This window comes from Ensifer sp. LC163 (assembly GCF_001695855.1).
GTDB lineage: Bacteria > Pseudomonadota > Alphaproteobacteria > Rhizobiales > Rhizobiaceae > Ensifer.
Window position 1 is genome coordinate 57,672 of sequence record NZ_MBSS01000006.1, and the last position, 56,573, is coordinate 114,244.

Here is a 56,573-nt window from a genome sequence, read left to right on the forward strand (position 1 = left end):
ATGGTCTATGAGGGCCCTGCCCTGCCCGGCCGGATCGTGCGCGGACTTTCCGATCTCTGCGATCGCGAAGGGCTGACGTCGATCCGCGACCTTCGTGACAGCCGCCTCGACTACTGGGCCGAGCGAAAGGCCTGACCCGCCTTCGCCGGAATTCTGGCGAGCAGGAACAGGCCGCGCATCAAAAGAAACAGGTTGAGCCCCGCCCATAGGCCGTGATTGCCGAAGGCGGGGACAAGGATCGCCAGCGCGGCGACATATCCGCCAAAGGCCGCCAGCATCATGTTGCGCATCTCGCGCGACCAGGTGGCGCCGATGAAAACGCCATCCATCAGGAAGGCGAGCGCGCCGGTCATCGCCGTCAGCGCCGCCCAAGGCAGATACTCGTAGGCCACCGCGCGGACATCCGGCGCCGTCGTCAGCAGGTCGACAAGCCCGCTGCCGAAGAGTAGGAACGCCACGGTCGTCAGGGCGGCAAGGCCGAACGACCAGGCGGCCGTCAGCTTCAGCGCCCGATCGAAGGCCGGACGGTAATGCGCGCCGATCGAGCGACCGATCAGCTGCTCGGCCGCATTGGCAAGACCATCGAGATAGTAGCCGGCCACCAGAAAGATGGTCATCAGCACCGCGTTTGCTGCCAATGTCACCGGGCCGAAGGCCGTGCCGATGCGCGTCATCAGCGTGAAGGCGGCAAGCAGCACAAAGGAGCGGATCATGATATCGCGGTTGAGCCCGAACAGCGGTCTCAGCCGTTGGCGATCGAAGATCATCGCCCAGCTTGGCGCGTCTTTCCGGTCGAAACGACCGTAGACGATGGCAAAACCGGCCAAGGCGCCAATCACCTCGCCGGTGACAGTTGCAATCGCAACGCCGGCGACACCCCAGCCGAAGACCAACCCGAGCAGGATCGACAGTACGATGTTGATGCCGTTGATCAGCGTCTGCAGCATCAGACCGATCGTGCCTTCGCCACGCCCGAGCACGAAGCCGAGGATGGCGTAATTGGCAAGGGCCGCCGGACCGGACAGGATACGCCAGAGAAAATAGGTGCGGGTCACGGCCTCCACTTCCGCTGGCGGGCCCATCAACCAGAGACCACCGGCAAGAAGAAGCGGCGACAGGGCGACGAGCGCGACACCGGCCACCAGCGCGATCACCAGCGAGCGCCAGAAGACGGCCTGCTGTTCGCACCGGTCGACCCTTCCATAGGCCTGCGCGACAAGGCCGGTCGTGGCGGCGCGCAAGAAATTGAAGGTGGTGAAGATCAGGTCGAACATCACGGCGCCGACCGCAAGCCCGGCCAGCAGCGTCGCCTGGCCCATGCGACCGACAACCGCCGTACCGACGAGGCCGAGCAACGGCGTGGTGAGAAAGCCCAGCGTCATCGGCAGCGCGATCGCCAGGATCAGACGATGTGTGACGTGGAAGGGGCCGGCGGGATCGCTCGGCGAAGCGGGAGAAGCGGCGGTCATCGAACGGTCCCGGCGTGATGGGTGAGTGACGACCGTTTTAGGGAAGAAGGATAGGTGGACGCAAGGTGCTGCGGGCGGTCACAGCAATCGATGCCTCGGCGCCGCAAGGGCCCCTCACCGCTAACGCTCTCCCCGCCTGCGGGGAGAGGGGACGTGCATCAGCCGCAGAAACATCATTTCGCATCCGCTGTCGCCAAACAACACGACGTCGAGAACGGTAATTGTAGGTTCGAGCGAGCGCGGCGGATTTCCTTCTCCCCGCGTGCGGGGAGTAAGGTGGCCGGCAGGCCGGATGAGGGGCTCATTGAGACGTAGGTGGCGCGCCTTTAGCCCGCCAGCACCATGGCCCAATAGGGCCGGTTCCCCGAAGCCGCGTTCTGCGCCACGGCCACGCCGAGACCGCGATAGGTGCCGAGCATGTTTTCCAGATGCTTCGGTGATTTGTACCAGGCGTCATAGGCGCGTTCGGCGTCGTCCTGGCCCATGGCGATGTTTTCGGCGGCCGGCAGCGTCACGCCCTGGCTTTTCATCCTGTCGTAGAAACTGTCGCTCCAGCCGATCAGGTGCTGCATCTTGCCGACCTTGGCCATTCTGGCCGCCTGGCTCATGGCGGCGACGGAGGCCGCCTTGTCCGCCACCAGCGGCGACAGGCCCTTGTTCTTGCGCAGGGCGTTGACATGGCCGAGGCTCGCCTCGGTCTGGTCGCTGCCGGTGCCGCTTCCGAGCGTCAGCACATTGGATGTCGTGCAGCCGGCGAGCACGCCTAGCGAAAGGACGGCGCCGGCGCGCAGAAAGCCGCGCCGCTCGATGAAGAAAAGCTGATCCTTCATGCTCAACGCCGGTAGCTCATGACACGCAGGATGAGGAAGGCGGGAATGACGATCGCAGCACCGAGCAGCAGGTAGTCGCCGACCCGGCCGAGAGCGGAAAAGCCCGTGTGCCAGAGGTCGAGCAGGAAGTTGCGGATGCCGAAATAGATGTCGGCGGGATACCAGCCGAAAACGGTCATGACGAACCCGACGAGGATCGACACCACGACGAGCTTGACGAGGACGCGCAGCGGCGAATCCCCCAAAAATCTGTTCACTCCGTCCGACATCGGCGAAATACTCCTGTTTCCCTTCACATAAGCTGCCATTCGCACCCTCGCAAGTCACCGCAAAAGGCGGGCTGGTGCCCGGCTTGCAGATTCCGCTTGTGTTTTGCCCGGTCCGGCGTCAGAAGCGCTGATCGCAACCAACATCTCACATTGATGACGCTCAACCAGCTCTCCTCCGGCGACCTGATCGCCGATCGCCGCGCCGACTACGCAAAAATGCTTGCCGAAGCCGGCGAGCCCGAGAGCGCGGCCGATCTCATGGCCCAGGCGCTCGAGCGTGTTCCTGAATGGGCTGCCGGCTGGTTCCGGCTGGCGGACTATGAGGAAAAATCGGGCCGGAAAGAGGCGGCAATCGACGCGCTGCGCAAAACCTTGCGCCTCAACCCGAAGGACATTTTCGGCGCCGGCCTGAAGCTGGCGCTGCTGGGCGCCACCGAGGTGCCGGAACAGCCGCCGAGCCTCTATGTCGAGCGGCTTTTCGACGACTACGCCGACCGCTTCGACCACGCGCTGGTGGAGAAGCTCGATTACAGCGTCCCGGAAAAGCTCGCTGCGCTGATCGAGAAGTCAACGGCGGGCGCGCATTTCGAGCATGTCGTCGATCTCGGTTGCGGCACCGGCCTGTTCGGCGAGCGCATCCGCGAGCGCGCGGCGTTTCTCGAAGGCTTCGATATTTCCGCCAACATGCTGGTGAAGGCGGAGACGAAGGCCATCTATGACCGGCTGGCGCGAGCCGACCTGTCGTTGCCTCCTGAACAATCGGGTGTGTTCGGCAACTTTGCTGCGGCTCGCGCCGATCTCGTCAGCGCCGCCGACGTGCTGATGTATCTCGGCAGCCTTGATGGCGTCGCCGAGATCGTCGGCGCGCTGCTTTCCAGCCAGGGCCTGTTTGCCTTCTCGGTGGAGGATGCAGGCGCAGACGACGGTTTCGTCCTGCGCCCGTCGCTGCGCTACGCTCATAGCGAGGCCTATATCCGCGACCTTCTCGCATCCCACGGCCTGGACATGGTGGCCGTCGAGCGCACCGTCATCCGCATGGATGCCGGGAAGCCGGTCTCGGGCATCCTGTTTCTCGCCCGCAAGCCTGCTTAAAAACGCAGGGCTGGTACGCAGAATTATGTCAGCATTGCTGACATAATTTTCTTGATTGTTTTTGTGCGTTGCAGCATTGCTTGGCGCATCGCAATCGAGGTTTTGCCATGGCTCAGAGCAGCAGCGTTTTCGGTCTTTGGAACACCAGCCCGACCCGGCACACGCCGATCGAGGACCTGCAGGGCATCTTCTCCGGCAGCCTGATCGCCGCGCTCGGCCTTTATTTCCTGGCAAGCGCCGGGCTGCTCACCGGCAGCACCGCCGGTGTCGCCTTCCTGCTGCATTACGCAACCGGTGTGAACTTCGGCCTCGCCTTCTTCCTGCTCAACCTGCCGTTCTTCTATCTTTCGCTGAAGCGGCTTGGGCCTGCCTTCACGATCAAAACCTTCATCGCCATCGGCGTGACCTCGTTCCTCACCGACATCCAGTCGCGCCTGTTCCAGATCGGCGATATCCACCCGGCCTGGGCGGCGCTCATCGGCGGCCTGCTTCTCGGCTACGGCCTCCTGGCGCTCTACCGCCACCGCGCAAGCCTCGGCGGCGTCGGCATTCTCGGCATCTACCTGCAGGAGCGTTTCGGCGTTCGCGCCGGGCTGGTGCAGCTTGCCATCGACATGGTCGTGCTGGTCGCTGCCTTCGGCGTCACGACCCCCGCGGTCGTCGCGTGGTCGGTGCTCGGCGCGGTCGTCCTCAACCTGTTCGTGGCCATCAACCACCGCGCCGATCGTTACATCGCACTCTAAAACGTCAGCTCCGATAGCCCCGAAAAAACTTCGGGGCTATACTGTGGGCCGACCTCAGGGGTATCAGGCGGCCTTTGCCGGTGCGTCGACCGGATGCTGCGACCGCAGGCCGACGGCGACCCGGTTCCAGACATTGATGACGCCGATCGCCATGGTGATCTTGGTGATCTCCGCCTCGTTGAAATGCTCCCTCAAGGGCTCGAAGTCGGCGTCGGGCGCACCGGTCTGGGCAAGGTTGGTGAGCGCTTCGGTCCAGGCCAATACCGCACGTTCGCGGGCGTCGTAGATCGGCGATTCGCGCCAGGCGCAGATCAGGTGGATCCATTGCTCGCTGAGGCCCGTATGACGCGCCTCCTTCACATGCATGTCGATGCAATAGGCACAGCCGTTGATCTGCGAGGCGCGCAGCTTGATCAGGTGGATCAGGCGCGGGTCCAGCCCCGATTCCTTGACGATGTAGCTTTCGAAGGCTGCCGCAGCCTTGTAGGCGTCGGGGGCGGCTTTGACGGGGTTCAAACGCGGATGCATGGTCTTCTCCTTCAGGTGGGGGCTTGGGGTTTCAGGCGCCGGCGGCCGACTTGCGTTCGTTGACCGCCAGAAAAGTATTGGTTCGCGCCGCGACGCTGCCGTCGTCCTTGGCGCTGAGGTCGTCCATGATGTCGGCAATGGTCACGCGCTGCAGCTCGGCGCGGTAGGCCTGCTCGGCTTTCAGCATCGCGACGTTGATCGTGCACGGTGCCTTCGGCTTGCAGGCATAGGGATTGGGGCCGCGCAGCCGGATCTCGTTGCAGCGGAACGCCGGCTCCGGCCCTTCAACCGCAAGCACGATATCGAGCAGGCTGATCTTTTCCGGCGTTCGGGCAAGACGGTAGCCGCCCTTTGGGCCGGGCACGGCTTCGAGCAGCCCTGCCCCGGACATCGCCTGCAGGTGCTTCAGCAGATAGCTCACGGAAACCCCGTGAAATTCGGCAAGCGCCGCCGCCGACAGCGTGCTGCCGGGCTGAAGACAGCTCAGCATCGTCACACTGTGGATCGCCTGCTCGACACCGTCCCCGAGTTTCATTCGTCCTCCCCCTAATCGTGGATATCTTTTATCCATGATTAGACAATGAGTCAATCGCCGTGCGGATCGCCGATCAGGCGGGCTTCTCTTTTGCCGGATTTGATCTACGTTTGTTCTCCGTGAACAGGATCGATTCCCCGCTCAAGCAAGGCGATGCACTGACCTTGCCCGCCCCCTTCCTTCGCTGGTTCGGCGAGAAAGGCTGGCAGCCCCGCGCCCACCAGCTGGAATTGCTGGCGCGGGCGGAGGCCGGCGAAAGCACGCTGCTGATCGCGCCGACCGGCGCCGGCAAGACGCTTGCCGGCTTTCTGCCCTCCCTTGTCGACCTCACGCGACGCGGAAAAATTCCGCCGGGCTCTGTCTTTACAGGCATTCACACGCTCTACCTCTCGCCGCTGAAGGCCCTGGCCGTCGACATCGAACGCAATCTGACGAAGCCGGTCGACGAGATGGGCCTGCCGGTGCGCGTCGAGAACCGCACCGGTGACACGCCGCAGGGCAAACGCCAGCGCCAGAAGCTCAACCCGCCAGACATCCTGCTGACGACGCCGGAGCAATTGGCCCTGCTGCTTGCAAACGGCGAGGCCGAACGCTTCTTCAGGGATTTGCGTTACGTCGTCTTCGACGAGTTGCATTCGCTGGTCACCTCGAAGCGCGGACACCTGCTGTCGCTCGGCCTTGCCCGGCTGCGCAGGCTGGCGCCCGAGCTGCAGACGATCGGGTTGTCGGCGACGGTCGCCGACCCGATGGACCTGCAGCGCTGGCTTTCGCCGCAGTCGCCGGAGAGGAACGACCATGCCGGTCTCGTGACCGTTAAGGGTGGCGCCAAGCCTGAGATCACCATCCTGCGTACCGACGAACACGTGCCCTGGGCTGGACATTCGGCGCGCTATGCGATCGCCGACGTCTACGCCGCCATCAAGAAGCACGGCACCACCCTGCTCTTCGTCAATACCCGCAGCCAGGCGGAGCTTGTCTTCCAGGAGCTCTGGACCATCAACGACGACAACCTGCCGATCGCGCTTCACCACGGCTCGCTCGACGTCGCCCAAAGGCGCAAGGTCGAAGCCGCGATGTCGGAGAACCGGCTGCGCGCCGTCGTTGCCACCTCGACGCTCGACCTCGGCATCGACTGGGGCGATGTCGACCTCGTTGTGCATGTCGGGGCGCCGAAGGGGGCAAGCCGGCTTGCCCAGCGCATCGGCCGCGCCAACCACCGCATGGACGAACCCTCTAAGGCGATCCTGGTGCCGGCCAACCGCTTCGAGGTGATGGAGTGCCAGGCGGCGCTCGACGCCAACTACATCGGTGCGCAGGATACGCCGCCGGTCGGCAAGGGTGCGCTCGACGTGCTTGCCCAGCATGTGCTGGGCATGGCCTGCGCCGCGCCCTTCGACCCGCTGTCGCTCTACGAGGAGATCACCAGCGCCTCGCCCTATGCGTCGCTCACCTGGGAAACCTTCGAACGCGTCGTCGATTTCGTCGCGACAGGCGGCTATGCGCTGAAGACCTACGAGCGCTACGCCCGTATCCGCAAGACCAAGGAGGGGCTCTTTCGCGTTTCCAATCCGCTGGTCGCGCAGCAATATCGTCTCAATGTCGGCACCATCGTCGAATCGCCGATGCTGAACGTGCGCATGGTCAAGCGCAACCAGCGCGGCTCGCTCGGCCGCGGCGGCATGTCGCTTGGCAAGGTCGAGGAATATTTCCTCGAGATGCTCTCCCAAGGCGACACGTTCCTGTTTTCAGGCAAGGTGCTGCGTTTCGAAGGCATCCGCGAAAACGAATGTCTCGTCAGTCAGGCCTTCTCCTTCGACCCGAAGGTGCCGAGCTATGCCGGCGGCAAATTTCCGCTGTCGACCTACCTCGCCGAACAGGTACGCAAGATGCTGGCTGATCCGGCGCGGCGCGCAGCACTTCCCGAACAGGTGCGCGACTGGCTGTCGCTGCAGAAGGACGTGTCGATGCTGCCGCGCGAAGACGAGCTGCTGATCGAGACCTTTCCGCGCGGCAGCCGGCATTACATGGTGATCTACGCCTTCGAGGGACGGCTGGCGCACCAGACGCTCGGCATGCTGCTGACCCGTCGGCTCGACCGCGCCGGTCTGAAGCCGCTCGGCTTCGTCGCCACCGACTATTCGCTTGCGGTCTGGGCACTGGATGATCTCGGCGCGATGTTCCAGCTGCGCCGGAAGGCGCTCGCCGACCTCTTCGACGAAGACATGCTCGGCGACGATCTCGAGGCCTGGCTGAACGAATCGTTTCTGCTGAAGCGCACCTTCCGCAACTGCGCGGTCATCGCCGGGCTGATCGACCAGCGGCACCCCGGCAAGGAAAAGACCGGCCGCCAGGTGACCGTTTCGGCCGACCTCATTTACGACGTATTGCGCGCGCACGAGCCGGACCACCTGCTGCTGGAGGCAACACGCAACGATGCGGCGACGGGGCTTTTGGACATCGGCCGCCTCGGGGATATGCTGAAGCGAATCAAGGGCCACATCACCCATCGCCGGCTCGACCGGATTTCGCCGCTTGCCGTCCCCGTGATGCTGGAGATCGGCAAGGAGGCAGTTCAGGGCGAGGCGCAGGACTTCCTGCTTTCCGAAGCCGCCGACGACCTGATCAACGAAGCGCTGGGCGGCGAGCCGCTATAGAATAGCCCCGTGTTCGCGCGAACACGCTGCTGCATAATTCCTTAAATCGGATCCGATTTAAGGACGAAATTATGCAGAAAATTTAAAGTGTTACAGCGTCCTTTGCGCGTCCTGTTTGACGCGCGGCGCTGTAAGGACAGTGAAGAGACGACGCATGCACAGGCTTGCTCACGCACTATCGGCTCCAGCAGACAGCACGGCGGTCTCCGCGCGCGCCATCGTCCACGGCGTCGAAGCCGTCTGCGATCCTCTCGGCAGCCTCTATTTGCCGGAGACGCGAACGCTCGTCGTTTCCGATCTGCACCTGGAAAAGGGATCGGCCTTCGCGCGGCGCGGCATGATGCTGCCGCCTTACGACACGCTCGCCACCCTGCGCGTGCTCGAAGCGGCGATCACCCGCCATGACCCCAGACTGATCATCAGCCTCGGCGACAATTTCCACGACCGGGTGGGTTCGGCGGCAATGCCCGATACCTTCCGCCACATGATCGCGGCGATGGCGATGGGGCGGGAGTGGGTGTGGATCAATGGCAACCATGACCCCGATGGCACCTGCGGCCTGCCCGGCATATCGCTGGACGAATTCCGCCACGCGGGCCTCACCTTTCGCCATGAACCGTCGAGGGGCGAGGCGTCAGGGGAAGTTGCCGGCCACCTGCACCCGGCGGCGACCGTTGTTCGGCGGGAGAAATCGGTGCGACGGGCCTGCTTTGCCACCGATGGGACGAGGCTGCTGATGCCGGCCTTCGGCGTCACCACCGGTGGCCTCGACCTGCGCCACCGGGCAATGAGCGGCCTGTTCGATCGCGCCAAGCTGGTCGCCCACATGCTCGGTCGCGACCGGATCTATTCGGTCCGCTTCACGAACCTGATCGCTTGAGCATCCGTCAGAACGCGTTGAAGGTCAGCGTCGTCAGCGATCGGGAAATGCCGGGAACCGTGGCGATGTTGTCGTTGATGAACTTGCCGATGTCCTGGCCTTCTTCAATGTAGATCTTGAGCAAGAGGTCGTAGTCGCCGCTCGTCGAATACATTTCCGAAACGATCTCCTTGCGGTAGATCTCGTCGGCAACCTCGTAGGTCTTGCCGGGAGCGCACTGCAACTGGACGAAAATCGGTTTCATGGAGTTTCCTCTGTTTCTGCCTTACAGCGCCGCGCGTCTATTTAGACGCGCAAGGGCCGCTGTAACACTTTGAGTTGCTGCATAATTTTGCCCCTAAATCGATTCCGATTTAGGGAATTGTGCAGTAGGCCTTCTTTAGCCGCCCGGCGCCCAAAAGGGAACGTCGGCTGGATGCCGTCAAAGACTATTCCTTGCGGAAGAGCAGGCTCGCGCCCCAGCCGGTGATGACAGCGAGCAGCACCGCAAACAGGCCGTAGAAGAGCGGCTGCTGATGCGCCGTCTGTGTGATCACCTGCTCCACGCCCGTCTTGACCACGCGCAGTGGCAGTGCCTTGGCGGCGACGAAGGTGCCGTCGCGGAAGAGATAGGCGCGCACCACATGCACCCCGTTCGGCACGTTGGCCGGCAGGCGCACCGACGCCTTGAACAGGCTGGAGCTGATGAACTGCACGCCGCCCGGATCGCGCTCATAGACGCCGCTGGTCTCGCGGATGCGGCGGAAGGCATTGCGGAACTCGCCGAGATTGCTGCCGTCACCGACGAAGCCGAGCGGCACGAGCCGCATATGATCGACACCGATGCCCATATTGCCCATTTCGCCCGGCGGGGCGATCGTCTCGATGTCACGCGTGCTCGACAGCGAATAGGATTCCGGCACCAGCTCGAAGGTCATGGAGCTGGTGTTCACCCATATGCCGAAAACGCGCTCCTTCTTGCGCACCGTCGCATTGTCCTTCGGACCCTCGAGCGAAACGATGATGTTGTACTTGCCCTGCACCAGGAGATTGGCGTCGAAGCCGTCGACCGCACCGAAGATCGTCAGGTCGGCGCCACGGAAATCCGAGGTGATGGCGATCTCGTCGGTCGAGATGCCGATCTCCAGCTTTTCGGTGAAGTCGTTGGCATTCTCGTCCTGCAGCTGGGCGGCGGCGGGAGCCGCGAAAGCCAAGATCAGGGCTGCAAGGGCGATGCGGGCGAGACGGATCATCAGAAACCGAACCCCGCTGACACGACGGAATAGATGTCCTTCGGCGGAATGACGAGTTCGACCGCCAGACGGATGCCGACGGCAAGCACGAGCAGTGCCAACAGCGCGCGCAACTGCTCGCCGCGCAGCTTCTGTCCGACCCGCACGCCATATTGCGCACCGATGACGCCGGCGATCATCAGCACGAAGGCGAGCACGATATCGACGGTATAGTTGGTCGAGGCCTGGACGATGACCGTGTAGGCGGAAACGAAGATGATCTGGAACAGCGAGGTGCCGACGACGACATTGGTCGGGATGCGCAGGAGATAGATCATCGCCGGGACCATGATGAAGCCGCCGCCGACACCCATGACCGATGTCAGGATGCCGATGCAGAAACCAAGGGCCGCGACGGGAATGACGCTCAGATAGATCTTCGATTTCTTGAACCGCATCTTCAGCGGCAGCCCGTGCACCCAGTTGTGCTGGCCCGGGCGGCGCAGCGGCGTCGCCTGGTTCTTGGCCGCCTTGCGCATCGCGCGCACGCTTTCCCACAGCATCAGACTGCCGACGGAGCCCAGCAGCACCACATAGAGCAGCGAGATGACGAGATCGAGCTGACCGGCCCGACGCAAGAATGAAAAGAGCCAGACACCGAGCGTCGCGCCGGCAAGACCGCCGCACAGAAGCACCGTGCCGAGCTTGATGTCGATCGTGCCGCGCCGGAAATGGGTGATGGCGCCTGATATCGACGATGCCACGACCTGGTTGGCGCCGGTCGCGACAGCGACCACGGGCGGAATGTTGTAGAAGATCAGGAGAGGCGTGATCAGGAACCCGCCGCCGACGCCGAACATGCCTGAGAGAAAGCCGACGGCCGCACCCATGCCGAGGATGATGAGTATGTTCACCGACAACTCTGCGATGGGCAGATAAATCGTCACGCCGGACCTCAATATGCCAACGGCCCGCGGTGCGGGCGAAAAACGTCACAGTGGCAAGCAATTCACCACGGAGGGGGGATTATCTCTGAAAGCCGACACCTCTCCCGAAGGCGAGATGGCATAGGCTTCCGTCATGCGCTCCTACGCCGGAGCTGTCAACCTTTTCAGCCACATGGCAGACAGCTTCGGTTCCACGAACCGTGTCACCCGGCTCTGCGGCTTTATTGCGGCGGCAAACCCTGCCGGATCAGGAATTGCGCTTGAGCAATTCCTTCACCAGCTGGTCGGTGATTTCACCGGTCGGCTCCTGGCCAACCGATGTCTGGAAGGCCTTGATCGCCGCAACTGTCTTCTTGCCCAGCTGGCCGTCCGGCTTGCCGGCGTCGAAGCCGTTGTTGTTGAGGATGGCCTGGATGTTGCGAATGGCCTTGCCCATGTCGATCGAGGCGGTCTTGTTGGCCGGGCCCACCCAGGCATCCGGCACGTCGACCGCGTTCGCCTTGGCGTCGACCGGCTGCGGCTTCCAGGCATCGGCGTTGGCCTTTGCACGCGAAAGCTGCTCCGGCTTCATCGCCTTGGCCACTTCGTCGCGCTTGGCGGCGGCATCCATGTCGCCCTCCCGGGCGGCGGCGGCAAACCATTTGTAGGATGCTTCCAGATCCTGTGGCACGCCGTTGCCGCGGGCATAGAGCACCGCCAGGTTGAACTGGCTGTCGCGGATGCCAAGCTCGGCTGCCTTGGCGAACCAGTTCGTCGCCGCGGCGAAATCCGGCGAGCCGTCGCGACCGCTGGCCAGCATCACGGCAAGATTGTGCATGGCGCTGGCATTGCCCTGCCCGGCGGCCTTCAGATAGAGAACCTTGGCCTTGGCCGCATCGCGCGTCAGACCCGAGCCCTTTTCGTACATGCTGGCAAGCCGGTATTCGGCCGGCACGACGCCGCTGTCTGCAGCGCGCTGATACCATTTGGCGGCTTCCGCCAGGTCTTCCTTGACGCCGCGACCTTCGGTGAAGCGCGCGCCGATCTCGTAGAAGGCCAGCGGATCGCCACCCTTGGCAGCCGTCACCAGCGCAACCGGACCGAAACCTTCCGGCAGGACGACCTCGGCGGTCGTGGTCACAGGCGCAAAGGTCCCGGCCTGAGCGGCATCGACTGGGGCGGCCTGGAACGTCGAAGCGGCTACCGGCTCCCCGGCTTCCGGCACTGGCTGAAGCAGCGGTGCCTGTGTTTCGTTCGTCGCCACCGTCGATGCGGACGTATCGGCCGGCGGCGTCGAGATGGCTGGCGTCTCAACGGCGCTTGACGGCTTCTCGACAGAATCGAGCGGTGCTTCGGGAATGGGCTGCAGCGCTTCGACAGGTGTTTCGGTCGCAACGGCGGCGGCGGACGAAGGTGCCCGGTTGCCTGCGATGTCTCGCTCATTGGCGATCGGCGGCTGCTCGGCGACGGGAGCCACTTTCTGCTCGATGATCGCCACCGGTTCGGCAATGGGCGCGTCGCGGCCCTTCAGCATGGTGCCGACGAGTGGATAGGACATGATCGCCAGAAGCACGGCGCCGACAGCCATGAGGATCGGCCGGCGATGGCGGGCAAAGGCACCGCCGACGCCGCTGGCAACGCCACCGTCCTTGGCCTTGTTGAGCGTATCGGCTTCCTCGACGGCCAGCTGCGCTGCCCGGCGGGCGGCGGCAATGAAGTCTGCCTTGTCGCCGTCAGCGGCGGGTTTGCCGCCGCGGTTCATCTGGCCGGCGCGCACGCGCTCGAGGATCTTCTTGACGTCGGGAACGCCCGAACCGGGCTCGAGCAGCTGATTGGCCTCTTCCGGCGCCAGCATCTCGGACGGGTCGATGGAGGGGGCGGGCTCGACGAGCTGTCGTACCTGCTCCGGTGCAGGGTCGACACGCTTTCCGGAGAAGCGCCGGGTGAGGCCGGCAAGCAGGCCCGTGCGGGCAGCGGCCGGTTGTTCGCGCGCACCATCGGGCTCTATGGTCGAAACCTGACCTTCGCCACCGACAAACGCGGTGTCACCGGCGAGGGCGGTTGCAGGCGCGGATGCAGTGGCAGCAGCGATGACACCGTCATCTTCCGCCTGCAGGGCGCGGACATTGCGCTGCAGATCCTGATAGCGGTCATCGAGATCGGCGCCGCTGAAGGGGTCGTTGAATTCCGGCTGCATTGCCTTGGGCATCGCAGGAATTTCGCGCGCCACCGGCGCTTCGTAATGCGCCGCGGCCATGGCGGGCTCGCGTCCCTCGATGCGCTCGAGCTTGTCGGCGATATGGACGAGGGTTTCATGCAGCGCTTCGAAGGTGCGTGCCGTGCGCTCCTCGCTGGAGCGGCTAAGATCTTCGAGCATGCGCAGGTCTTCCGCCAGCGCCGAGATCGCCGCGAGATCGCCGCCACCTGCCGACTGCGGCATGCCCTTTTTCGAATAGGCCTCCATCACCGCCTCGGCCGCCTGCCGGGCAGCCTCGACGATGTACTCGTCGCTGGTGGCGAAATAGTCTTCGAGCGCAGTCATGCGGCTCTCGAATTCCACCGGCATGGCGGGGCCCGCCTCGCTGCGGGGCTGGCTGACCAGGGTCGACAGATTGGCAATCTGCGCTTCGAGATTGTGCAAGGCGGCGCGGTCGTCGAACGGCGCCGCATAGGTTTCTTCCAGCCGCTGGGCGATACCGGCGAGACGGTCTTCGAGCCGGTCGAAACGCGGATCGGCGACGGGATGCGCGCTCAGCGTATCGAGATCGTCAATCCGGCGGGCAAGATAGTCGAGCCGCTCGGCCAGCGCATCGTTGACGCTGCCTTGATCAAGGGCCTCGATCTTGCGCGAAATGTCGTTGAGGTGGCCCGTCAGGTCCGGCTGGGCGTTCCGGTGGCTGCGCTCCATCAGCAGGGAGAGCTGATCCAGGCGCTCTTCCAGCCCCGCGGCAGCCTTTTCGCTCGCGAGATCCTCGACCCGCGCAGCCAGCGCCTCCAGGCGCGAGCCGAGACCGGAATCGTTCGGGCGGGACAATCCGTCGATCTGCCGCGAGAGGTCGCCGAGCCTGGTTTCCAGGCGATTGGCGAAACCACCGTCAAGGCTGGTCGCACTGCGGCTGCTGGCTGCGATCGCCCGGCTGATTTCGTCAAGCCGCGCATCGAGATCGGCGAACTGCGACACCAGGCGCCGATCGTCCGGCTGTATCTGGCGGCCGAGCATTTCGATCGCCTGGGCAACGGCAATCATCTTGTCTTCAAGCACATCGACGGCAGAGCTGTTGCCGAGCGCGCCGATCTGCGACTTGATCTCGTCAAGCCGGTAGGCCAGCGCCACCAGTTCGTCGTCGCGGTTCTGGTCGAAAGCGATCAGCCGATCCTCGACGCCGTTCCAGCGGCTTTCCATACGGCGAACGCTGTCTTCGCGCGCCAGCCCGTCGATCATCGCGCGCAGGTCGTCAAAATCGCTGCGCAGCGCGTCGGCCTGGGCGGGCGATGCCTGGCGGCCGAGCTGCTGGATGCTGTCGGCAAGGCGCTGCATGTCGCCGCGAACGTCCTCGGCGAAGCTGTGGTCCTGGGCCTGCGCCTTGATGCCGCGAATTTCGGCGCGCAGGGAATTCATCTCGCGGGTGAGCCCGTCGGTGATGTCGCGCTTGAGATCCTGGCGCAATCCGACGAGCGCCTCGGCGATATCGTTGACGGCAGCGGCCGGCCGGGCGACGGGCGCACGCACTGGCTGCGCCCGCATGTCGTCGACATAGCGCTCGGGCTCGCGCTGAGCCAGGCGTTCCGGCTCGCGTTGCGGCAGACGGTCTCTCAAAGGCGGCCGCTCGGGCGACGTGCTCAGCGCCCGCTGGCGCTGCATGATTTCGGAAACGGCATCACGAGGGGATGGAATATCGCGGGGGGCGAGACGCTCGCGCTCGACCGGACGGGGTGGCTGCTCGCGTCCCGCACCGTTCATCAAGCCTTCGATCCGGGCTTCGAGGCCTTCGATCGTGCGGTTCAGGGCGTCGAGCGACGGCCGCTCGCCATAGCTCTGGCTGCCAGCGCGCTGAGGATTTGATCGCGATCCATTCATTGTGCTCTTCGCCCTTGTCCGTCGGCCATCTCGAAAGTCGCCACGGAAGGAAACGGCTTCCTTCACCCCTGCGGCACTTCCGACGTGGGCAAAGCTACAACAATGCGAGGACCGGACCGGTTGCAGCTTTGACCATCTCAACACGCACCTTTCATTAAACGTAGTAAACAAGCCGTTAACCCGCGCCGATTTTTTAACGATTTGGCAGTGCCGGGTAATGGAGACTGCGGCGCGGCGATGATTTCACCGCGTCATCCATCGACAGACGAAACTTCGATCTGGCGCTATTTTTGACGTTTACGCAAACGTCAAAATTTTGTAGCATCCTGCCAACGATGCGGAACCGCCCTCGGATGGCGGCGCATGCGGCATGTTGCAACCGGACGTCGGCCGCTTGGAGGCGACGATCCGAAAGCGAAAAGGCGAGGAAAGAATGCCCACCTACAAGGCACCGGTCGACGATACTCTCTTCATTCTGAACGACGTGCTCGGCATCGAGCGGTACAACAACCTTCCCGGCTTTGCCGATGCGACGCCCGATACGATCGAAGCGATCGTCGGCGAAGCCGCCAAGCTTGCCGAAGAAGTGCTGTTCCCGGTCAACCTTTCCGGCGACCAGGAAGGCTGCAAGCGGCGCGACGACGGTTCGGTCAGCGTGCCCAAGGGCTTCAAGCAGGCCTTCGATCTCTACCGCGAAGGCGGCTGGCTCGGGCTCTCCGTGCCGGAGGAATTCGGCGGCCAGGGCCTGCCCTACACGCTGCACACCGCCGTCGGCGAATACATGTCCTCGGCCAACATGGCGCTGACGATGTATCCCGGCCTGACCCAGGGCGCGATCGCCGCGATCCTCGTGCATGGCTCGGATGAGCAGAAGAAGGCCTATCTGCCGAAGATGGTGGAAGGCACCTGGACCGGCACGATGAACCTGACGGAGCCGCATTGCGGCACCGACCTTGGGCTGCTGCGCAGCAAGGCCGTGCCCGATGGTAACGGCGCTTACAGGATTTCCGGCCAGAAGATCTTCATCTCCGCCGGCGAACACGACATGTCGCAGAACATCATCCATCTGGTGCTTGCCCGCATCGAGGGTGCGCCGGAAGGCGTGAAGGGCATCTCGCTGTTCATCGTGCCGAAGTTCAAGCTGGACGGCGACGGTGAGCCGGGCGAGCGCAATGGCGTTTCCTGCGGCGCCATCGAGCACAAGATGGGCATCCACGGCAACTCGACCTGCGTCATGAACTATGACGAGGCTGAAGGCTACCTCATCGGCACGGAGAACAAGGGCCTCAACGCCATGTTCGTGATGATGAACGAAGCCCGCCTCGGCGTCGGCCTGCAGGGCCTGTCGATCGCCGAAATCGCCTACCAGAACGCCGCCAACTATGCCCGCGACCGTATCCAGGGCCGTTCGCTTTCCGGCCCGAAGGCGCCGGACAAGAAAGCCGACCCGATCATCGTGCATCCGGATGTGCGCCGCACGCTGATGACGATCCGCGCCTTCAACGAGGCCGGCCGCGCGTTTACGCTCTGGACCGCGCTGAAATCCGATATCGCCCACCGCTCCGACAATGATGCCGACCGCCAGACGGCCGACGACATTCTCGGGCTGATGACGCCGATCCTGAAGGGCGTCTTGACCGACAAGGGTTTCGACCACGCCGTCATGGCGCAGCAGATGTTCGGCGGCCATGGCTACATCGAAGAGCACGGCATGAGCCAGTATGTCCGCGATGCCCGCATCGCGATGATCTATGAAGGTGCCAACGGCATCCAGGCGCTCGATCTCGTCGGCCGCAAGCTCGGCCTCAACGGCGGCCGCGCCGTCATGGCGCTGTTCAAGGAAATCGGCGATTTCTGCGAGGAGAACGGCAGCAACGAGAAGCTGGCCACCTATACCAAGGCGCTGAAGAAGGGCCTCAACGACCTGCAGGCTTCCACCATGTGGTTCATGCAGAACGCCATGGCCAAGCCCGACAATGCCGGCGCCGGCTCGACCGACTACATGCACCTCTTCGGTCTGGTCGTGCTCGGTTACATGTGGGCGAAGATCGCCAAGACGGCCGAGGAAAAACTGGCCTCTGGCGAAACGGCGCGCGCGGACTATCTGAAGAACAAGCTGATCACCGCGACCTTCTTCATGGAAAGGATCCTGCCGGAAACGGCGCTGCGCAAGGCCCGCATCGAGACGGGCGCCGACACGCTGATGGCGCTCGACGCGGCCGCGTTCTGATTTCCAGAGCAATGCCGGGAAAAGTGGAAACCGGTTTTCCCTCCGGCATTGCGTAACAACAAATCGATAGAGCATTTCCGCGAGCCGGAGAAACGCAGGGATGCTCTAAGTGTTTGACGGGCGGCACCGGACGGTGCTGCCGAAAGGGAGATGAGACATGACGAAAGTCTTCGTTTACGACCACGTGCGCACGCCGCGCGGCCGTGGCAAGAAGGACGGATCGCTGCACGAAGTGCCATCCGTTCGCCTTGCGGCCAAAATGCTGGAGGCCGTGCGTGACCGCAACGGGCTCGATACGTCGACCGTCGACGACATTATCATGGGCTGCGTCGATCCGGTGATGGACGCAGGCTCCGTGATCCCGAAGGCAGCCGCGTTCGAGGCAGGTTACTCCACCCGCGCGCCCGGCATGCAGATCTCGCGCTTCTGCGCGTCGGGTCTCGATGCCGTCAACTTCGGCGCAGCGAAGATCGCCCAGGGCGCCGACGACATCGTGATCGCCGGCGGCGTCGAATCGATGTCGCGCGTCGGCCTCGGCATGTCCGGCGGCTCCTGGTTCATGGACCCGTCCGTCAACCTGCCGGCCTATTTCATGCCGCAGGGCGTCTCGGCCGACCTGATCGCCACCAAATACGGTTTCAGCCGCGACGACGTCGATGCCTATGCCGTCGAAAGCCAGAAGCGCGCCGCCCATTCCTGGGAACAGGGCTACTTCCAGAAGTCGGTCGTTCCGGTAAAGGACCAGAATGGGCTCACCATTCTCGACCGCGACGAGCATATGCGTCCCGGCACCGACATGCAGGCGCTCGCCTCGCTCAACCCGTCGTTCCAGATGCCGGGCGAGATGGGCGGCTTCGAAGCCGTCGGCATTCAGGCGCATCCGGAAATCGAGAAGATCAACTACGTGCACCATGCCGGCAACTCCTCGGGCATCGTCGACGGCGCTGCAGCCGTGCTGCTCGGCTCCAAGGCCGGCGGCGAGAGCATGGGCCTCAAGCCGCGCGCCCGCATCCGCGCCTTCGCCAATATCGGTTCCGATCCGGCGCTGATGCTGACCGGCCCGGTCGATGTGACCGAGAAGCTGCTTAAGCGCGCCGACATGAAGCTCTCCGACATCGATCTCTTCGAGCTCAACGAGGCTTTTGCCGCCGTCGTCCTGCGCTACATGCAGGCCTTCGACATCCCGCACGACAAGATCAACGTCAACGGCGGCGCGATCGCCATGGGCCATCCGCTCGGCGCCACCGGCGCGATGATCCTCGGCACGGTGCTTGATGAGCTGGAACGGCGCGATCTCAACACCGCGCTGGTGACGTTGTGCATCGGCGCCGGCATGGGCACCGCCACGATCATCGAAAGAGTCTGACGATGGAAGCGACCCGCCGCACGCTTCTCGGACTGATGGGCTTGGGACTGCTTGCAGTTTCCGGCTGCGTCTCCGACGAGGAAGGTGGCGACAGCTTCACGCTGACCGGTGCGATCACCAATGTCGCCAGCGGCCCGGTTCCGGCCGGCACCGTCACCGTCCGGCTCGAGGAGCAGGGCTTGATGGATGTGGCCGCCAAGCTGATCGCCGAGACTTCGGTCGCAAGCGACGGCAAGGCAAATCGTGTGCCCTTCGTGCTGCAGGTGCCGAAGCCCGAACTCGACAAGGCCGTCGATGCGGGCTTCACCATCCGCGTCGAGCGCGACGGCAGGCTGATCGCCACCAACACCACCAAACAACGTTACAGCGGCGGATCGAATATCTCGCTGCGCATCGAACCCATTCTCTACTGAGGGGGAGAACCATGACGAAGTATACCAATTTCAAGATCGAGACCGATGCCGATGGCATTGCCCTTGTCACCTGGGACATGCCCGAGAAGTCGATGAACGTCTTCACCCAGGAGGTGATGGAAGAGCTGAACGCCATCGTCGACGAAACGACGGCCGATGCCGCCGTCAAGGGCGTCGTCTTCACGTCGGGCAAGTCGTCGTTCTCCGGCGGCGCCGATCTGTCGATGATCAAGTCGATGTTCACCTTCCAGCAGGAAGAAAAGAAGAAGGATCCGGCGAACGCTGCCCAGAAGCTTTTCCACCTCGTCGGGCGCATGACTGGCCTGTTCCGCAAGCTCGAGACCTCGGGCAAGCCGTGGGTATCGGCGATCAACGGCACCTGCATGGGCGGCGCTTTCGAGCTCTCGCTTGCCTGCCACGGCCGTGTCGCCTCGAATTCCAAGTCGGTCAAGATCGCACTGCCGGAAGTCAAGGTCGGCATTTTCCCGGGCGCCGGCGGCACCCAGCGCGTGCCGCGCCTGACCAATGCGCAGGACGCGCTGCAGATGATGACCACCGGCTCGTCGCTGACGGCGGCGCGCGCCAAGGCGCTCGGCCTCGTGCATGAAGTCGTCGACGCGGACAAGCTGGTCGATGCTGCCAAGGCGATGATCAAGAACGGCCTGAAGCCGGTCCAGCCGTGGGACGAAAAGGGCTACAAGGTGCCCGGCGGCGGCATCTGGACCCCGGCCTCGGCCCAGCTCTGGCCGGCTGCCTCCGGCATCCTGCGCCGCGAGACGCAAGGCAACTATCCCGGCGCCATCGCGATCCTCAAATGCGTCTATGAGGGCCTGCAGGTTCCCTTCGATACGGCCCTGAAGATCGAACAGCGTTACTTCACCGAGATCCTGCAGACGACCGAAGCCTTCTCGATGATCCGCTCGCTGTTCGTCTCGATGCAGGAACTCGGCAAGGGTGCCCGCCGCCCGGCCGGCGTGCCGAAGTCCGAGTTCAGGCATGTCGGCGTCGTCGGTGCCGGCTTCATGGGCGCCTCGATCGCCTATGTGACGGCCGCCGCCGGCATCGCCGTCACGCTGATCGATCGCGACATGGAAGCGGCTGAAAAGGGCAAGGCCCATTCGGAAGGCCTGGTCAAGGATTCGGTCGGCAAGGGTCGCCTGACGAAGGAAGAAGGCGAAGCGCTGCTCGCCCGCATCACGCCGTCGGCCGACTACAACGACCTTAGGGATGTCGGCCTCGTCGTCGAAGCCGTCTTCGAAGACCGCCAGGTCAAGAAGGATGTGATCGAGCAGGTGGAAGCGGTGATCGGCGAAGACACGATCTTTGCCTCCAACACCTCGACGCTGCCGATCACCGGTCTGGCGAAGAACTCCAAGCGTGCCGGCCAGTTCATCGGCATCCACTTCTTCTCGCCGGTCGAGAAGATGATGCTGACGGAAGTGATCCTCGGCAAGGAAACCGGCGACAAGGCGCTCGCCGTCGCGCTCGACTATGTCGCCGCGATCAAGAAGACGCCGATCGTCGTCAACGACACGCGCGGCTTCTACGTCAACCGCTGCGTCTTCCGCTACATCCATGAAGCCTATGACATGCTGATCGAAGGCGTGCCGCCGGCGATGATCGAAAATGCCGCCAAGATGGCCGGCATGCCGGTTGGACCGCTGTCGCTCAACGACGAAGTGGCGATCGACCTCAGCCAGAAGATCCTGAAAGCCACCGTCGCCGATCTCGGTGAAAAGGCCGTCGATCCCAAGCACATGGCGCTGATCAACAAGATGGTCGACGACCTTGACCGTCGCGGCCGCAAGAACGGCAAGGGCTTCTACGAATACCCGGCAAAGCCGGCGAAGAAGTATCTGTGGCCAGAGCTGAAGACGCTTTATCCGCAGAAGAACGCCGACAAGATCGACGTCGAGGTGCTGAAGCAGCGCTTCCTGGCAACGATCGCTCTCGAAGCGGCCCGCACCATGGAAGAAGGCATCGTCACCGATCCGCGCGAAGCCGACGTCGGCTCGATCCTCGGCTTCGGCTTCGCCCCCTACACCGGCGGCACGCTCTCCTACATCGACGGCATGAGCGCCAAGGCCTTCGTCGCGCTGTGCGAGAAGCTCGCCAAGGACTATGGCAGCCACTTCAAGCCGACGGCGCTGCTCAAGGAAATGGCCGACCGCGGCGAGACCTTCTACGGCCGCTTCGACCCCTATGGCGAGAAGAAGCAGGCGGCTTAAGCAGCCTCCGACCGAACATGCAGACAGGCTCCTCGCGGAGCCTGTTTTCGTTTCAGGACACGAATGCGCCAAGATGATCCGGCGCAGCGCGCTCCCACCCTCCATCCTCGGGCCTGATGTACGGAACTGGCCCGAGGATCCAAATCGCTCGCGCGCTGTCGGATGGGTCCTCGGGTCAAGCCCGGGCACGACGGCGGGATGAAGTCCGTCATGGCGGCAATAGCCGTTGCGCCCGGGTTACCTCCCGCCGCTACCACAAAACCGGCACATCAGCGCGATTTGCCGGGTCGGCCCAGTAGAGCGACGGCAGGACTTTGGCGAGATAACCGAACTCGGTGTAGCAATGCTGCAAGAGGCCGAGCCCGATAGCATCGGGCACCGGATGGCTGGCGCCGGCGTCCAGGCCGAGGATGAAGCGGCTGCGCAGCACCGCGCCCTGATCGGTATCGCGCACCACATGAACCATCTGGCCGTCGAGCGGATCGCCGTTTTCATCGAGCCGCGCCGCCTCGCCAAAGCCGACGCGGGCGTAGACGGCGGCTGACGCGCGGCTGGTGGCCAGGGCCTGCTCGAACGCCACTTGGCCAAAGACCTCGCCGGGCTCGTGAAACTTGATCACGGCCGGCACTGGCGGAATGTCGCCGAGACTTTCGACCGCACGGATGGTCGCGCCGACATAGCGCTCGCCCCTGATGCGATGCGCGTCCCAGCCGTTATGGGCGACGTGATCGAGCGGGTGCCACCAGGACAGGTGTTCCGTGGTGTCGAAATGCTTGAACCACCAATCGAGCATGCGTCCCTTGCAGCCGGGAAGCTCGGTCCTGACCGCAACCACCAGGGCACCGGTGTCGAGCCGGCTGATGCCGGTCTCAAGCCGCATCGGTGCGGGGTCGAGCAGGTCGTTGATATAACCGATGCCGGCGCGGGCGTGGTCGGTGATGACAGACATGTTTCATCCTCTTTGACGACAACGATATTTAGGAAACGTTGAACGTTTCCTAAATATCGCTTATGCCTGTCGGCGCGATATGTCAAATGGAGCGATGCCTTGCCGACGCCCGAGCCGGAGACGCAAAAACAACGGGGCCGGCCGGCAAAGCCGGAAGAAACGCTCGCTGCGACCGTGGTCTCCGCCGCAACGCGGCTGATGCTCGAGCGCGGCTATGCGGCGATGACGATGGAGGCGGTCGCCAAGCAGGCTGGCGTCGCGAAGAAGACGGTCTATCGTTTCGCCCCCGACCGGGAGGCGCTGTTCGGCCTGATCGTGAAGAACTGGACGGATACGTTCCTGCCCGCCTTCACTACCGAGGCGAAAAGCGCCGACGAGGTGCCGGCGCTCCTGGAGGCGACCCTGTCGACCATCGCCGACCGGGTGCTTTGCGAGGACGCGGTCGGCCTCTTCCGGCTTCTCGCCGGTGACATCCCGGCGCGGGAGGACATCCTCTCGATCTATGATCGCAACGGGGTCGAGCGCTCCCGCGCGCTGCTCGCCGACTGGCTCGCCCGTCACAAGGCCGCCGGCCTCATCGATGTTGCCGATCCCACGATGGCGAGCGACCTGATCCTGTCGATGGTGATCGCCGAACCCCTGCGACGTATGGCACTCGGCCTGACGCCACCGGTCCCGGCAACGGATATCCGTCCCCGGATCAAGGCAGCGTTGGCGCTCCTGCGCCTCTAGGACCAAACGAGCAAACCACGGCGCCCGGCTTGCTTGCCACCAATCCGGCTTTGGCTTGCGAACGGCGCAAGGCGTTACGGACCCAGAGACAGGCTCCAGCGGTGCGCCACGGCCGCCCCGCCCACCGGAATTCGCCGACACCGCGATCGTTGACCGGCCACTTGCACAGGCGCATCCTCCTGTTCGCCAGAGGGGGAACACGCCATGAGCGAGCCTGATCTCTATCTGCTTGGGCGCGCCGGGCCTGAGCAAGAACGGTTAAAACGGCAAATTGCCAATCTCGCCCCCGACTCCGATCAGCAGTTGGAGCGGATCGGCATCCGGCCGGGCGAGCGCGTCCTTGATCTCGGCTGCGGCCCTGGCGGCGTGCTGCATCTGCTTGGCAAGCGTGTCGGCCCGACCGGCTCGGTCCTCGGCATCGAGCGCGACGCCCACTTCGTCGATCTCGCGCGCCGGTTCGTTGCGAGCCATGCCTTGCCGCAGGTCGAAGTGCACGAGGGCGACGCCTATGACAGCGGCCTGGCGCGCGGCTCGTTCGACGGCGCCCATATGCGCCTCGCGCTCGTCAACGTGCCCGAGCCGCAGCGCATCGTCCGCGAGATGGTTTCTCTGGTCAGACCGGGTGGCTGGATCGCCAGCTTCGAGGCCGATTTTCTCGCCCATATCTGCGACCCGCCGCTTGCCGCCTGGGATCGTCTTCTTGCCGCCTATATCGCCTATTCGGCGGCGCGGGGCATCGATCTGCACATAGGGCGCCGCGCGCATCGGCTGTTCCGCGAGGCCGGCGTCGAGGCCCTCAGCACGGATGCCGACGTCCACGTCTATCCACCCGGCCACGACCGACGGCCGATCCTGCGCGATTTCATCGCCAATGTCCGCGAGGGGCTGGTCGGCGAAGGCTTCATCGGCCGCGCCGAACTCGACGCCGATCTGAAGGCGCTGGATCGCCACCTGGAGGATCCTTCGGTCCTCGTCACCTCGCATCTGTTCTTCCGGGTGACCGGCCGCATTCCTGACGCGCGACCCGCGTCGGCAACCTGACAGGCTTGCCGATGGAGCCGGGATCCGCGGCTGTTTCCGGTTTTAATGCCGTGAACTGCGGGCGCTGAGCGGCTACGCGTCCGCGCCTGCACCGTGGGAGGCAGCGGCAACGGTCCGCCGATGCGCAAGACGCTCGCCGACGATGATCGTCAGGCCGGCGACAAAGATCAGGCCGGCGCCGGCAAAGACATTGGTGGCGGGAATATCGCCCCAGATCAGGAAGCCAAGCCCGAAGGCCCAAACGAGGGAGGTGTATTCGAATGGCGCGATCACCGAGATCGGCGCCCGGCGCATGCCCTCGAACAGCGCATACTGGGCGATGCCGGCGATGACGCCGGTACCCGCCATCAGGGCGACGTCGAACAGCGCCGGCGGCGTCCAGTAGAAACCAACGGCAAGGCCGGTCATGGCGATGAAGAAGACGTTGGAGATCGTCATCTGCGTCAGCGTCGCCTCTTCCAGCGCAGTCTTGCGCAGCATGACCGTGCCGATCGCCCAGAAGACGGCCGCCATCAGCGCCAGGAAAACCGGTAGCGAGAGTTTCATGCCCGTTCCGAGCGGATCGCAGGCAATCAGAACCCCGACGAAACCGAGCAGCACTGCGAACCAGCGGATCGGCGGCACGTCTTCCTTGAGGATCGGGACGGCCAGCAGCGTCGCCACGATCGGCGCGGCGTAATAGAGCGTCGTCATTTCGGCAAGGCCGAGATCGCGGGCTGCGTTGAAATAGGAAAGCCAGGCGGCCAGCAGCAACAGGTTGCGCACGAACAGCGGCTTGACGACAGGCGAGGAGATCGCGCGGCGCACGAGCTTGCCCCTTCCGATCACCAGGCACAAGAGGAGGATGGTGATGCTGCGGGTAAACAGGATCTGCCAAACGGAATAGCCGACCACCAGCCATTTGACCGACGCATCCTGCAACGAGAACAGGAAATAGGAAAACGTCGTCATCACGATGCCGGAAAGCACGGTCTTGTTCATGGAGGCCCCGATGGCAGCCGGGAAGGAGGGCGGCAGCGCCCGTCTGATAGCGCGCCGCCGTTGCGCGTGGAAGAGGTGCCGGCAGCCTGCGCTGTGGCGAAATCTTGGAGTGCCGCCACGGCGAAGCTTGATGGAGATCAAGACTGCCCACTTGCACCTGCGCTAGAACGTTTCCGTCTTAAACGGAGTCATGGAAACGCTCTATCTCTCTGTCTGTCGCATTTCCGGACGGAAAACCGCTTCGCACTTTTCCTGGAAAGGCTCTAGAAGACAGCAATATCCGTCGCCGAAACCGGAAACCTGATGATGCAGCCGCTCGCCTTCACCCTTGCCGCCCTCGTGCTGCTGGCAACACCCGGCCCGACCAACACGTTGCTGTGGCTTTCGGGAGCATCCGCCGGCTTCCGGCGCTCGACGCCGCTGCTTTTGGGCGAGCTCGGCGGCTATCTCTCGGTGATCATTCCAGCCGTGGCGCTGCTGGCGCCGTTTCTCGCGGCGCATCCGCAGATCGGGCTTGCGCTCCGGATCGTCGCGGCCTGCTGGGTCCTCTTCCTCGCCTACGCACTCTGGACCACCGGCGACGACAGCCGGACTTCGAGCGAGATCACCATCCGGCATGTCTTCGTCACGACGGTTCTCAATCCCAAGGCACTCATCGTGGCGCTGGTGCTCTTGCCGCAGACCGGCCTTGCGGCGACGATACCCTGGATTGCCGGATTTTCGCTGCTCGTCGTTATCGCCGGTTCGCTCTGGATCGGCGCCGGAGCCATGCTCGTACAACTCTCGCGCGGCGCACGCACGTCGCTGCTGCCGCGCCGCATTGCCGCCGTCTGCCTCGCCGTCTTCTCCTTCGGCATTGCAGGCAGCGCGCTTGCGGCGATTGTGTAGAGGCAGGCGCGTTTCCAGGCCCGCCGCAATTCGCATCAGGCGGCTGCAGCCGTCTCGCCGAGTTCGGCGCCAAGGGCCGCGATCAACTCTTCCCAACCCTGGCGCCGATAGGCAACCTGGTCGAGACCGTCGAGGAAGGCTGCCTGCTCGGTGAAGACGATGCGCGCGCCGGTGCCGTGCGGCTGGATATCGACGGTTGCCACCGAAGCGGAGATCCGCCGCTCGTTCTCCGCCATGGTATAGGCCGAGATGATGCGTCGGTTTTCAACGATGTCGAGGTAGATGGTGTCGTTGTAGTAGAAGGTCTTGCCGTCCTTGCTGAAGCGGCCGCTCTCGCGCCCGCCGACGCGGAAGTCGTGGCTGTATTCGGCGACCGGCCAGCCGTCGGCCTTGACGAACCAACGATCATGCGCTGCCGGATCGGCGAAAGCCCGAAAGACCTGTTCGGGCGTCGCCTTGAAAAGCCGCTCGATGGTGAAGCTCGCATGTTCCACGGAATTGGCACTCATGATCTTCTCCTCTTCGATCCGCTGCTACTGCATAATTCCTTTAATCGGAATCGATTTAAGGAGGAAATTATGCAGCAAGTTTAAAGCGTTACAGCGTCCTTTGCGCGTCATATTTGACGCGCGGCGCTGTAAGGGTCTGGCACCGACGTTCCACCGCCCATGTTCGAACCAAACCCACCCGGAAACTGCTTTCATTTTAAAAGCAGTTGCAAGATAACGCCACTGATGCGACAATGCAAGCAGTTTTAAAGAGGTCTCAATGAAAGACGACTATCGCTCAGGCTGCCCGATCAATCTCTCGCTGGAGGTCTTCGGCGACAAATGGAGCCTGCTGATCATCCGCGACATGATCTTCGGGGCGAAAAGGCACTTCCGCGAACTGCTGCGATCGCAGGAAGGCATCTCCTCGAACATTCTGGCGGACCGGCTGAAGATGCTGGTCGAGCAGGGCATGCTGACCAAGGCGGACGATCCGACGCACAAGCAGAAAGCCATCTACAGCCTCACCGAAATGACCATCGCGCTGGTGCCGATCATGGCGCATCTGGGCGCCTGGGGGCGGCGCTACCTGCCTGTCAGCGAAGAGCTCAGCATCAGGGCCGAGCTGATGGAAGCCGGCGGGCCGGATCTCTGGAACCGCTTCATGGACGAGCTTCGCTACGAGCATCTCGGCCTGCCCCTTGATGGTCCGCCGCGCGTGCGCGCCACCCTGCAGGCAGCGTTTGAGGAGGTCGTCGCAAGGAAGACCGGGGAAACCGCCGTCGCCTGATGCATGTCGCGCAAAGGTGTGCAGCGGCTCTTGAGACAACGACATGCACAAAAAACAAGAGCTTGAAGCGCGGCAAGCGGCTCTGAAAGAGCGCGGCGCTTTACAGCGCCGCGCGTCAAATATGACGCGCAAAGAACGCTGTAGCACTTTGAACTTGCTGCATAATTCTATCCTTAAATCGATTCCGATTTAAGGAATCATGCAGTAAAAGCTACAACCCGATCGCCGAGAGCATGACGAAGGTGGCGAACAGCACGAAATGCGTCATGCCCTCGATGGCATTGGTCTGGCCGTCATTGAGATTGATCGCCGCAGCGATCAGCGTGATCGTCACCATCACCGTCTGCACCGGTGACATCGCCATGATGAAGGGCTGGCCGGTGTAGAGCGCGATCGCCTCCATCACCGGTACGGTCAGGATCACGGTCGAAAGCGAGGCCCCGAGCGCGATGTTGACAACGGCTTGCATGCGATTGGCAAGTGCAGCACGCATCGCCGTCATGATCTCAGGCGACGCCGAGATGGCGGCAACGACGATGGCGGCGACAGCCGGCGGTGCGTCGCTCCCCTTGAGGCCGGATGTCAGCAGGCCCGACATGATTTCGGCGAGCGCGCCGATCAGCACCACGCCGATCAGCAGGATAACGACCGACGGCAGCACCGGCTCGTCGGGTTCGTCCGCAACATCGGTCCCGCCGCTCTTCGCCCGGGGATAGCTGTAGCTGAAGAAATAGCTGTGCGCGCCTACCTGCATGCGCAGGAACAGCGTGTAGAGCACGATCATCGCGCCGACAGTGAACGCGGAATAGAAATGCCATTTCTGAGCCGGCACGAATTCGGGCACGACCATCGAGATCCCCATCGCCGTCAGGATCATGACGCTGTAGGTGCGCGCGGAATTGTCGTTATAGGGCTGTTCGCCGTGTTTCAGCCCGCCAAGCAGCGCGGCAAGACCGAGAATGCCGTTGATATCGAGCATCACGGCGGAATAGATCGTATCGCGCACCAGCGTCGGTGAACTCTCGCCGGTCATCATGATCGCCAGGATGATCACCTCCACCAGAACGGCGGAAAGCGTCAGGATCATCGTGCCGTAGGGATCGCCGACCTTGGCCGCCAGGACTTCGGCGTGATGGGCGACCCGCATCGACGCCAGCACGATCGCAGCCACCAAAGCCGCCGCTCCGACAAGCGAAGCCCCTTGCCCCATCTCGAGCAGGTGGTGCTCCAGCATAAAACCGGCGACCGCCGCAACGAAGGCAGCGAACAGCAGGCGTTCGGATTTCAGTACCGCCAACAAATGAGCCCCTCGCCGGCCAAACTCAAGAAACCACAGGGACTATAGAAGCAGCCCGCTGTATTTCAATCAGACCAACCAAGGACTATTTTCCTCCCTGTTCTTTACCATCCTGGCTGGCTTGGTTAATCTATTGGCGAATAAAGGCATAGCGGCCGTCGCCCCCTGCCCCGGAACAGACATTCATGCTGTCGCACGACACCATCTGGCACGCCATCGATGCGCTGGCCGAGCGCCACCAGCTCTCGCCCTCCGGGCTTGCGCGCCGCGCCGGGCTCGACCCGACATCCTTCAACAAATCCAAGCGCCAGTCCGCCGACGGCCGGGAGCGCTGGCCATCGACGGAATCGATCGCCAAGGTGCTGGATGCGACCGGCGCCACCATCGACCAGTTCATGGCGCTGATGCGCCCGGATACGACCCGAAGCGACCCCTACACGGGCGCCATACCGCTGATCGGTTTTGCCCAGGCCGGTGCCGGTGGCTTCTTCGACGACGGCGGGTTTCCGGCCGGCCAGGGCTGGGACGTCGTCGATTTCCCCGCGGGGGCCGAGCGGCGGGCGGGCATCTATGCGCTTGAGATCCAGGGCGACAGCATGCTGCCGCTCTATCGCGATGGCGACGTGCTGATCGTCGACCCCGGCGCGCAGGTCCGGCGCGGCGACCGCGTCGTGGTCAAGACCCGCGAAGGCGAGGTAATGGCGAAAATCCTGATGCGGCATACTCCGCGCAACATCGAACTGCTATCGCTCAATCCGGAACATCCCAACCGGAGTTTCGAGATGAGCGAAATCGAATGGATCGCCCGGATCATCTGGGCCAGCCAATAGGACATCTTTCCTGATGCGGCAGCAACTGGTCACCCTTGCAGGCGGGATTGCCGCCATGGCGCTCTATACCGGCATCCTCTATGCCGGGGCGGTAACGATCCGTGACCGCGAAAGCGCTGCCACGCCGGACTTCGTGCTGGAAACACCCGACATGGGGGAAACGGAACCTGCGGTCGGAGCCGAAGACGTGCCGTTCGACATGACCGCCCCCGACCCGGGCGACACGACGCCTGATGCAGGCGGCCAGAGCGAAAGCGGCCCGAAGTCTACCGAGACCACCGCCCGCGCCATCGAACCGCAGCAGTTCGGCCTGCCCGACGAGGTGACGACCAAGCCGCTTGAACGCATAGAGCCACGCACGCCGCTGTCTGATACCAACAAGGACAAGCCGAAGACGCCGACGATCCTCCAGCAGCCGGTAGCGCTTGCCGCCGGCCTCATCCGCTTCGACAAGATGACGCTGCAGCTGGGCGGCATCGAACCGGAAGCAACCGAGCGAACCTGCGAAAGCGGCGGCAAGAGCTGGCCCTGCGGCATGGTGGCCCGGACGGCTTTCCGCAATTTCCTGCGCGCCCGCGCGGTCAGCTGTGACATCGCCAAGGGCGAAACGGACGAGACCGTCACCGCACAATGCACCGTCGGCGGACAGGATCCGGCCGCCTGGCTCGTTGCCAATGGCTGGGCGACGCCATTGCCCGGCTCCGCGCTCGAAGTGCAAGGGGAGGCCGCGCACAAGGCAAGGCTCGGCTTTTACGGCGACGACCCACGCGATTTTCGCCAAACGCCGATGCCATTCGACGATCCGAGCGCCGCTGCGACGATGGACGAAGCAGCACCGGACTTGTAAGTGGTGGCGGAACATCCCAGTTCTTCGCAAACACGTTCCGGAAAGCACCGATGCCCCCAAGCCTCAGCCAGCACGAAGCCCTTGTCTATGTCATGGTGATGATGTCGGCCGTCGACCGGGAGATGAGCGACGACGAGTTCGCGCGCATCGGCAGGCTCGTGCAGTTTCTTCCCGCCTTCGAGGGTTTCGATGAGGATCAACTCGTGCTTGTCGGCCACGAATGCGCAGCCCAGCTTGCCGCCCCCGAGGGCCTCGACATCGTGCTTGAGATCGTGCGCGAGGCACTGCCCGAGCGGCTTCACGAAACGGCCTACGCGCTCGCAGTCGAGATTGCGGCTGCCGATCAGCGCATCCGCAACGAGGAAATCCGCTTACTTCAGTTGCTGCGCGACCGGCTCGGTCTCGACAAGCTTACCTGCGCGGCGATCGAACGGGGTGCCCTCGCCCGCTTCCGCAGGTAGCGGCAGGCCGCCCAGTCGGCTCACGTGAACGTGTCTTGGCGTGGCGCTGCCAACGCGTGATATCGCTTCACGGAAAACCGGCAGGAGGCGTAACGGATGCAGCTCTTCGGCGTGACCGAGCCCCTATGGCGCCTTGCGGCCTTTCTCTCGATCTTTACCGCCATGGCGGTACTCGAGCTTCTGCACCCGAGGCTGGAGCGGCCGGAACTGCAAAGGGCGCTGAAGGCGCGCCGCTGGTTTACCAACCTGTCGATCCTCGTGTTGTCCTCGCTTCTGTTGCGGCTGATCTTCCCGGCTGCTGCCACGGGCGCAGCACTTTGGGCGCAGGCGCAGGGATACGGCTTGCTGCCGGCATTGGGCGTTCCTTCGCTCTTCGCCGGCGTGATCGCCTTCGTCGCGCTCGACTTCGCCATCTGGCTGGAACACATCGCCTTCCACAAGTTCCCCATCCTATGGCGGGTGCACCGGGTTCATCACGCAGATCCGGGCGTCGATCTGACCACGGCGCTGCGGTTTCATCCGCTGGAGATCGTGATGTCGATGGCCTGGAAGGTTGCGGTCATCGCCACACTCGGAGCGCCGGCCGCCGCCGTGCTACTGTTCGAGATCGTGCTCAACGCCGCCGCCATGTTCAACCATGCCAATCTGCGGCTGCCTGTCCGCCTCGACCGGACGTTGCGGCCGCTGATTGTCACACCCGACATGCACCGCATCCACCACTCGACCGAGCGCTTAGAGACGGATTCGAACTACGGCTTCAACCTGGCGATCTGGGACCGGCTGTTTTCGACCTATACGGATCGGCCGCGACGGGGCGACGATGGGATCGAAACGGGGCTCACCGCCTATGGCCGAAGCGAGCCGACCAAGCTTCTGTGGTCGTTGCTTCTGCCGTTCCGGCGCAGCTGACTACCGCATAATTCCTTAAATCGGAATCGATTTAGGGATAAATTATGCAGCAAGTTTAAAGTGTTACAGCGTCCTTAGCGCGTCATGTTTGACGCGCGGCGCTGTAAAGCATGCCGCACAAAAGTGCGGAGCGGTTTTGCGACAACGGCATGCATGCTTTAGTAAATACCGTTCGGGAAATAGCGCAGGTAGATCTCGTCCAGCCTACCGCTGCGCGAAAGTGCCAGCAAGGCATGGTCGATCGCCTGCGTCAGCGCCGGCTCAGCCTTGCGGTTCATGATCGTCAGGCCCTCGCCAAGGAAACGCTGTGAGAAATAGGCGCCGTCGATGAGCGAGCAGCAGCCGGCAGCCGCGCTGCCGGACACCCAGAAGGAAAGCTGCATGCCGTCGGAAAAGACCGCCGGCACCTCGCCCTTTTGCAGGGCGGCGAGCATCGCATCGCGATCTGGAAAGACCTTGGCTTCCAGCTTGGGGAAGAAGGCCCTGAACATCACCTCATGCGTGGTGCCGGAAACAACGCCGACCGGCTTGCCCTTTAGGCCCGTGGGATCGGGGACGGCACCGGCCGCCTTGGTGTTGACGGCGAAGCGCGCCGGAAGCCGCATGAAGGGCCGCGAGAAGCCGAAGCGCTGACGCAGCTCCGGGCTGACGGCAATACCGGCGGCGACCGCCTCCCCCTGCCCCTCTTCCAGTGCCGGCAGCAGCTCGGCATAGGTCACCGCCTGGATCTGGCATTTGGCTTCGATATCGAGCTCGCGGCAGATCTCGCGCACCAGGTCGACATGGAAGCCCGAAAGCTTGCCCGATTGGTCGATGAAGTTGAACGGCGGGAAATCCACCGTGGTCAGGAACCGCAGGCGGGCAAGGCCGGTCAGATCCGGCTTGGCAATGCGCTCGCGCGCGTCGAACAGATTGGGCAGATCCTTGGGCTGGGCGGCGAGCGAGCCCGCCATCAGATACACGCACAGAGCCAGCAGTCGATGGATTTTCATGGGCAGTGGCCAGCGCGTCTCTTGGGTGTTGCGGCACGGCCTGTGCGGCCGCAGATGATTCATGGTCGATTGGAAGATTAGCCGGATGGAACCGGGCTGGCTACTGGCTTCGGCGCCCTGCGGTTCGAACCGTCGCCCTCAGGAGTGCCGGTTCAAAACCCGGTGGGCTGATCTCGAAGAAAAAAGTGGAGCGGGTGATCGGGATCGAACCGACGACATCAAGCTTGGGAAGCTGGCGTTCTACCACTGAACTACACCCGCAGCGCTTCGGAAACTTCCTCAACCGCGTGCATCTGTCAAGGACCGTTGCGCCGCGTCGCCGCGCAACGGTCCTTTTTCTGTTACTCCGCGTGGAAATGCTTGGAGAGCTTGAGGCCCTGCGCCTGATAATTGGAACCAAGGCCGAGCCCGTAAAGCCCCTCCGGACGCTCCAGCATGTGCTCATAGACCAACCGGCCGACAATCTGGCCATGTTCCAGGATGAAGGGAACCTCGTGGCTGCGCACTTCGAGCACGGCCCGGCTGCCGCTGCCGCCGGCGGAGGCATGGCCGAAGCCCGGGTCGAAGAAGCCGGCATAATGCACGCGGAATTCGCCGACCAACGGATCGAACGGCGTCATCTCGGCGGCGTAGAGCGGCGGAACATGCACGGCTTCGCGCGAAACGAGAATGTAGAACTCGTCGGGATCGAGGATCAGCTCGTCGCGGCCGCGGCTGTAGAGCGGCTCCCAGAAGTCGAACACGGCGTGCTGCGCCTTCTTGTCGACATCGACGACTGCGGTGTGGTGCTTGCCGCGGTAGCCGATCAGCCCGTCCGGGCCGGTGCCCTTGAGATCGATCGACAGGGCGATCCCGCCGCCGCTGACATTGGGCTTGTCGCTCGCAACCAGCACATCGCTTTCATGCAGCGCCAGCAGTTCCTGTTCGGAGAGAAGCGACTGGCCGGTGCGGAAACGGATCTGCGACAGCCGCGAACCACGCCGCACGACGATCGGGAAGGTGCGCGGACTGATTTCGAGATAGAGCGGCCCGCGATATCCCGCCGGGATCTTGTCGAACTCCTGGGCGCGATCGGTGATGACGCGGGTGAAGATGTCGAGGCGGCCGGTGGAGCTTTTCGGGTTCGCCGAAGCCGACATGGTCTCCGGCAGGTCGAGGCTTTCCATCAGCGGCACGATATAGACGCAGCCGGTCTCCAGCACGGCGCCGTCGGAGAGATCGACGACATGCAGCTTCAGCCGGTCGAGCTTGTCGGCAACGAGGTGAGCCGGGCCTGGCATGAAGCTCGCGCGCACGCGAAATGCCTTGGCGCCAAGGCGCAGGTCGAGGCTTGCCGGCTGGATCTGATCTTGATCCAGCGCCTTTTCGCTTTTCAAGCGTCCGGTCGCAAACAGCGCGGCGATCGCGCGGTCGGCCAAAATCCCAGTCTCGCGGCCCATTTCGATCCTCTTTTCAGTTGCGAGACAAAACCAAACTCCAGGAATTGACGCAAGCGCACCCAAGCAGTATTGGAGCTTTATCCCGTGGTGATTTGGCCGGTCGGCTTGCAGCCACGTTAAACAAGTAGCTAAAAAGGCCGGGTATCAAACCGGCCCTTCACGCGGCCGGTTTTTTTTGTTTTTGAAGGTGACCGTCACATGAGCAAAAACTGGCGCCCGGCAACCCAACTCGTCCACGGCGGAACGACCCGCTCCCAGCACGGCGAGACCTCCGAGGCGATCTTCCTCACCCAGGGCTTCGTCTACGAGACGTCCGAGGCCGCGGAAGCGCGCTTCAAGGGCGAGACCGAAGGCTTCATCTATGCCCGTTACGGCAGCCCCACCAACGACATGTTCGAAAAGCGCATGTGCATGCTCGAAGGCGCCGAAGATGCGCGCGCCACGGCATCGGGCATGGCCGCCGTCGCTGCCGCCATTTTATGCCAGCTGAAGGCCGGCGACCACATCGTTGCCGCCCGCGCCCTCTTCGGCTCCTGCCGCTGGGTGGTCGAGACGCTGGCGCCGAAATACGGCATCGAATGCACCCTGGTCGACGGCCGCGATCTCGCCAACTGGGAAAAGGCAATCCAGAAGAACACCAAGGTCTTCTTCCTGGAAAGCCCGACCAACCCGACGCTCGAAGTGATCGACATTGCCGGCGTGTCCAAGCTCGCCAACCAGATTGGCGCCAAGGTGGTGGTCGACAACGTCTTCGCCACGCCGCTCTTCCAGAAGCCGCTGGAGCTCGGCGCACATATCGTCGTCTACTCCGCCACCAAGCATATCGACGGCCAGGGCCGTTGCCTCGGCGGCGTGGTTCTGTCCGACAAGGACTGGATCAACGAGCACCTGCACGACTACTTCCGCCACACCGGCCCGGCGATGTCGCCGTTCAACGCCTGGACGTTGCTGAAGGGCATCGAGACGCTGCCGCTACGCGTCAAGCAGCAGACCGAGAACGCCCGCCGCGTCGCCGACTTCCTTGCCGAGCAGCCGCAGGTCGCTAAGGTGATCTATCCCGGCCGCAAGGACCACCCGCAGGCCGACATCATCGCCAAGCAGATGACCGGCGGCTCGACCCTCGTCGCCTTCGAACTCAAGGGTGGCAAGGACGCGGCCTTCGCGCTGCAGAACGCGCTTCAGATCGCCCGCATCTCCAACAATCTCGGCGATTCCAAGAGCCTGATCACGCATCCGGCGACGACGACGCACAAGAACCTGACGGACGAGGCCCGCGACGAGCTCGGTATTTCGGCCGGCACCGTGCGTTTCTCGGCCGGCATCGAGGACAGCGACGACATCGTCGAGGACTTCGCCCGCGCGCTGAAGGCCGTCAAGGCCTGACACCAAACAAGTACGGCCGCCCCGAGATCGGTGGCGGCCGCTACGGCGTGTCGCGAAATTGCATCCGCGCAAGAACGATGCGCGACAGCGCCGTGTAAAGGCAAACGAGCGCAAACAGCGCCGCCAGCACCGGAAACCACGTCGGGAACAGGCAGAAGGTCAGGAAGACGACAATCGTCTCCGTCGCCTCCGCGAGCCCCGTGGTGAAGTAGAGCGATTTTGATCCCCGCACATCCGTCGTCATCGATCGCTTCTCGGCCATGACGGCATAGGCGAGGAAACTCGATCCATTGACGTAGAACGAGAAGAGCAGCAGCCCGCCGGCAAGACCATTGCCTTGAGGATCGGCGACGATGAAGCCGAGCGGGATGGCGCCGTAGAAGACGAAATCGAGCACGATGTCGAGGAAACCGCCGAAATCGGTCTTGCGTGTCGCTCGCGCCACCGCGCCGTCAAGACCATCGCAAAGCCGACTGGCAACGATGACGGCGGCCGCTGCAAGATAATATTGCCCGGCAATCAGGAGGGCGGCAACGAGGCCGAGCGCGAGGCCGGTCATCGTGACTGCATTGGCGCTGACACCTCTTCGGGCGAGCGCCGCACCCAGCCGATCCAGCCTCGGACCCAGGCGTTTTCTCACCGCGCCATCAAGCATAGGCCTCGCCTTCCCGCAGCTTGGTCGCGGACGCCTGCAATCCTGCCGTTATTCTTGACGAAACCATATTGCTGTAGAATACCCTGAAAGACTTGAAACAAGGTGTTGCCCATGTATCGCGCGCTCACTCGCGACATAGAAGTTACGGTGGAGCCGTACTATCTGGAAGAGCAATCTGACCCGGATGACAGCCGCTACGTCTGGGGCTACCGCATCGTCATCTCCAACCACTCGGCCGAGACGGTTCGGCTGATGACGCGCTACTGGCACATCACCGACGAGAACGGCCAGGTGGACGAGGTCAGCGGCCCCGGCGTCATCGGCGAGCAACCATTGCTGAACCCGGGCGACACCTACGAATACTCCTCCGGATGCCCGTTGGATACGCCCTCGGGCGTGATGTTCGGCCACTACAGCATGGAATCGGAAGGTGGGGAAACCTTCAAAGTGGCCATCCCCGCCTTCTCGCTCGATTCGCCAGGGCTCGTTCGAACCCTGAATTGAGGTGCCTTATACCAACCTGCGCTGATATTGACCTCTTGCGTGGGACCGTGTGCGGTCATCCGGCAAGGAGCGGACCTGAGAGCGATGCCTTGGCATCGGTCGAGGATTGCGACGCTGCCGGTGGCCGACACACGGCCCACCCGAAGGGCCGGGCGCTTTTGGCCTCCGGACGGCGTCGATAATCCTCACCGGACCGCTTGGGTCCGGTTGCGGTTTTCTCCTTGCCGGAAACCAAAATCGCTCCGGCGCAAGAGGTCAATATCAGCGCAGGTTGGTATCACTGCTGGCGGACTTCGCCTGCCTCGAAGCGATAGGTGGTCGAGCAGAACTCGCACGTCACCTTGATCAGGCCGTCTTCGATCGTGCTCTCGATATCGTCGGCATGCAGCCCGGTCAGCACCGAACGGATCTTTTCGCGCGAGCAGCTGCAGCGATCATATACCGCCTGCGGCTGGTAAACGCGAACGCCGCGCTCATGGAACAGCCGATAGAGCAGACGTTCCGTACCGACCATGGGGTCGGTCAGCTCGTCGGCATCAATCGTCTCGACCATGACCTTGGCTTCCGCCCAGAGATCATCCTCGTCGAAGAGGTGCTCGTTGTCGTCGCTGTCGCTGTCGCCACCTGAGAGATCCGGCTGGCGCATGCGCTCCGGCGCATCCGGCAGGAACTGCGCGACCATGCCGCCGGCACGCCAGCGATGGCGGGGCTTGCCGTTCTCGTCGCGGTCGAGCAGTTCGGCGACGCCAAGGCGTACCTTGGTCGGGATCTGTTCCGACTGGCGGAAGTAGACGCCGGCGATTTCCTCGAGCGTGGCGCCATCGAGCGCAACGATGCCCTGATAGCGCTGGGTATGGGCGCCCTGATCGATGGTGAAGGCGAGAACGCCCTTGCCGAGCAGCTCGTGCGATTGTGTGCGTCCGTCCTTCAGGGCTTCAGCCAACGCTTCCTCATTGAAGCGGGCATAGGCGCGCACCCGATCGGGCGTGGCAAAATCGGCAACCACGAGATCGACCGGACCGTCGCCCTTCGTCTGAACGATAAGCTTGCCTTCGAACTTCAGCGACGTGCCGAGCAACACGGTCAGCACGACGGTCTCGGCAACGAGCCGAGCGACCGGAAGCGGATAGTTGTGGCGCTCAAGGATTGCATCGAGCATCGGGCCGAGCTGAACGGCACGGCCACGCACATCGAGGCCTTCCACCTGGAAGGGCACGACATGGTCGTCACCGGCAAAATCGAATTCGCCAAGTCCTGGTGCCATCTCAGTCATCTGCTGCTCCTTACGTCACCGGAGAAGGCCGCGCAGAGGACATAAACATCCCCCGGCGCGGCCTGCCCGTACCCTATTTGATCCCGCCAGAAACGGATTTGTCCAGCAGGCATGTGCCGTCTTGCCGGCCACCATGCGCTGCCTGTCGTCAGGTTGCGTCCGTTGTTTCCACCACGGAACGTCCCGCATGCGGCCTAAATCGGGTCGCATGCCGGTAATTTCAATAGGCAGACGCGCCGATCAGACGAGCCCCATGCACCAGGCGATGATCGACTTCTGCGCATGCAGCCTGTTTTCGGCCTCGTCGAACACCACCGACTGCGGGCCGTCGATGACCTCGTCGGTCACCTCCTCACCGCGGTGTGCCGGCAGGCAGTGCATGAACAGCGCGTCCGGCGACGCGTGCTTCATCAACGCTTCGTTGACCTGGAACGGCTGGAAGACATTGTGGCCGCGGGCGCGATGCTCCTGGTTCATGGAGATCCAAGTGTCGGTGACGACGCAATGGGCACCGGCAACGGCCTGTTCGGCCTCATGGCAAAGCAGGATCTCGCCGCCATTGTTGCGCGCCCAGTTGAGGATCTTGTCATGCGGCTCGGAGCCGAGCGGCACCGCCATGTTCATGCGGTAGCCGAAACGGGCCGAGCCCTCGATCAGCGAGTGAAGCACGTTGTTGCCGTCACCGGTCCAAGCGATGGTCTTGCCCTTCACCGGTCCGCGGTGTTCCTCGAAGGTCATGATGTCGGCCATGATCTGGCAGGGATGGGTGTCGTCGGTCAGGCCGTTGATGACCGGCACCGTTGCGTGTTCGGCCAACTCGAGAAGGCGGCGATGGTCGGTCGTGCGGATCATGATCGCATCTACGTAGCGCGACAGCACCTTGGCGGTGTCGCCGATGGTCTCGGCGCGACCGAGCTGCATCTCGGTGCCCGAGAGAAACAGGGTTTCGCCGCCGAGTTGGCGCATGCCGACATCGAAGGAGACGCGCGTACGGGTGGAGGGCTTTTCGAAGATCATCGCCAGCATCTTGCCGGCGAGCGGCTTCGCGGCGGTTCCAGCCTTGGTCGCCGTCTTTCGCACGCGTGCGTCGTCAATAATCGTGCGCAGATCCGCCGCCGTCATGGCCGAAAGATCGATGAAGTGTCTTGTGCCTGCCATCGTACTCAATTCCTGTCCTCAGAATGGCCCCTGAAGCACGACCGGTGTCGAAGAGCACGATAGACGCTTCGACACCTCGGATTCGCGCATGGACCCTTGGGAAAATCGCTGCCGATCTCCCGGTTCAAAAACTAGGCTGCGGCGGTGCCGCTGCTGCTTCTCACGGCTTCGGCCGCGCGCTCGATCCGTGCCAGGCCTTCGCGCGCTTCCTCGGCGGTCACCGTCAGCGGCGGCAGCAGGCGCAGCACGTTCTCACCGGCGGGAACGGCCAACAGCTTCTCCGCCCGGATCGCCTTCAGGAGATCGGCCGAAGGGCCTTTCGCCTTGATGCCGAGCATCAGCCCGTCGCCGCGGATGTCCTCGATCACATCGGGGAACCGGTCCTTCAGCGAGGCGAGACCCTGGCGGAAGACCAGCGCGACGTCGCGAACCTGCTCCAGGAAGCCGTCGGCCAGGATGACGTCGAGCACGGCGTTGCCGACCGCCATGGCGAGCGGGTTGCCGCCGTAGGTGGAGCCGTGCGTACCGGCAACCATGCCGGCCGCCGCCTCTTCGGTCGCAAGGCAGGCGCCGAGCGGGAAGCCACCGCCGATCCCCTTGGCGACAGCCATGATATCGGGACGGATGCCGGCCCATTCATAGGCGAACAGCTTGCCGGTGCGGCCGACACCGGACTGGACCTCGTCGAGGATCAACAGCAGGCCGAACTCGTCGCAAAGCGCGCGCAGTTCCTGCATGAACTCCTTGGTGGCCGGGCGGATGCCGCCCTCGCCCTGGATCGGCTCGATCAGGATCGCCGCCGTCTCGTCGGTAATCGCATCCTTGACCGCCGCGATGTCGCCGAACGGAACCTGGTAGAAACCCGGAGCCTTCGGGCCGAAGCCTTCGATGTACTTCTGCTGACCGCCGGCGGCGATGGTCGCGATCGTGCGTCCGTGGAAGGCGCCCTCGAAGGTGATGACGTGGAACTTCTCCGGATTGCCCTTGGCAAAATGGTAGCGGCGGGCGGTCTTGATCGCGCATTCGAGTGCTTCGGCGCCCGAATTGGTGAAGAACACACGGTCGGCGAAAGTGACGGCCGTCAGCCGGCGCGCCAGGCTCTCCTGGCCTGGAACCTCATAGAGGTTGGACAGGTGCCAGACCTTCTCGGCCTGCGCCTTCAAAGCCTCGACCAGATGCGGATGGGCATGGCCAAGCGAGTTGACGGCGACGCCGGCGGCGAAGTCGAGATAGCGCGAGCCGTCTTCGGCGATCAGCCAGACGCCCTCTCCTCGCTCGAAACGCAACGGCGCACGCATGTAGGTGTCGTAAAGCGGCGTGGTTGCAGTCATGGCGAGCCTCTCCTTCATTGCTATCGGCATCGATCCGAGCCCGTGTCGAGCGCGGCAAAAAATTAAAAATGCCGCCTTGCGGCGGCGCAGGCACTATTCCTATTTCGCAGCGCAATGTCAACAAAACCAAGCCTTGCAGTGCGGTCGGACGGGTCTGATCCATGCGACGAAAAAAACGCGCGGCGGGGCTTGCAAAAATGCAACGCCCACCGAGCAAGTTGGGGAAAACTAGGAAATCGATTCGGCGTGATTCCCGGGACTCTTGCCACGGAGTCCGCCCGTCAGTAGGTTAACGTTCAATTACTAGACGCATGCGGCGGACCTAGTCACCAAAAGTGTTATCGCGTTGCAGCTCCGGAGCTTTTCCGGAGCGTGGTGAGAGATTCTGCCATCGCCAACGCTGAGAACGGAGAGTGCAGAAATGAACTGGACTGACGAGCGGGTGGAAAAACTGAAGAAGCTTTGGTCCGAGGGCCTGAGCGCGAGCCAGATCGCAGCGCAGCTCGGCGGCGTCAGCCGCAATGCGGTCATAGGCAAGGTTCACCGACTGAGCCTGCCCGGCAGGGCCAAGGCTGGCGGAACCACCGCCGCGACCCGGCCGAAGCAGCGCCCGACCTCGGCGCCGCGCGCTCCGAACTACGCGTCGCGCGTCACCACCCGCACGGTTACCCGTTCGGCCGGCGCAACCGTCCTCAAGGAAGAGGTCGAAGTCGATCTCGTCGCTGAACAGGACTTCCATATCCAGACGAATGTGGTCGTGCCGATGTCGCGCCGCCTGGAGCTGACGCAATTGACCGAGCGCACCTGCAAGTGGCCGATCGGCGACCCGCTGAAGGAAGAGTTCCACTTCTGCGGCAACGACTCCCCGGAAGCTTCGCCCTATTGCAGCTTCCATGCACGGCTCGCCTACCAGCCTTCCGCCGAGCGCCGCCGCGCTCGCTAAAGCTACCGAGAACAACGCATGAAAAAGGGGCCAACCGGCCCCTTTTTTAGTGACTGATTGGATGGCTCAGCTTTCGAGCGAGTACCCGGCACCGCGAACGGTGCGAATGACATCCGGCATGCTCGAGAAGTTCAGCGCCTTGCGAAGGCGGCCGACATGCACATCCACCGTGCGTTCGTCGACATAGATATCGTGGCCCCAGACGCCATCCAGAAGCTGCGACCGCGAGAAGACCCGGCCCGGGGAAGACATCAGGAATTCGAGCAGGCGGAATTCCGTCGGGCCGAGACGGACCTCGCGGCTGCGGCGATGGACGCGGTGCGTCTCGCGGTCGAGCTCGATATCGCCGCAACGAAGCAGCGTCGAAAGGACCTCGGGCTTGGCGCGTCGCAGCATCGCCTTGACGCGGGCCATCAGCTCCGGCGTCGAGAACGGCTTGACGACATAGTCGTCGGCGCCGGTAGCAAGGCCGCGAACCCGCTCGCTCTCCTCGCCGCGCGCCGTCAGCATGATGATCGGCAGGCGCTCGGTTTCCGGGCGCTGACGCAGCCGGCGGCAAAGTTCGATACCGGACACCCCCGGCAGCATCCAGTCGAGAATCAAGAGATCCGGCAGGCGCTCCTGCAGGCGGATCTCGGCCTCGTCGCCGCGCAGGATCGTATCGACATCGAACCCTTCGGCTTCGAGATTATACCGCAGCAGGACACTCAGCGCCTCTTCGTCTTCGACAACGGCGATTTTCGGCAACATCAGGTAACGTCTCCTTACCCAGAGCGTCTCGCGTTCGGTCGAACGGGCAGAGATGCTCGAACATACAGCATCTGGAGCACTCCGCGCGCTTTCAAAGGCACGCGCGAAACGAATAGCTTCAGACGCGACAAAGCAGGGCCGCAACCAAGGCTGCGACCGGAGCAGGTTCATAAGCAGTCACTCGAACGAGTCTGGGTCTCAGTCCTTTACGGCACCCAGCGTCGACGTATTGTCATCCTTCGGACGCTCGCCTTCCGGCTGGGCGCCCGTCGCCATGTAATAAATCGTCTCGGCGATGTTGGTGGCGTGGTCACCGATACGCTCGATGTTCTTGGCGCAGAACAAAAGATGCGTGCAGGGCGTGATGTTGCGCGGATCTTCCATCATGTAGGTCAGCAGCTCGCGGAACAGCGAGGTGTAGATCGCATCGATCTCCTCGTCGCGCTCGCGAATGCTGTTGGCCTTCTCCGGCGAGCGGGAGGCGTAGACGTCGAGGACTTCCTTGAGCTGCACGAGCGCGAGCTCGGCCAGGTGCTCGAGACCGCGCGCAAGCTTGCGCGGGATGCCGGAGCCGGCAACGGCAATGACGCGCTTGGCGTTGTTCTTGCCGAGGTCGCCGACACGCTCGAGATCGGACGCGATGCGGATCGACCCCATGATCTCGCGCAGGTCGGCGGCAACCGGCTGGCGCTTGGCGATGGTGATGATCGCCTTTTCGCCGATCTGGCGTTCGGCCTCATCGAGGATGGCGTCGTCGGAGATCACCTTCTGCGCCAATGCGAGGTCGGAATTGACCAGCGCGCGAACGGATTCGCCCACCATCTGCTCGGCAAGGCCGCCCATCTCGGAGATGCGGCGCGTGAGATATTTCAGTTCTTCGTCGTAGGCGGACATTATGTGCATGGACATAGTCTTCGATCCTTGCGGGCGCGTTCAGGAAACGGATTGAAGGGGTGCTTCGGCCATCAACCGAACCGGCCCATGATGTAGTCCTGGGTACGCTGGTCATCCGGATTGGTGAACATCTTGTCGGTGTCGTTCTCCTCGACGAGATTGCCGAGGTGGAACATCGCGGTGCGCTGCGATACACGCGCCGCCTGCTGCATCGAGTGGGTGACGATCACGATCGTGAAGTTCGTGCGCAGTTCGTGGATCAGTTCCTCGACCTTGGCGGTCGCGATCGGATCGAGCGCCGAACAGGGCTCATCCATCAGGATCACTTCAGGGCTGACGGCAACGGCGCGCGCAATGCACAGGCGCTGCTGCTGGCCACCCGAAAGCCCGGTGCCCGGCTCGTGCAGTCGGTCCTTCACCTCGTTGAAGAGGCCGGCCTTCTGCAGGCTGGTCTCGACGACTTCGTCGAAATCGGCCTTCGTGCGGGCAAGCCCGTGAATACGCGGGCCGTAGGCGACGTTGTCGTAGATCGACTTCGGAAAAGGGTTCGGCTTCTGGAACACCATGCCGACGCGGGCACGCAGTTCCACGACGTCGATCGCCGGGTCGTAGATATCGTCCTCATCGAGCGTGATCTTGCCGGTGACGCGGCAGTTCTCGATGGTGTCGTTCATGCGGTTCAGCGTGCGCAGGAAGGTCGACTTGCCGCAGCCCGAAGGGCCGATCAGAGCCGTAACCGTGTTCTCGCGGATGTTGAGGTTGACGTCGAAAAGCGCGCGCTTGTCGCCGTAGTAAACCGACACATCCTTGCCGATCATCTTGTAGGGCACAGTGTTCATTTTCTGATCCAAGGCCTTCTCGACTGCAGCTTCTGACATGATGTTCATAGTAATTACCTCACTACCAACGGCGCTCAAAGCGACGTCGCAACAGAATGGCGCCAAGGTTCATGACGACGAGGAAGATGAGAAGAATGATGATCGCGCCGGAGGTGCGCTCGACGAAGGCGCGTTCCGCCTCGTTGGCCCACATGTAGATCTGCACCGGCAGTGCGGTCGACGGTTCCATCGGCGAGCCGGGGTAGTCGACGACGAAGGCGACCATGCCGATCAACAGGAGCGGCGCGGTTTCGCCAAGCGCATGGGCGAGGCCGATGATCGTGCCGGTCAGAATGCCCGGCATCGCCAGCGGCAGCACGTGGTGGAAGATGGTCTGCATCTTGGACGCACCGAGGCCGAGCGCTGCCGAGCGGATGGACGGCGGGACCGCCTTCAACGCCGCGCGGGTGGCGATGATGATCGTCGGCAGGGTCATCAGTGTCAGCACCAGGCCGCCGACGACGGCAGCCGAGCGCGGCATGCCGGCAAAGTTGATGAACACGGCCAGACCCAAGAGACCGTAGACGATCGACGGGACGGCGGCGAGGTTGTTGATGTTGACTTCGATCAGGTCGGTCAGCCTGTTCTTCGGCGCGAACTCTTCGAGATAGATCGAAGCGGCAACACCGATCGGCAGGGACAGGACAAGCACGATCAGCATCATGAACAGCGAGCCGAGGGCGGCAACGCCAACGCCTGCCGCTTCTGGGCGGCTCGAGGCGCCGAAGGTGAAGATGCCGGTGTTGAAGCTCTTCTTCAAGACGCCGGCACTTGCCAGCTCGTTCATCCAGGTGACCTGCTGGTCCTTGACCTTGCGCTTGCTCTCCTCGACGCTCAGGTCGATCTGACCCTTGAACGCGGAGTCGACATTGGCTTCGGCGAGCAATGTCACCGGTATGGTTTTGCCGATAACCGACGGGTCGGCGACGACGATGTCGCGCAACAGCGTGCGGGAGCTTGCCGACATCATGTCGGTGGCCTGCTTGACCAGCGGACGCTTGCTCGCATCGATGCCGAGCTGCTTGATCAGCGCCTCACGCACCAGCAGTGGATAGTTGGCGGTCATCAGCACCTTGCCGTCGGTCGCGCGCTCACCCTTGGGGTCGATGACTTTCTCGCTGAATTCGATCGGCAGCGTGATCGTTGTCTGCTGGAACGCAGTGTAGCCGTTGGAGACCACCGTCCACAGCAACAGAGCGAGGAAGAACAGGCCCAGGCTGATGGCGCCGATGCCATAGGCACGGAACCGGCGCTCGGCTGCGTAGCGGCGTTTGATGCCGATATCGCGCGTTGCGGATGCGGGACGGGCGGAGATCCGGACGGTCGGGGAAGCGATGTCGGTCATTCGTACTGTTCCCGATATTTGCGCACGATGTAGAGCGCATAAATGTTGAGGCCGAGCGTGATGACGAAGAGCGTGATGCCGAGTGCGAAGGCAACCAGCGTCTGCGGCGAGGTGAACTCAAGGTCACCCGTCAACTGGTTGACGATCTTCACCGTCACCGTGGTCATCGGCTCGAAGGGATCGATTTGCATGCGGGCCGCGACACCGGCGGCAAGCACCACGATCATCGTTTCGCCGACGGCGCGCGAGGCGGTCAGAAGCAGGGCGCCAACGATGCCCGGCAGTGCGGCGGGAAGGATGACCTTCTTGACCGTTTCAGAGCGGGTGGCCCCGAGACCGAGCGAGCCATCGCGCAGGGCCCGCGGCACCTGGGTGATGATGTCGTCGGACAGCGAGGACACGAACGGGATCAGCATGATGCCCATGACGATGCCGGCGGTCACGACGCTCTGCGCCTGGATGAAGTTCTGATAGTTGCCGGTGACGAGACCGTTCAACTGGGCAGAGATGTCGCGCAGGAACGGGCCGACGGTCACCAGTGCGAAGAAACCGTAGACGATGGTCGGGATGCCGGCGAGCACCTCGAGCAAGGGCTTTGCCGTCGAACGCAGGCGTGGGCTCGCATACTCCGCCATGTAGATGGCTGCGAACAGACCGATCGGCACCGCAAAGAGCATGGCGACGAAAGCGATATAGAGCGTGCCGGCGAGAAGCGGGATCAGGCCGAACTGGCCGGACGCACCGCCGCTGCCGGCGGCAGAAAACCGTGGATCCCAGACCGTGCCGAAGAAGAACTCGAAGGGCGAAACCATCGTGAAGAAACGGCCGGCTTCCGACAGCATCGAAGCGACGATGCCGACCGTCGTCAGGATGGCGATCGAGGAAGCGACGATCAGCGAGCCGAGGATGACGCGCTCAACCTGATTGCGGGCACGGAAGCGGGTGGCGATGTTGCGGATGGCGTAAGCGCCGCCGGCAATAGCGATCAGCAGCACGACCGCACTCATCAGCCAGCGGTTGGTGACGCTCATCGCATTGAAATGCTGGGCAGCGGTGATCATGTAGGGTTCGCCTTCGCCGGCAAGGGCAACGCCCTTGGCCGCAAGCGTGGAGCGAAGATTGGCCGAGCCGTTTTCAAGCGACGAAAGCTCTTCCGCCGTCAGCCGCTTCAGGCCGCCGGCGACCGACTTGACCTGGCCAAGCGCCAGCTCGACGGTCGCGCCGCCCTGCGTCTGCACCGTTTCGGGCAAAATCGCCCGGGTGCTGGAGTCAATGTACATCGGGGCGGCGACGAGCCAGGCCCCAAGCACGAGTGCGGCCGGAAGGATCGCCCAGATGGCAACATAGCTGCCGTGATAACCAGGCAAGGAATGCAGGTTGGAGAGCTTGCCGTTGGCCTGCGCGAGCGAACGCGCGCGGCCTGCAAAGTAAGAAATAAAACCAATTAAAACAATGAGCAAAAGAAGGAGCGAAGTACTCATCGGCACGTCTCCGCGGCGGAGCGCTCAATGCGCTGCCGGCAGTTCGGATGGAGGCATGCCCCGGCGCGAAAATGTCGCGCCGGGGCTTGTCAGTATCAGAGCATGTTGCCGGCCGTGAAAGCCTTGCGAACTTCTTCGCGCTCGGCGTCCGGAGCGGCGACGAGGCCGTATTCGGCAAGCGGGCTTTCCGGGCCGATCATCTGATCGTCGAGGAAGAACTCAACATATTCCTTGAGGCCCGGGATAACGCCGAGGTGTGCCTTCTTGACGTAGAAGTACAGCGGGCGCGAAACCGGGTATTCGCCGGAAGCGATCGTTTCGGTCGACGGAACGATGCCGTTGACGGTGGCGACCTTCAGCTTGTCGGCGTTGTTTTCGTAGAAGGACAGGCCGAATACGCCGATGCCGTTCTTGTTGGCAGCGATACGGGCCAGCGTTTCGGTGTAGTCGCCGTCGATGTCGACAGCCAGGCCGTCCTTGCGGACCGCGACGCACTTGCTGTGCTGCTGCTTTTCATCGGCAACGGCAGCCTTGATGACGTCAACGGCGCCAGCTTCCTTGCAGCCTGCAGCCAGGATCTTCTCTTCGAAGACTTCGCGCGTGCCGTGCTTTTCACCCGGGATGAAGGCGGCGATGTCGGCGTCCGGCAGAGCGGAGTTGACTTCAGACCACTTCTTGTAGGGGTTGGCGACGAGCTTGCCGTCGACGACGATTTCAGCAGCCAGCCCCTTGTAGAGGTCTTCGGGCTTCAGCGCGAGGTCGGCGTTGCCGGCGTCGGTCGCGAAGACGATGCCATCATAACCGATCTTGATTTCCTGGATCTCGGTAACGCCAGCGGCCTTGCAGGCTTCGATTTCCTTGTCCTTGATCTTGCGCGAGGAGTTGGCGATGTCGATGGTATCCGGGCCGACGCCCTTGCAGAATTCCTTCAGACCGGCCGAGGAGCCGCCGGATTCGACGACCGGCGTCTTGAAGTCCGGGAAGGTCTCGCCGAACGTCTCGGCGACGATCTTGGCGTAGGGAAGAACGGTCGAGGAGCCGGCGACCTGAACCTGATCGCGCGCGGCAGCCACGCCAGCGAATGCGGCGGATGCGACGAGCGCCGCAACAGTGAGTTTAAGAGCTTTCATTGAAGTTCTCCCGGAATGGGCTTGTGTTGAGTGCGCCAAGCGTTGCAGCGCTCTTCGCCGTCTGATCGGCTGCCCCTAACTAGCCGCCGATAGCCACACCTTTTATGTCAGTTTCGCGAAACATTTATGACAGTTCATGTCATTGAAAATAATAACGAAAAATGAACGCAGAGGACTTATCCCGCGCCAATATGTCAAAAACGCACGGTAAACACCGTGCCCTTGCCCAGCTCGGAGTGGATCAACAGTCGCGCGCGGTGGCGGGTCAGAATGTGCTTGACGATCGCAAGGCCGAGACCCGTGCCCTTTTTCGAGCGGCTCGCCTCGACATTGACGCGGTAGAACCGCTCGGTGATGCGGGGCACATGCTCGGCCGGAATGCCGGGGCCGTAGTCTCTGACCACGACCTCCGCCTGCCCGCCCTGCCCGCCGGAAAGCTCGACATCGACCTTCTTGCCTTCCTGGCCGTATTTGCAGGCATTCTCGATCAGGTTCTCGAAGACCTCGATCAGCTCGTCGCGGTCCCCCTGCACGACGACAGGTTCGTCCGGCATCGTCAGCGCGATCGTCACGTCGAGATCGTTGGCGAGCGGCGCAAGACTGTCGCGGACATGGCCGAGCAGCGGGCGCAGATCGATGATATCGTCGGGTGCAATGTGCGATTTCAGCTCGAGCCGCGACAGTGACAGGAGGTCGTCGACGAGGCGGCTCATGCGGGTCGCCTGCTCATGCATGATGCCGAAGAACTTCTCCTGCGCCTTCGCATCGTTGCGCGCCGGACCCTGCATGGTCTCGATGAAGCCGCGCAAAGAGGCCAGCGGCGTGCGCAGTTCGTGGCTGGCATTGGCGACGAAGTCCGAGCGCATGCGATCGATGCGGCGGGCCTGCGAAATATCGCGGTAGGTCAACAGGAAGATCCGGCGCCACGGGCCATCGCCACCCACTTCGGCCGGCGCCACCCTGACCACGTAGACGGCATCGGACGGCAGGCGCTCGGTGTGCTCGATCTGGTTGATCTTGCCGGTCGCGATCGTTTCGCGGACCATATCGAGAATGCCGGGCGAGCGGACGCGGGCCGCGAGATAGCTGTTGGGCGGGATGGTGCCGAATGCCTTTTCGGCAGCGATGTTCTGGAAGACGACGGTTTCATCAACAGCCACCACCAGAACCGGCATATCGAGCGCGTTCAGGGCCGGGATCAAGGCATCGCTGGCCACGCCCGCCACCGCCGCTACCTTCGCCGCTTTTGCGGCCTTCGGCAGTGGCGAAGGCGCGCTGCGGTTCAGCAGAGCCGCGGCAAGCACGATCCAGAACGGCAGAACCACGAAGAAATGAATGCCGGTAAACGTGGCGAGGACGGCGAGCAGCGCCGTCAGGCCGAGGAGCCAACGCTCTGCCTTCAGTCGCGGCACAAGCATCCGCCAGAAAGCCTTGGAACCATCCAGCACCATATCCTCATGAATCACTTTGTCTTCCTCCCGACCTCAAATGGTCGAGAGATAGCGACCCTTCATGACATGATTTTCACGACGCGCTTGAATCCGCAATGCAATTGTGGCCTCCTCACAGGAAATCGCGCGGGCTGGAGGAAGACCACATGGCGTCAACGCAGGCGGCAACGAAGACCGAAAGCCGGACGGTAGAACTCGATATCGGCGGCAAGAAGCGGCTCTTCGACATCGACAATCCCGAATTGCCGAAGTGGATCGACGAGGCCTCGTTCTCCTCCGACGACTACCCCTACAAGAAGAAGCTCGACGAGGAAGAATACCTGAAGACGCTGGAAAAGCTGCAGATCGAACTGGTCAAGCTGCAGCTCTGGCAGCAGGCGACCGGCAAGCGCATCATCGCCCTGTTCGAGGGTCGCGACGCGGCGGGCAAGGGCGGCGCGATCCATGCGACCAGCGGCAACCTGAATCCACGCTGGGCGCGCGTCGTTGCGCTGACAAAGCCGACGGAGACCGAACGGGGGCAATGGTACTTCCAGCGCTACATCGCAACGATGCCAACCGCCGGCGAACTCGTTCTCTTCGACCGCTCCTGGTACAACCGCGCCGGCGTCGAGCCGGTGATGGGCTTCTGCACGCCCGAGCAGCACGAACAGTTTCTCAAGCAGGTGCCGCGTTTCGAAAAGATGATCGTTTACGAAGGCATTCAGTTCTTCAAATTCTGGATCAACATCGGTCGCGAGATGCAGCTCAAGCGCTTTCACGACCGCTGCCATGATCCCCTGAAGGTCTGGAAGCTGTCGCCGATGGATATCGCCGCCCTCAACAAATGGGACGACTATACCGCGAAGCGCAACCAGATGTTGAAAGACACCCATACGGACCAGGCGCCATGGACCGTGGTGCGCGGCAACGACAAGCGGCGTGCGCGTCTCAACCTTATTCGCCACATGCTCTCCAAGCTCGATTACGAGGGCAAGGACAACGACGCGATCGGCGAGATCGATGACAAGATCATCGGCTCGGGCCCAGGCTTCCTGAAATAATCTCAGTCAGCAAGCCGGCCAGCCCGTCGGCTCATACCAACCTGCGTTGGTATTATTGCCCCGGCAGAACGCGGATGGCGTAAAGGTTCAAGCCCTTGCCGCCGCCGCTGATGTCGCTGTTGATGACGAGCTGCCCGGCGGCGCTCGGCGCAAGGCTGCGATCGAAGGTGACCTTGAACAGCATGTCGACGCGCTCGTCATGCAGGGTGAAACGGTGACGGCCGCACTCGCCCAGCGAAGAGAAGTTGCACTCGACCGCAAACTCGGTCGCCTTTCCGGGCGTCGCCTGCACGGTCAGTGCCAGCGTCGACGTCTTGCCTGAAAGCTCGGCCAGGATCGCGGCCGGAATCTCGATCGTAACATCGCCATCGGCATCGGCGTCCGCCGATGTCAGCAGCATGCGCTGGCCGCCATCATCTTTGGCCAGCTCGGCGGTCGCCTGCGGGCCGGGCGTGATCGCGCCTGTTTTGCCGGGTGTGTACACCTCGACCCAATCGCCGGTGAAGCCTTCCTGGGCGCCGAGCGTCTGCAGGCCGGCGGCACCATCGAAATCCTGCGATGCCACGGTCGCCGGCGGGTTGGCGACATTAGTGTCGCGCGCGGCCGGAGACTGCAGCAGATTGTTGGTCTCGACCCACCACACGGCCGCGACCAGCGCCGCGGCCAGCGTTGCGACGACCATGGTAAGCGACAGCAGGCGCCCGCGCTTGCGTCGACGCGTGCGGCCGTCCATCGCGCGCACTTCCGGCGCAACCGCGCCTCTGCCGTCACTTGACTGCCTGGCCGCAACCTCACCTGCCGCAGCCGTCGATACGACAGGACCGTCGCGATCGGCGCGAAGACCTCCCAGCCCACCATCCTTCTGCCCGTCGCGCGGCGCCTGGCCGGCGAAAGCCGGTTCGCGGCGGTCGGGGCCGGATGGCTGCGGCTCGGGCCTGGTTGTCGCCGCACGTGGTGCAACCGCGTCATCGAGGCTGACCGAAGGCGCCGACGCCGGCCGCGCCTTCAGCGCCGCCCGCTCCTCCGTCTCGATCGCATGAATGACCGCTTCCAGCCGATGACGCTGCTGGGCGACGACGTTCTGGTCCTCGATCCCCTGCTTCTGCAGCCCGGTTTCCAGCGCCTGGCGCGCGGATTGATAGATGCGCGCCCGCGTTTCGGCGCTGGTTCTGTCGGAGCGCTCCAGCGCATTTCGGATTGCAGTCTCGAGTCCGCTCACATCAAATCCTTCTGTGCACACCGGGCCTTACAGCGCCGCGCGCCAAACATGGCGCGCAAAGGACGCTGTAACGCTTTAAATCTGCTGCATAATCCTATCCTTAAATCGGATCCGATTTAAGGATAGGATTATGTCGTGCCCCCGCCGGCGCTCGTCAATCGATCGACGCTTTTTCATCATCCGCAAGCTCTTATCGGTTAATTCCGGATGCACGCCGTTGGTTTTGTTAACAATTGCGTAACCGCTGCTTTCGAAATCCGCAAGTCCGGCGCGCCATTGGTCCCGGCAACGCCGGGGAAAACTGCCTTCTGCTTAGCGCTTCGGCCGGAAAAACCGCATCTTTGCAAGCGCGCAACTTGCTGCTATCTATTTTGACGTTTACGCAAACGTCAAAAATACCAAGGGATGGAGAACTCGATGTCGCTGCCGCCAATTCTTTCCGAAACGACGAGACTGCCCGTCGTCGGCGCACCCTTGTTCATCGTCTCGCATCCCAAGCTGACGATCGCTCAGTGCAAGGCCGGCGTGATCGGCGCCTTCCCGGCGCTGAACGCCCGCCCGCATTCGCAGCTCGACGAATGGCTCGCCGAAATCACTGAAGCGCTCGCCGACCATGACGCCAAGAACCCCGGCCGACCGGCCGCCCCCTTTGCCGTCAACCAGATCGTCCACAAGTCCAACGCCCGCCTCGAGCAGGATCTGATGCTTTGCATCAAGTACAAGGTGCCGGTGGTCATATCTTCGCTCGGCGCCGTGCCCGAGGTCAACGCCGCCATTCATTCCTATGGCGGCATCGTGCTGCATGACGTCATCAACAACCGCCACGCCAATTCGGCAATCCGCAAGGGCGCTGATGGGCTGATCGCCGTCGCCGCCGGCGCGGGCGGCCATGCGGGCACGCTCTCGCCCTTCGCCCTCGTCCAGGAGATCCGCTCCTGGTTCGATGGCCCCCTGCTGCTTTCCGGTGCGATCGCCACCGGCGGCGCTATCCTCGCCGCCCAGGCCATGGGCGCCGACATGGCCTATATCGGCTCGCCCTTCATCGCCACCGAAGAGGCACGCGCCAGCGACGCCTACAAGCAGATGATCGTCGACAGCAATGCCGCCGACATCGTCTATTCCAACTACTTCACCGGCATCCACGGCAACTACCTGAAGCCGTCGATCGTGGCGGCCGGCATGGACCCGGAAAGCCTGCCGGAAGCCGACCCGTCGAAGATGGATTTCGCCCAGGCCACCGAAGGCACCAAGGCCTGGAAGGACATCTGGGGCTGCGGCCAGGGCATCGGTGCGGTGCGCGAGGTCACCTCGGTCGGGCATATGGTCGATCGCTGGGAGCGCGAGTACGACGCGGCGCGCGCCCGCCTCGGGCTGCATACGACCCCCACGATTGCTACCAACAAGGAATTTTCAAGTTCTCGAAACTGATGGCTTGAAATCTTGGCGCTTTGCGTTTATCAGCGCCTCACACTTCGTTCCGCGGTCTTTTCGCGGAACCGCCTCAGGGCCGCTTTAGCTCAGTCGGTAGAGCACATCATTCGTAATGATGGGGTCACGTGTTCGAGTCACGTAAGCGGCACCATTTTCCTTCAAAGAAATGAGCACTGTAGCGGGATGATAGTCTGAAGCTGGCCCAGGGTCAGCTCGTCTTGCTACGCACGAACGGCGGGCAAGCGGTCCATTTCGAGGAAGCCGATCGATGTCGCTTAGAGTTAGCCGTTTTCATGTTCATGAGGATGCCGTTCAGGCCAATGTCTCCGGCCGTGCCTGTTCCTTGTCGGCGCTCGAAATCGGCGGCGAGGTCCTTGTCGTCCTGACGTGGCTCGGCAACAAGGAGGCTGGCCTGCGCCGGCCGGAATACGTTCTGCCGCTGGCGTCGATCCCGCATCAATCGCGCGAACCGGATGCCGGCTCGCCTTACCGCTGGGTCCTGACCGGGACATTGCCGATGTCGCTGTTCGACGGCAGCGCATCGCGGCAGGTCCGCCGGCAGCACGGCGTCAGCCCCGGCCCGGCGCTCAACCTGCCGCTGCCCGGCACCACATCCTGATCTGCAAACAGCGACAGCATAATGCGTTCGCTCACGGCGCTGCGTGGCGATTGGCCTCGTTCGGGACCGACGCACGCCAGGTCGCGGCGAATGCCGCGATAACGGCAAGGCCGGCCAGGAGTGCGGCGGCTGCCGGAAGCACTGATGGCGAGGCCGCCTCGACAAGCACGCCGCCGACGCCGGTGCCCAGCCCGACGCCGACATGCATGGCCGACAGGTTGAGGCCGACGCCGGCTTCCGCCGTCTCAGGGCTCTGCCTGATCAGGAAGCTCTGCACCACCGGCGAGATCATCCAGCTGATGCAGCCCCACAGCATCATGACCGCAATGAACAACGGCCGCGTATCAGACACGAAGGGTATCGCGACCAGCGCGATGACATAGCCGAACGGCGTCAACCGGATCGCCAGTCGCGGCGCCACGGCATCGCTCAACCGACCGCCGAGATAGCCGCCGCAGACACCCGCTATGCCGAAGGCGAAGAAGGCCGTGACGACCTCATCGCCGTGCATCCCGACGATCTCGGCCAGATAGGGCGCGAGGTAGGCGAACAGGCTGAAATGGCCGCCGATCATCAGCACCGACACCAACTGCGCACAGACGCACGAGAACGAGCGCAGATGGCCAGCATAGGAGCGGCCGCGCGGCGGCTTCGACCGACCGGCCCCCGGCACGAACCACTGACATGCGAACAGGACGCAAACCGCAAACAGCGCCAGGCCGGTGAAGACACTGCGCCAGCCGAACGTGCCGCTCAGGAGCATGCCCGCCGGTACGCCGAGAACGAGCGAGGCGCTGATGCCCATGAAGATCAGGCCGATCGCCCGGCCCCGGCTCTCCGCCGGCACGATCTCCGTTGCCAGCATGGTCGCAACCAGGCAGGCCGTGGCGCTCGCGGCCGCCATGCCGATGCGGGCGGCGACCAGGACGCCGTAATTCGGGCTGGCAGCCGCCAGCACATTGCTGGCGATGAAGAGCACCAGCGCCAGCAACAGCAGGGTCTTGCGCTCCAGGCGTGCCGTCAGCAGGAGGGCTGCCGGTGCCGTCAGCGCAAATGTCACGGAGAACACCGAGGTCAACTGCCCGGCAAGACCGATGGAGACGCCGAGCCCTGATGCCACATCCGGCAGGATGCCGATGACGATGTTTTCCGCCGTGCCGGTGGCGAAGGTCGCCAGTGCGAGGAGAAGAAGGGGGATATTCATCTTGCCTTTCCCGATCAGTGGACGCCACGGTCGGAAAAGGTCTTCCCGATGTGGCGACTGGTTGCACACCGGGTTTCGAGGCAGAGCTTCGGTTATCCCTCTGACCGCGCTCCTAGCACGGATCGACGTGTGCGAGAAGCGCCAATCCCCCCGGACACGGCGCGCAAGCCCGGCACCGTGCAATGGCCGCGCAAGCTGCCGCCTGATCCGAGCACCGACTTTGCGGTGACGCGGGTGCGGGAACTTGACACGCTTGCCGACGGCAAGGCCTGGTTCAAGCAGCACGGCGTCGGCGGCCACGCCTTCGTCTTGGTTCACGGCTTCAACAACCGCTACGAGGATTCCGTCTTCCGGCTGGCGCAGATCATCCATGATTCGGGCGCCCAGACGACGCCGATCCTGTTCACCTGGCCGTCGCGCGCCAACGTGTTCGAATACAACTACGACCAACGTCAAGGACATCACCATCCTGGCGCACTCCATGGGCACCTGGCTGACGATGGAATCGCTCAGGCAGATGGGCATTCGCGATGGCAACGTGCCCTCGAAGATCGAGAACGTGATCCTGGCTTCGCCGGATATCGATCTCGACGTCTTCGCCAAGCAATGGGTGGAGATGGGCAAGAAGAAACCGAAGTTCACGATCTTCGTCGCGCAGGACGACCGCGCGCTCGCGCTTTCGAGCTTCATTTCCGGCGACGTTTCGCGGCTCGGCGCCATCGACCCATCGAAGGAGCCCTATCGCACGGACTTGGAGAAATCCGGCATCACCGCCATCGACCTGACCAAGGTTGAGACCGATGACGGGCTGCATCACGGCAAGTTCGCCGAAAGCCCGGAGATCGTGCAGCTGATCGGCCAGCGGCTCATCAAGGGCCAGACGCTGACCGATTCCAACATCTCGGTTGGAACAGGCATCGCCGCCGTCGTCGCCGGCACGACCAGGGGCGTTGGCAATGTCGCTGCAACCACCCTCTCCGCACCGGTCAACATCATCGAGAATCCACGCCCGACGAAAAAGCGGCCGGTGGTCGGCGACACACTGGCCGACGATCAGCCGAAACCACTGGTGATCAACTGAGCGACGGCCGGACGCTGCTCTGAGCGAAAGGGCCCGGGGCCGTCAGTCGTCGTCGCCGACAAAGCGGTAGCCGACGCCCGGCTCCGTGCGGATGATCTTCGGGTCGGCCGGATCACGCTCGATCTTGCCGCGCAACTGGCCGATGAAGACGCGCAGATAGTGAAGATCCTCGCCATGGGCGGCGCCCCAGACCGAAGTCAGCAGCGTCTTGTGGGTGACGACGCGCCCGGCATGGTGCGCCAGCATGACCAGAAGGTCATATTCCTTCGGCGTCAAACGCACTGGCTCGCCGTCGCGTGTCACCAGCCGCTTGATCGTATCGATCGCCACACCATCGGCCGAAAGCTGGGTGTGGCCGCCCTCCATCTGGATACGGTGGCGAAGGGCAGCCCGGATGCGCGCCGTCAGCTCGCCGATGCCAAAGGGCTTTTCGATGTAGTCATCGGCGCCGAGATCGAGGGCGGCGATCTTTTCGCTCTCCCGGTCGCGCGCCGACAGGATGATGATCGGCACCTGCGACCAGGCGCGGATGTTGGCGATCACATCCTTGCCGTCCATGTCGGGCAGGCCGAGATCGAGGATCACCACGTCGGGCGCGGTCGTCGCCGCCGCCTTCAACGCGTCCGTTCCGGTCAACGCCTCCAGCACATCGTAGCCGGCAGCGCTCAAGGCCGGCCGCAGGAAGCGCTGGATCTGGGGTTCGT

General features: G+C 63.3%; 52 protein-coding genes, 2 tRNA genes, 1 pseudogene and 1 riboswitch (2 of these 56 cut by a window edge). Of the genes and pseudogenes, 25 read left to right on the forward strand and 30 right to left on the reverse strand.

Annotated elements, in window-relative coordinates:
* Nucleotides 1–135, forward strand: partial view of a quinone-dependent dihydroorotate dehydrogenase gene (locus BC360_RS06155; RefSeq protein ID WP_065794619.1) — the 3' portion only. It extends 954 nt beyond the left edge of the window; the window shows 135 of its 1,089 coding nt (coding positions 955–1,089); its start codon lies off the left edge, out of view; it ends in the stop codon at nt 133–135.
* Here BC360_RS06155 and BC360_RS06160 read toward each other — a convergent pair.
* The 3 genes from BC360_RS06160 to BC360_RS06170 all read right to left on the reverse strand — a co-directional run bounded on the left by BC360_RS06160 (nt 111) and on the right by BC360_RS06170 (nt 2,568).
* On the reverse strand, nt 111–1,469 hold the full coding sequence (locus BC360_RS06160) for an MATE family efflux transporter (protein WP_065794620.1): 1,359 nt from the start codon (nt 1,467–1,469) through the stop codon (nt 111–113). The genes BC360_RS06155 and BC360_RS06160 overlap by 25 nt on opposite strands.
* 326 nt (nt 1,470–1,795) lie before the next feature.
* Nucleotides 1,796–2,299: a CAP domain-containing protein gene (locus BC360_RS06165; RefSeq protein WP_065794621.1), complete on the reverse strand. Its 504-nt coding sequence runs from the start codon at nt 2,297–2,299 to the stop codon at nt 1,796–1,798.
* 2 nt (nt 2,300–2,301) lie between these two features.
* Nucleotides 2,302–2,568, reverse strand: a complete 267-nt coding sequence (locus BC360_RS06170; protein ID WP_065781354.1) for a DUF6460 domain-containing protein — start codon at nt 2,566–2,568, stop codon at nt 2,302–2,304.
* A gap of 153 nt (nt 2,569–2,721) precedes the next feature.
* Here BC360_RS06170 and BC360_RS06175 point away from each other — a divergent pair, with 153 nt between their 5' ends.
* Complete coding sequence (locus BC360_RS06175) at nt 2,722–3,660, forward strand: methyltransferase (protein WP_065781355.1); 939 nt, start codon at nt 2,722–2,724, stop codon at nt 3,658–3,660.
* A 107-nt stretch (nt 3,661–3,767) separates the two neighbouring features.
* A complete protein-coding gene (locus BC360_RS06180) occupies nt 3,768–4,403 on the forward strand; it encodes a YitT family protein (RefSeq protein ID WP_065794622.1) in 636 nt (211 codons plus the stop codon).
* A gap of 63 nt (nt 4,404–4,466) precedes the next feature.
* On the opposite strand, the gene BC360_RS06185 is transcribed toward BC360_RS06180, so the two are convergent.
* Nucleotides 4,467–4,931, reverse strand: coding sequence for a carboxymuconolactone decarboxylase family protein (locus BC360_RS06185; RefSeq protein WP_065781357.1), 465 nt, complete (start codon nt 4,929–4,931; stop codon nt 4,467–4,469).
* Nucleotides 4,932–4,962: 31 nt separating this feature from the next.
* The gene (locus BC360_RS06190; protein WP_065781358.1) at nt 4,963–5,466 is read right to left on the reverse strand and encodes an Rrf2 family transcriptional regulator; all 504 of its coding nucleotides are present in this window, start codon (nt 5,464–5,466) and stop codon (nt 4,963–4,965) included.
* A 110-nt stretch (nt 5,467–5,576) separates the two neighbouring features.
* Here BC360_RS06190 and BC360_RS06195 point away from each other — a divergent pair, with 110 nt between their 5' ends.
* Both BC360_RS06195 and pdeM read left to right on the forward strand, forming a co-directional pair.
* A complete protein-coding gene (locus BC360_RS06195; protein WP_065794663.1) occupies nt 5,577–8,120 on the forward strand; it encodes a ligase-associated DNA damage response DEXH box helicase in 2,544 nt (847 codons plus the stop codon).
* Nucleotides 8,121–8,274: 154 nt separating this feature from the next.
* Nucleotides 8,275–9,000 (forward strand): ligase-associated DNA damage response endonuclease PdeM, encoded by a 726-nt coding sequence (gene pdeM / locus BC360_RS06200; protein ID WP_065794623.1) that lies wholly within the window; start codon nt 8,275–8,277, stop codon nt 8,998–9,000.
* Between the two features lie 7 nt (nt 9,001–9,007).
* Here pdeM and BC360_RS06205 read toward each other — a convergent pair whose 3' ends face one another.
* The 4 genes from BC360_RS06205 to BC360_RS06220 form a co-directional block, all read right to left on the reverse strand.
* Nucleotides 9,008–9,244, reverse strand: a complete 237-nt coding sequence (locus tag BC360_RS06205) for an Lrp/AsnC ligand binding domain-containing protein (RefSeq protein WP_053248765.1) — start codon at nt 9,242–9,244, stop codon at nt 9,008–9,010.
* Nucleotides 9,245–9,428: 184 nt separating this feature from the next.
* Nucleotides 9,429–10,232: a TIGR02186 family protein gene (locus BC360_RS06210; protein WP_065794624.1), complete on the reverse strand. Its 804-nt coding sequence runs from the start codon at nt 10,230–10,232 to the stop codon at nt 9,429–9,431.
* Nucleotides 10,232–11,158 carry a sulfite exporter TauE/SafE family protein gene (locus tag BC360_RS06215; protein ID WP_065794625.1) on the reverse strand — a complete coding sequence of 309 codons (927 nt, stop codon included), beginning with the start codon at nt 11,156–11,158 and terminating at the stop codon, nt 10,232–10,234. Before BC360_RS06215 ends, BC360_RS06210 begins: the two co-directional genes overlap by 1 nt.
* Before the next feature lie 247 nt (nt 11,159–11,405).
* Nucleotides 11,406–15,215 carry a peptidoglycan-binding protein gene (locus BC360_RS06220; RefSeq protein ID WP_065794626.1) on the reverse strand — a complete coding sequence of 1,270 codons (3,810 nt, stop codon included), beginning with the start codon at nt 15,213–15,215 and terminating at the stop codon, nt 11,406–11,408.
* Between the two features lie 433 nt (nt 15,216–15,648).
* Between BC360_RS06220 and BC360_RS06225 the strand changes: the two genes are divergently transcribed.
* From BC360_RS06225 to BC360_RS06240, 4 genes are all read left to right on the forward strand, one after another.
* Nucleotides 15,649–17,445, forward strand: coding sequence for an acyl-CoA dehydrogenase C-terminal domain-containing protein (locus tag BC360_RS06225; protein WP_065794664.1), 1,797 nt, complete (start codon nt 15,649–15,651; stop codon nt 17,443–17,445).
* 157 nt (nt 17,446–17,602) lie between these two features.
* Nucleotides 17,603–18,811: an acetyl-CoA C-acetyltransferase gene (locus BC360_RS06230; RefSeq protein WP_065794627.1), complete on the forward strand. Its 1,209-nt coding sequence runs from the start codon at nt 17,603–17,605 to the stop codon at nt 18,809–18,811.
* A 2-nt stretch (nt 18,812–18,813) separates the two neighbouring features.
* Nucleotides 18,814–19,224, forward strand: a complete 411-nt coding sequence (locus tag BC360_RS06235; RefSeq protein WP_065794628.1) for a YbaY family lipoprotein — start codon at nt 18,814–18,816, stop codon at nt 19,222–19,224.
* Nucleotides 19,225–19,235: 11 nt separating this feature from the next.
* Entirely contained in the window at nt 19,236–21,452 is a 2,217-nt protein-coding gene (locus BC360_RS06240; protein WP_065794629.1) for an FAD-dependent oxidoreductase, read from the forward strand.
* A 250-nt stretch (nt 21,453–21,702) separates the two neighbouring features.
* On the opposite strand, the gene BC360_RS06245 is transcribed toward BC360_RS06240, so the two are convergent.
* The gene (locus BC360_RS06245; RefSeq protein ID WP_065794630.1) at nt 21,703–22,401 is read right to left on the reverse strand and encodes a DAPG hydrolase family protein; all 699 of its coding nucleotides are present in this window, start codon (nt 22,399–22,401) and stop codon (nt 21,703–21,705) included.
* Nucleotides 22,402–22,500: 99 nt separating this feature from the next.
* Between BC360_RS06245 and BC360_RS06250 the strand changes: the two genes are divergently transcribed.
* Nucleotides 22,501–23,133 carry a TetR/AcrR family transcriptional regulator gene (locus tag BC360_RS06250; RefSeq protein WP_065794631.1) on the forward strand — a complete coding sequence of 211 codons (633 nt, stop codon included), beginning with the start codon at nt 22,501–22,503 and terminating at the stop codon, nt 23,131–23,133.
* A gap of 204 nt (nt 23,134–23,337) precedes the next feature.
* A complete protein-coding gene (locus BC360_RS06255; RefSeq protein ID WP_065794632.1) occupies nt 23,338–24,174 on the forward strand; it encodes a methyltransferase domain-containing protein in 837 nt (278 codons plus the stop codon).
* Nucleotides 24,175–24,246: 72 nt separating this feature from the next.
* On the opposite strand, the gene BC360_RS06260 is transcribed toward BC360_RS06255, so the two are convergent.
* Entirely contained in the window at nt 24,247–25,155 is a 909-nt protein-coding gene (locus BC360_RS06260; RefSeq protein WP_065781370.1) for a DMT family transporter, read from the reverse strand.
* A gap of 303 nt (nt 25,156–25,458) precedes the next feature.
* On the opposite strand from BC360_RS06260, the gene BC360_RS06265 reads away from it, so the two are divergent.
* Nucleotides 25,459–26,043, forward strand: a complete 585-nt coding sequence (locus BC360_RS06265; RefSeq protein WP_244512675.1) for a LysE family translocator — start codon at nt 25,459–25,461, stop codon at nt 26,041–26,043.
* 35 nt (nt 26,044–26,078) lie between these two features.
* On the opposite strand, the gene BC360_RS06270 is transcribed toward BC360_RS06265, so the two are convergent.
* The gene (locus tag BC360_RS06270; protein WP_065794633.1) at nt 26,079–26,552 is read right to left on the reverse strand and encodes an SRPBCC family protein; all 474 of its coding nucleotides are present in this window, start codon (nt 26,550–26,552) and stop codon (nt 26,079–26,081) included.
* Between the two features lie 259 nt (nt 26,553–26,811).
* On the opposite strand from BC360_RS06270, the gene BC360_RS06275 reads away from it, so the two are divergent.
* Entirely contained in the window at nt 26,812–27,321 is a 510-nt protein-coding gene (locus BC360_RS06275; protein ID WP_065794634.1) for a winged helix-turn-helix transcriptional regulator, read from the forward strand.
* A gap of 211 nt (nt 27,322–27,532) precedes the next feature.
* Here BC360_RS06275 and BC360_RS06280 read toward each other — a convergent pair whose 3' ends face one another.
* Nucleotides 27,533–28,621: a calcium:proton antiporter gene (locus BC360_RS06280; RefSeq protein ID WP_065794635.1), complete on the reverse strand. Its 1,089-nt coding sequence runs from the start codon at nt 28,619–28,621 to the stop codon at nt 27,533–27,535.
* A gap of 182 nt (nt 28,622–28,803) precedes the next feature.
* On the opposite strand from BC360_RS06280, the gene BC360_RS06285 reads away from it, so the two are divergent.
* The 4 genes from BC360_RS06285 to BC360_RS06300 all read left to right on the forward strand — a co-directional run bounded on the left by BC360_RS06285 (nt 28,804) and on the right by BC360_RS06300 (nt 31,665).
* Nucleotides 28,804–29,448, forward strand: coding sequence for a helix-turn-helix transcriptional regulator (locus BC360_RS06285; protein WP_065781374.1), 645 nt, complete (start codon nt 28,804–28,806; stop codon nt 29,446–29,448).
* A 13-nt stretch (nt 29,449–29,461) separates the two neighbouring features.
* Nucleotides 29,462–30,295 (forward strand): thermonuclease family protein, encoded by an 834-nt coding sequence (locus tag BC360_RS06290; RefSeq protein ID WP_065781375.1) that lies wholly within the window; start codon nt 29,462–29,464, stop codon nt 30,293–30,295.
* Nucleotides 30,296–30,345: 50 nt separating this feature from the next.
* A complete protein-coding gene (locus tag BC360_RS06295; protein WP_065781376.1) occupies nt 30,346–30,756 on the forward strand; it encodes a tellurite resistance TerB family protein in 411 nt (136 codons plus the stop codon).
* Between the two features lie 96 nt (nt 30,757–30,852).
* Entirely contained in the window at nt 30,853–31,665 is an 813-nt protein-coding gene (locus BC360_RS06300; protein WP_065794636.1) for a sterol desaturase family protein, read from the forward strand.
* 158 nt (nt 31,666–31,823) lie between these two features.
* Here BC360_RS06300 and BC360_RS06305 read toward each other — a convergent pair whose 3' ends face one another.
* The 3 genes from BC360_RS06305 to BC360_RS06315 all read right to left on the reverse strand — a co-directional run bounded on the left by BC360_RS06305 (nt 31,824) and on the right by BC360_RS06315 (nt 34,096).
* The gene (locus BC360_RS06305) at nt 31,824–32,657 is read right to left on the reverse strand and encodes a transporter substrate-binding domain-containing protein (RefSeq protein ID WP_065781378.1); all 834 of its coding nucleotides are present in this window, start codon (nt 32,655–32,657) and stop codon (nt 31,824–31,826) included.
* A gap of 186 nt (nt 32,658–32,843) precedes the next feature.
* Nucleotides 32,844–32,918: transfer RNA gene (locus tag BC360_RS06310), tRNA-Gly, on the reverse strand.
* 80 nt (nt 32,919–32,998) lie between these two features.
* Nucleotides 32,999–34,096: a 2'-deoxycytidine 5'-triphosphate deaminase gene (locus BC360_RS06315; protein ID WP_065781379.1), complete on the reverse strand. Its 1,098-nt coding sequence runs from the start codon at nt 34,094–34,096 to the stop codon at nt 32,999–33,001.
* Nucleotides 34,097–34,170: 74 nt separating this feature from the next.
* A riboswitch (SAM riboswitch) is annotated at nt 34,171–34,249 on the forward strand.
* A gap of 45 nt (nt 34,250–34,294) precedes the next feature.
* Here BC360_RS06315 and BC360_RS06320 point away from each other — a divergent pair.
* Nucleotides 34,295–35,479 (forward strand): O-succinylhomoserine sulfhydrylase, encoded by a 1,185-nt coding sequence (locus BC360_RS06320; protein ID WP_065781380.1) that lies wholly within the window; start codon nt 34,295–34,297, stop codon nt 35,477–35,479.
* Between the two features lie 40 nt (nt 35,480–35,519).
* On the opposite strand, the gene BC360_RS06325 is transcribed toward BC360_RS06320, so the two are convergent.
* The gene (locus tag BC360_RS06325) at nt 35,520–36,134 is read right to left on the reverse strand and encodes a CDP-alcohol phosphatidyltransferase family protein (protein WP_065794637.1); all 615 of its coding nucleotides are present in this window, start codon (nt 36,132–36,134) and stop codon (nt 35,520–35,522) included.
* A gap of 111 nt (nt 36,135–36,245) precedes the next feature.
* Between BC360_RS06325 and apaG the strand changes: the two genes are divergently transcribed.
* Nucleotides 36,246–36,638: a Co2+/Mg2+ efflux protein ApaG gene (gene apaG / locus BC360_RS06330; RefSeq protein WP_053248785.1), complete on the forward strand. Its 393-nt coding sequence runs from the start codon at nt 36,246–36,248 to the stop codon at nt 36,636–36,638.
* A 277-nt stretch (nt 36,639–36,915) separates the two neighbouring features.
* Here apaG and BC360_RS06335 read toward each other — a convergent pair whose 3' ends face one another.
* From BC360_RS06335 to BC360_RS06345, 3 genes are all read right to left on the reverse strand, one after another.
* Entirely contained in the window at nt 36,916–37,911 is a 996-nt protein-coding gene (locus BC360_RS06335) for an Hsp33 family molecular chaperone (RefSeq protein WP_065781382.1), read from the reverse strand.
* Between the two features lie 240 nt (nt 37,912–38,151).
* On the reverse strand, nt 38,152–39,069 hold the full coding sequence (gene argF, locus BC360_RS06340; protein ID WP_065781383.1) for an ornithine carbamoyltransferase: 918 nt from the start codon (nt 39,067–39,069) through the stop codon (nt 38,152–38,154).
* A 131-nt stretch (nt 39,070–39,200) separates the two neighbouring features.
* Nucleotides 39,201–40,400, reverse strand: a complete 1,200-nt coding sequence (locus BC360_RS06345; RefSeq protein WP_065781384.1) for an aspartate aminotransferase family protein — start codon at nt 40,398–40,400, stop codon at nt 39,201–39,203.
* 421 nt (nt 40,401–40,821) lie between these two features.
* Here BC360_RS06345 and BC360_RS06350 point away from each other — a divergent pair, with 421 nt between their 5' ends.
* A complete protein-coding gene (locus BC360_RS06350; RefSeq protein ID WP_065781385.1) occupies nt 40,822–41,343 on the forward strand; it encodes a GcrA family cell cycle regulator in 522 nt (173 codons plus the stop codon).
* 66 nt (nt 41,344–41,409) lie between these two features.
* Here the strand turns inward: BC360_RS06350 and phoB are convergent, their stop codons facing one another.
* From phoB to phoR, 7 genes are all read right to left on the reverse strand, one after another.
* Complete coding sequence (phoB, locus tag BC360_RS06355) at nt 41,410–42,093, reverse strand: phosphate regulon transcriptional regulator PhoB (RefSeq protein WP_065794638.1); 684 nt, start codon at nt 42,091–42,093, stop codon at nt 41,410–41,412.
* A 198-nt stretch (nt 42,094–42,291) separates the two neighbouring features.
* On the reverse strand, nt 42,292–43,002 hold the full coding sequence (gene phoU / locus BC360_RS06360) for a phosphate signaling complex protein PhoU (protein ID WP_065781386.1): 711 nt from the start codon (nt 43,000–43,002) through the stop codon (nt 42,292–42,294).
* 56 nt (nt 43,003–43,058) lie between these two features.
* Entirely contained in the window at nt 43,059–43,874 is an 816-nt protein-coding gene (pstB, locus tag BC360_RS06365; RefSeq protein WP_065781387.1) for a phosphate ABC transporter ATP-binding protein PstB, read from the reverse strand.
* Between the two features lie 13 nt (nt 43,875–43,887).
* The gene (gene pstA, locus BC360_RS06370) at nt 43,888–45,210 is read right to left on the reverse strand and encodes a phosphate ABC transporter permease PstA (RefSeq protein ID WP_065781388.1); all 1,323 of its coding nucleotides are present in this window, start codon (nt 45,208–45,210) and stop codon (nt 43,888–43,890) included.
* On the reverse strand, nt 45,207–46,691 hold the full coding sequence (gene pstC / locus BC360_RS06375; protein ID WP_065794639.1) for a phosphate ABC transporter permease subunit PstC: 1,485 nt from the start codon (nt 46,689–46,691) through the stop codon (nt 45,207–45,209). Before pstC ends, pstA begins: the two co-directional genes overlap by 4 nt.
* A gap of 95 nt (nt 46,692–46,786) precedes the next feature.
* The gene (locus BC360_RS06380) at nt 46,787–47,821 is read right to left on the reverse strand and encodes a substrate-binding domain-containing protein (RefSeq protein ID WP_065781390.1); all 1,035 of its coding nucleotides are present in this window, start codon (nt 47,819–47,821) and stop codon (nt 46,787–46,789) included.
* A gap of 194 nt (nt 47,822–48,015) precedes the next feature.
* Nucleotides 48,016–49,272 carry a phosphate regulon sensor histidine kinase PhoR gene (gene phoR, locus BC360_RS06385; protein ID WP_139109941.1) on the reverse strand — a complete coding sequence of 419 codons (1,257 nt, stop codon included), beginning with the start codon at nt 49,270–49,272 and terminating at the stop codon, nt 48,016–48,018.
* 146 nt (nt 49,273–49,418) lie between these two features.
* On the opposite strand from phoR, the gene ppk2 reads away from it, so the two are divergent.
* Nucleotides 49,419–50,315 (forward strand): polyphosphate kinase 2, encoded by an 897-nt coding sequence (gene ppk2 / locus BC360_RS06390; protein ID WP_065794641.1) that lies wholly within the window; start codon nt 49,419–49,421, stop codon nt 50,313–50,315.
* Nucleotides 50,316–50,367: 52 nt separating this feature from the next.
* Here the strand turns inward: ppk2 and BC360_RS06395 are convergent, their stop codons facing one another.
* Nucleotides 50,368–51,534, reverse strand: coding sequence for a biotin transporter BioY (locus BC360_RS06395; protein WP_065794642.1), 1,167 nt, complete (start codon nt 51,532–51,534; stop codon nt 50,368–50,370).
* 417 nt (nt 51,535–51,951) lie between these two features.
* Between BC360_RS06395 and BC360_RS06400 the strand changes: the two genes are divergently transcribed.
* The 3 genes from BC360_RS06400 (at nt 51,952) to BC360_RS06410 (ending at nt 53,584) form a co-directional block, all read left to right on the forward strand.
* Nucleotides 51,952–52,962, forward strand: a complete 1,011-nt coding sequence (locus BC360_RS06400; RefSeq protein ID WP_065781394.1) for an NAD(P)H-dependent flavin oxidoreductase — start codon at nt 51,952–51,954, stop codon at nt 52,960–52,962.
* A 78-nt stretch (nt 52,963–53,040) separates the two neighbouring features.
* Nucleotides 53,041–53,116 (forward strand) — tRNA-Thr (locus BC360_RS06405).
* A 117-nt stretch (nt 53,117–53,233) separates the two neighbouring features.
* Nucleotides 53,234–53,584 (forward strand): hypothetical protein, encoded by a 351-nt coding sequence (locus tag BC360_RS06410; protein WP_065794643.1) that lies wholly within the window; start codon nt 53,234–53,236, stop codon nt 53,582–53,584.
* Nucleotides 53,585–53,615: 31 nt separating this feature from the next.
* Here the strand turns inward: BC360_RS06410 and BC360_RS06415 are convergent, their stop codons facing one another.
* Nucleotides 53,616–54,788, reverse strand: a complete 1,173-nt coding sequence (locus tag BC360_RS06415; protein ID WP_065794644.1) for an MFS transporter — start codon at nt 54,786–54,788, stop codon at nt 53,616–53,618.
* 48 nt (nt 54,789–54,836) lie between these two features.
* Between BC360_RS06415 and BC360_RS06420 the strand changes: the two are divergent.
* Nucleotides 54,837–55,869: pseudogene (locus tag BC360_RS06420) on the forward strand (alpha/beta hydrolase).
* 42 nt (nt 55,870–55,911) lie between these two features.
* Here BC360_RS06420 and BC360_RS06425 read toward each other — a convergent pair.
* Nucleotides 55,912–56,573: the 3' portion of a response regulator gene (locus tag BC360_RS06425; protein ID WP_053248801.1), read on the reverse strand. It continues 31 nt past the right edge of the window; only the last 662 of its 693 coding nucleotides appear in the window; its start codon lies off the right edge, out of view; its stop codon occupies nt 55,912–55,914.

Bases quoted from the DNA above. Each gene is read 5' to 3' on its own strand.
- BC360_RS06160 (WP_065794620.1), bottom strand. From the start codon at position 1,469: ATGACCGCCGCTTCTCCCGCTTCGCCGAGCGATCCCGCCGGCCCCTTC.
- BC360_RS06165 (WP_065794621.1), bottom strand. From the start codon at position 2,299: ATGAAGGATCAGCTTTTCTTCATCGAGCGGCGCGGCTTTCTGCGCGCC.
- BC360_RS06170 (WP_065781354.1), bottom strand. From the start codon at position 2,568: ATGTCGGACGGAGTGAACAGATTTTTGGGGGATTCGCCGCTGCGCGTC.
- BC360_RS06175 (WP_065781355.1), top strand. From the start codon at position 2,722: ATGACGCTCAACCAGCTCTCCTCCGGCGACCTGATCGCCGATCGCCGC.
- BC360_RS06180 (WP_065794622.1), top strand. From the start codon at position 3,768: ATGGCTCAGAGCAGCAGCGTTTTCGGTCTTTGGAACACCAGCCCGACC.
- BC360_RS06185 (WP_065781357.1), bottom strand. From the start codon at position 4,931: ATGCATCCGCGTTTGAACCCCGTCAAAGCCGCCCCCGACGCCTACAAG.
- BC360_RS06190 (WP_065781358.1), bottom strand. From the start codon at position 5,466: ATGAAACTCGGGGACGGTGTCGAGCAGGCGATCCACAGTGTGACGATG.
- pdeM (WP_065794623.1), top strand. From the start codon at position 8,275: ATGCACAGGCTTGCTCACGCACTATCGGCTCCAGCAGACAGCACGGCG.
- BC360_RS06205 (WP_053248765.1), bottom strand. From the start codon at position 9,244: ATGAAACCGATTTTCGTCCAGTTGCAGTGCGCTCCCGGCAAGACCTAC.
- BC360_RS06210 (WP_065794624.1), bottom strand. From the start codon at position 10,232: ATGATCCGTCTCGCCCGCATCGCCCTTGCAGCCCTGATCTTGGCTTTC.
- BC360_RS06220 (WP_065794626.1), bottom strand. From the start codon at position 15,215: ATGAATGGATCGCGATCAAATCCTCAGCGCGCTGGCAGCCAGAGCTAT.
- BC360_RS06225 (WP_065794664.1), top strand. From the start codon at position 15,649: ATGCCCACCTACAAGGCACCGGTCGACGATACTCTCTTCATTCTGAAC.
- BC360_RS06230 (WP_065794627.1), top strand. From the start codon at position 17,603: ATGACGAAAGTCTTCGTTTACGACCACGTGCGCACGCCGCGCGGCCGT.
- BC360_RS06235 (WP_065794628.1), top strand. From the start codon at position 18,814: ATGGAAGCGACCCGCCGCACGCTTCTCGGACTGATGGGCTTGGGACTG.
- BC360_RS06240 (WP_065794629.1), top strand. From the start codon at position 19,236: ATGACGAAGTATACCAATTTCAAGATCGAGACCGATGCCGATGGCATT.
- BC360_RS06245 (WP_065794630.1), bottom strand. From the start codon at position 22,401: ATGTCTGTCATCACCGACCACGCCCGCGCCGGCATCGGTTATATCAAC.
- BC360_RS06255 (WP_065794632.1), top strand. From the start codon at position 23,338: ATGAGCGAGCCTGATCTCTATCTGCTTGGGCGCGCCGGGCCTGAGCAA.
- BC360_RS06260 (WP_065781370.1), bottom strand. From the start codon at position 25,155: ATGAACAAGACCGTGCTTTCCGGCATCGTGATGACGACGTTTTCCTAT.
- BC360_RS06265 (WP_244512675.1), top strand. From the start codon at position 25,459: ATGATGCAGCCGCTCGCCTTCACCCTTGCCGCCCTCGTGCTGCTGGCA.
- BC360_RS06270 (WP_065794633.1), bottom strand. From the start codon at position 26,552: ATGAGTGCCAATTCCGTGGAACATGCGAGCTTCACCATCGAGCGGCTT.
- BC360_RS06275 (WP_065794634.1), top strand. From the start codon at position 26,812: ATGAAAGACGACTATCGCTCAGGCTGCCCGATCAATCTCTCGCTGGAG.
- BC360_RS06285 (WP_065781374.1), top strand. From the start codon at position 28,804: ATGCTGTCGCACGACACCATCTGGCACGCCATCGATGCGCTGGCCGAG.
- BC360_RS06290 (WP_065781375.1), top strand. From the start codon at position 29,462: ATGCGGCAGCAACTGGTCACCCTTGCAGGCGGGATTGCCGCCATGGCG.
- BC360_RS06295 (WP_065781376.1), top strand. From the start codon at position 30,346: ATGCCCCCAAGCCTCAGCCAGCACGAAGCCCTTGTCTATGTCATGGTG.
- BC360_RS06300 (WP_065794636.1), top strand. From the start codon at position 30,853: ATGCAGCTCTTCGGCGTGACCGAGCCCCTATGGCGCCTTGCGGCCTTT.
- BC360_RS06305 (WP_065781378.1), bottom strand. From the start codon at position 32,657: ATGAAAATCCATCGACTGCTGGCTCTGTGCGTGTATCTGATGGCGGGC.
- BC360_RS06315 (WP_065781379.1), bottom strand. From the start codon at position 34,096: ATGGGCCGCGAGACTGGGATTTTGGCCGACCGCGCGATCGCCGCGCTG.
- BC360_RS06320 (WP_065781380.1), top strand. From the start codon at position 34,295: ATGAGCAAAAACTGGCGCCCGGCAACCCAACTCGTCCACGGCGGAACG.
- BC360_RS06325 (WP_065794637.1), bottom strand. From the start codon at position 36,134: ATGCTTGATGGCGCGGTGAGAAAACGCCTGGGTCCGAGGCTGGATCGG.
- apaG (WP_053248785.1), top strand. From the start codon at position 36,246: ATGTATCGCGCGCTCACTCGCGACATAGAAGTTACGGTGGAGCCGTAC.
- BC360_RS06335 (WP_065781382.1), bottom strand. From the start codon at position 37,911: ATGACTGAGATGGCACCAGGACTTGGCGAATTCGATTTTGCCGGTGAC.
- argF (WP_065781383.1), bottom strand. From the start codon at position 39,069: ATGGCAGGCACAAGACACTTCATCGATCTTTCGGCCATGACGGCGGCG.
- BC360_RS06345 (WP_065781384.1), bottom strand. From the start codon at position 40,400: ATGACTGCAACCACGCCGCTTTACGACACCTACATGCGTGCGCCGTTG.
- BC360_RS06350 (WP_065781385.1), top strand. From the start codon at position 40,822: ATGAACTGGACTGACGAGCGGGTGGAAAAACTGAAGAAGCTTTGGTCC.
- phoB (WP_065794638.1), bottom strand. From the start codon at position 42,093: ATGTTGCCGAAAATCGCCGTTGTCGAAGACGAAGAGGCGCTGAGTGTC.
- phoU (WP_065781386.1), bottom strand. From the start codon at position 43,002: ATGTCCATGCACATAATGTCCGCCTACGACGAAGAACTGAAATATCTC.
- pstB (WP_065781387.1), bottom strand. From the start codon at position 43,874: ATGAACATCATGTCAGAAGCTGCAGTCGAGAAGGCCTTGGATCAGAAA.
- pstA (WP_065781388.1), bottom strand. From the start codon at position 45,210: ATGACCGACATCGCTTCCCCGACCGTCCGGATCTCCGCCCGTCCCGCA.
- pstC (WP_065794639.1), bottom strand. From the start codon at position 46,691: ATGAGTACTTCGCTCCTTCTTTTGCTCATTGTTTTAATTGGTTTTATT.
- BC360_RS06380 (WP_065781390.1), bottom strand. From the start codon at position 47,821: ATGAAAGCTCTTAAACTCACTGTTGCGGCGCTCGTCGCATCCGCCGCA.
- phoR (WP_139109941.1), bottom strand. From the start codon at position 49,272: ATGGTGCTGGATGGTTCCAAGGCTTTCTGGCGGATGCTTGTGCCGCGA.
- ppk2 (WP_065794641.1), top strand. From the start codon at position 49,419: ATGGCGTCAACGCAGGCGGCAACGAAGACCGAAAGCCGGACGGTAGAA.
- BC360_RS06400 (WP_065781394.1), top strand. From the start codon at position 51,952: ATGTCGCTGCCGCCAATTCTTTCCGAAACGACGAGACTGCCCGTCGTC.
- BC360_RS06410 (WP_065794643.1), top strand. From the start codon at position 53,234: ATGTCGCTTAGAGTTAGCCGTTTTCATGTTCATGAGGATGCCGTTCAG.
- BC360_RS06415 (WP_065794644.1), bottom strand. From the start codon at position 54,788: ATGAATATCCCCCTTCTTCTCCTCGCACTGGCGACCTTCGCCACCGGC.